Annotated in this window: 54 protein-coding genes and 2 pseudogenes (2 of these 56 running past the window's edge); 31 read left to right on the plus strand and 25 right to left on the minus strand. The window is 67.6% G+C overall.

Going from position 1 to position 56,514, the window contains the following annotated elements; all coding sequences use genetic code 11:
* The 3 genes in view from IEY07_RS10345 to IEY07_RS10355 are tightly spaced (at most 56 nt apart) and all read left to right on the plus strand, a layout consistent with a single transcriptional unit that may run on beyond the window.
* Positions 1-815, plus strand: the 3' portion of a protein-coding gene (locus IEY07_RS10345) for a hypothetical protein (RefSeq protein WP_188895185.1). It extends 133 nt beyond the left edge of the window; the window shows 815 of its 948 coding nt (coding positions 134-948); its start codon lies beyond the left edge, outside the window; its stop codon occupies positions 813-815.
* Positions 816-871: 56 nt separating this feature from the next.
* The gene (locus IEY07_RS10350) at positions 872-2,047 is read left to right on the plus strand and encodes a glycosyltransferase (RefSeq protein ID WP_188895187.1); all 1,176 of its coding nucleotides are present in this window, start codon (positions 872-874) and stop codon (positions 2,045-2,047) included.
* A 23-nt stretch (positions 2,048-2,070) separates the two neighbouring features.
* Entirely contained in the window at positions 2,071-3,282 is a 1,212-nt protein-coding gene (locus tag IEY07_RS10355; RefSeq protein ID WP_188895189.1) for an amidohydrolase, read from the plus strand.
* 22 nt (positions 3,283-3,304) lie between these two features.
* Here IEY07_RS10355 and IEY07_RS10360 read toward each other — a convergent pair whose 3' ends face one another.
* Positions 3,305-3,826, minus strand: coding sequence for a GNAT family N-acetyltransferase (locus IEY07_RS10360; protein ID WP_188895191.1), 522 nt, complete (start codon positions 3,824-3,826; stop codon positions 3,305-3,307).
* Positions 3,823-4,188, minus strand: a complete 366-nt coding sequence (locus IEY07_RS10365) for an ArsR/SmtB family transcription factor (RefSeq protein ID WP_308422929.1) — start codon at positions 4,186-4,188, stop codon at positions 3,823-3,825. The genes IEY07_RS10360 and IEY07_RS10365 overlap by 4 nt, the downstream gene beginning before the upstream one ends.
* Before the next feature lie 110 nt (positions 4,189-4,298).
* Between IEY07_RS10365 and IEY07_RS10370 the strand changes: the two genes are divergently transcribed.
* From IEY07_RS10370 to IEY07_RS10385, 4 genes are read left to right on the plus strand one after another with little or no spacing between them, the layout of a single operon-like run.
* Entirely contained in the window at positions 4,299-5,678 is a 1,380-nt protein-coding gene (locus IEY07_RS10370) for an FAD-dependent oxidoreductase (protein WP_188895193.1), read from the plus strand.
* Positions 5,665-6,189, plus strand: a complete 525-nt coding sequence (locus tag IEY07_RS10375) for a hypothetical protein (protein WP_188895195.1) — start codon at positions 5,665-5,667, stop codon at positions 6,187-6,189. The genes IEY07_RS10370 and IEY07_RS10375 overlap by 14 nt, the downstream gene beginning before the upstream one ends.
* Complete coding sequence (gene arsB / locus IEY07_RS10380; RefSeq protein WP_188895197.1) at positions 6,186-7,286, plus strand: ACR3 family arsenite efflux transporter; 1,101 nt, start codon at positions 6,186-6,188, stop codon at positions 7,284-7,286. The genes IEY07_RS10375 and arsB overlap by 4 nt, the downstream gene beginning before the upstream one ends.
* 12 nt (positions 7,287-7,298) lie before the next feature.
* Positions 7,299-7,745, plus strand: coding sequence for an arsenate reductase ArsC (locus IEY07_RS10385; protein WP_188895199.1), 447 nt, complete (start codon positions 7,299-7,301; stop codon positions 7,743-7,745).
* Here the strand turns inward: IEY07_RS10385 and folP are convergent.
* Positions 7,723-8,664: a dihydropteroate synthase gene (gene folP, locus IEY07_RS10390; protein WP_229669932.1), complete on the minus strand. Its 942-nt coding sequence runs from the start codon at positions 8,662-8,664 to the stop codon at positions 7,723-7,725. The two genes, IEY07_RS10385 and folP, sit on opposite strands and share 23 nt — an antisense overlap.
* A gap of 168 nt (positions 8,665-8,832) precedes the next feature.
* Here folP and IEY07_RS10395 point away from each other — a divergent pair, with 168 nt between their 5' ends.
* The 6 genes from IEY07_RS10395 (at position 8,833) to crcB (ending at position 14,286) form a co-directional block, all read left to right on the plus strand.
* A complete protein-coding gene (locus IEY07_RS10395; protein ID WP_188895201.1) occupies positions 8,833-9,951 on the plus strand; it encodes an ROK family protein in 1,119 nt (372 codons plus the stop codon).
* Between the two features lie 55 nt (positions 9,952-10,006).
* Positions 10,007-11,023, plus strand: a complete 1,017-nt coding sequence (locus IEY07_RS10400) for a Gfo/Idh/MocA family protein (RefSeq protein WP_229669933.1) — start codon at positions 10,007-10,009, stop codon at positions 11,021-11,023.
* Positions 11,020-12,030 carry a Gfo/Idh/MocA family protein gene (locus tag IEY07_RS10405; RefSeq protein WP_188895202.1) on the plus strand — a complete coding sequence of 337 codons (1,011 nt, stop codon included), beginning with the start codon at positions 11,020-11,022 and terminating at the stop codon, positions 12,028-12,030. The genes IEY07_RS10400 and IEY07_RS10405 overlap by 4 nt, the downstream gene beginning before the upstream one ends.
* A 78-nt stretch (positions 12,031-12,108) precedes the next feature.
* Positions 12,109-13,335 (plus strand): Gfo/Idh/MocA family protein, encoded by a 1,227-nt coding sequence (locus tag IEY07_RS10410; protein WP_188895204.1) that lies wholly within the window; start codon positions 12,109-12,111, stop codon positions 13,333-13,335.
* Positions 13,336-13,447: 112 nt separating this feature from the next.
* Entirely contained in the window at positions 13,448-13,900 is a 453-nt protein-coding gene (locus IEY07_RS10415) for a fluoride efflux transporter FluC (RefSeq protein WP_188895206.1), read from the plus strand.
* Positions 13,897-14,286 carry a fluoride efflux transporter CrcB gene (crcB, locus tag IEY07_RS10420; protein WP_188895208.1) on the plus strand — a complete coding sequence of 130 codons (390 nt, stop codon included), beginning with the start codon at positions 13,897-13,899 and terminating at the stop codon, positions 14,284-14,286. Before IEY07_RS10415 ends, crcB begins: the two co-directional genes overlap by 4 nt.
* An 18-nt stretch (positions 14,287-14,304) precedes the next feature.
* Here crcB and IEY07_RS10425 read toward each other — a convergent pair whose 3' ends face one another.
* Together IEY07_RS10425 and IEY07_RS10430 are read right to left on the minus strand one after the other, a co-directional pair.
* Positions 14,305-15,270, minus strand: coding sequence for a DUF4432 family protein (locus tag IEY07_RS10425; RefSeq protein ID WP_188895210.1), 966 nt, complete (start codon positions 15,268-15,270; stop codon positions 14,305-14,307).
* Positions 15,271-15,358: 88 nt separating this feature from the next.
* Complete coding sequence (locus IEY07_RS10430; protein WP_188895212.1) at positions 15,359-16,129, minus strand: DUF4352 domain-containing protein; 771 nt, start codon at positions 16,127-16,129, stop codon at positions 15,359-15,361.
* Between the two features lie 145 nt (positions 16,130-16,274).
* Between IEY07_RS10430 and IEY07_RS10435 the strand changes: the two genes are divergently transcribed.
* Positions 16,275-17,399 carry a DUF4192 domain-containing protein gene (locus IEY07_RS10435; protein ID WP_229669934.1) on the plus strand — a complete coding sequence of 375 codons (1,125 nt, stop codon included), beginning with the start codon at positions 16,275-16,277 and terminating at the stop codon, positions 17,397-17,399.
* A 49-nt stretch (positions 17,400-17,448) separates the two neighbouring features.
* Positions 17,449-18,384, plus strand: coding sequence for a carbohydrate kinase family protein (locus tag IEY07_RS10440; RefSeq protein WP_188895216.1), 936 nt, complete (start codon positions 17,449-17,451; stop codon positions 18,382-18,384).
* Positions 18,385-18,422: 38 nt separating this feature from the next.
* Here IEY07_RS10440 and IEY07_RS10445 read toward each other — a convergent pair whose 3' ends face one another.
* The 5 genes from IEY07_RS10445 to IEY07_RS10465 all read right to left on the minus strand — a co-directional run bounded on the left by IEY07_RS10445 (position 18,423) and on the right by IEY07_RS10465 (position 24,900).
* The gene (locus tag IEY07_RS10445; RefSeq protein ID WP_188895218.1) at positions 18,423-20,783 is read right to left on the minus strand and encodes a [protein-PII] uridylyltransferase; all 2,361 of its coding nucleotides are present in this window, start codon (positions 20,781-20,783) and stop codon (positions 18,423-18,425) included.
* Between the two features lie 26 nt (positions 20,784-20,809).
* Positions 20,810-21,148, minus strand: a complete 339-nt coding sequence (locus tag IEY07_RS10450; protein ID WP_188895220.1) for a P-II family nitrogen regulator — start codon at positions 21,146-21,148, stop codon at positions 20,810-20,812.
* Positions 21,145-22,491, minus strand: coding sequence for an ammonium transporter (locus IEY07_RS10455; RefSeq protein ID WP_188895222.1), 1,347 nt, complete (start codon positions 22,489-22,491; stop codon positions 21,145-21,147). Before IEY07_RS10455 ends, IEY07_RS10450 begins: the two co-directional genes overlap by 4 nt.
* A 151-nt stretch (positions 22,492-22,642) precedes the next feature.
* Positions 22,643-23,266: a peptide deformylase gene (locus IEY07_RS10460; protein WP_229669935.1), complete on the minus strand. Its 624-nt coding sequence runs from the start codon at positions 23,264-23,266 to the stop codon at positions 22,643-22,645.
* Positions 23,267-23,616: 350 nt separating this feature from the next.
* The gene (locus tag IEY07_RS10465; protein ID WP_188895224.1) at positions 23,617-24,900 is read right to left on the minus strand and encodes an MFS transporter; all 1,284 of its coding nucleotides are present in this window, start codon (positions 24,898-24,900) and stop codon (positions 23,617-23,619) included.
* A gap of 95 nt (positions 24,901-24,995) precedes the next feature.
* Here IEY07_RS10465 and IEY07_RS10470 point away from each other — a divergent pair, with 95 nt between their 5' ends.
* Entirely contained in the window at positions 24,996-25,610 is a 615-nt protein-coding gene (locus IEY07_RS10470) for a winged helix-turn-helix domain-containing protein (protein WP_229669936.1), read from the plus strand.
* Here IEY07_RS10470 and IEY07_RS10475 read toward each other — a convergent pair.
* From IEY07_RS10475 to IEY07_RS10490, 5 genes and pseudogenes are all read right to left on the minus strand, one after another.
* Entirely contained in the window at positions 25,582-26,352 is a 771-nt protein-coding gene (locus IEY07_RS10475; RefSeq protein WP_188895226.1) for an SDR family NAD(P)-dependent oxidoreductase, read from the minus strand. The two genes, IEY07_RS10470 and IEY07_RS10475, sit on opposite strands and share 29 nt — an antisense overlap.
* 29 nt (positions 26,353-26,381) lie before the next feature.
* Positions 26,382-27,383: a UDP-glucose 4-epimerase GalE gene (gene galE / locus IEY07_RS10480; RefSeq protein WP_188895228.1), complete on the minus strand. Its 1,002-nt coding sequence runs from the start codon at positions 27,381-27,383 to the stop codon at positions 26,382-26,384.
* Positions 27,380-28,531 carry a winged helix DNA-binding domain-containing protein gene (locus IEY07_RS10485; protein ID WP_188895230.1) on the minus strand — a complete coding sequence of 384 codons (1,152 nt, stop codon included), beginning with the start codon at positions 28,529-28,531 and terminating at the stop codon, positions 27,380-27,382. Before IEY07_RS10485 ends, galE begins: the two co-directional genes overlap by 4 nt.
* Positions 28,532-28,572: 41 nt before the next feature.
* Positions 28,573-28,974: a hypothetical protein gene (locus tag IEY07_RS24100; protein WP_229669937.1), complete on the minus strand. Its 402-nt coding sequence runs from the start codon at positions 28,972-28,974 to the stop codon at positions 28,573-28,575.
* A pseudogene (locus tag IEY07_RS10490) lies at positions 28,898-29,515 on the minus strand (SDR family NAD(P)-dependent oxidoreductase). The gene IEY07_RS24100 and the pseudogene IEY07_RS10490 overlap by 77 nt, the downstream one beginning before the upstream one ends.
* Positions 29,516-29,716: 201 nt before the next feature.
* Between IEY07_RS10490 and IEY07_RS10495 the strand changes: the two are divergent.
* Positions 29,717-30,496, plus strand: a complete 780-nt coding sequence (locus IEY07_RS10495; RefSeq protein ID WP_188895232.1) for a DinB family protein — start codon at positions 29,717-29,719, stop codon at positions 30,494-30,496.
* Here IEY07_RS10495 and IEY07_RS10500 read toward each other — a convergent pair.
* Positions 30,484-30,690 (minus strand): hypothetical protein, encoded by a 207-nt coding sequence (locus IEY07_RS10500; RefSeq protein WP_229669938.1) that lies wholly within the window; start codon positions 30,688-30,690, stop codon positions 30,484-30,486. The two genes, IEY07_RS10495 and IEY07_RS10500, sit on opposite strands and share 13 nt — an antisense overlap.
* A 287-nt stretch (positions 30,691-30,977) precedes the next feature.
* On the opposite strand from IEY07_RS10500, the gene leuS reads away from it, so the two are divergent.
* The 4 genes from leuS to IEY07_RS10520 all read left to right on the plus strand — a co-directional run bounded on the left by leuS (position 30,978) and on the right by IEY07_RS10520 (position 35,009).
* Complete coding sequence (gene leuS / locus IEY07_RS10505; RefSeq protein ID WP_188895234.1) at positions 30,978-33,548, plus strand: leucine--tRNA ligase; 2,571 nt, start codon at positions 30,978-30,980, stop codon at positions 33,546-33,548.
* Between the two features lie 49 nt (positions 33,549-33,597).
* The gene (locus IEY07_RS10510; protein ID WP_188895235.1) at positions 33,598-33,849 is read left to right on the plus strand and encodes a hypothetical protein; all 252 of its coding nucleotides are present in this window, start codon (positions 33,598-33,600) and stop codon (positions 33,847-33,849) included.
* Between the two features lie 13 nt (positions 33,850-33,862).
* Entirely contained in the window at positions 33,863-34,555 is a 693-nt protein-coding gene (locus IEY07_RS10515) for a helix-turn-helix transcriptional regulator (protein WP_188895236.1), read from the plus strand.
* Positions 34,556-34,706: 151 nt separating this feature from the next.
* Positions 34,707-35,009 carry a hypothetical protein gene (locus IEY07_RS10520; RefSeq protein WP_188895237.1) on the plus strand — a complete coding sequence of 101 codons (303 nt, stop codon included), beginning with the start codon at positions 34,707-34,709 and terminating at the stop codon, positions 35,007-35,009.
* A gap of 60 nt (positions 35,010-35,069) precedes the next feature.
* On the opposite strand, the gene IEY07_RS10525 is transcribed toward IEY07_RS10520, so the two are convergent.
* The 3 genes from IEY07_RS10525 to IEY07_RS10535 are packed head-to-tail and all read right to left on the minus strand — an operon-like array spanning position 35,070 to position 38,741.
* Complete coding sequence (locus IEY07_RS10525; RefSeq protein ID WP_188895238.1) at positions 35,070-36,080, minus strand: ABC transporter permease; 1,011 nt, start codon at positions 36,078-36,080, stop codon at positions 35,070-35,072.
* The gene (locus tag IEY07_RS10530) at positions 36,077-36,967 is read right to left on the minus strand and encodes a carbohydrate ABC transporter permease (protein WP_229669940.1); all 891 of its coding nucleotides are present in this window, start codon (positions 36,965-36,967) and stop codon (positions 36,077-36,079) included. The genes IEY07_RS10525 and IEY07_RS10530 overlap by 4 nt, the downstream gene beginning before the upstream one ends.
* 1 nt (position 36,968) lies before the next feature.
* Positions 36,969-38,741, minus strand: coding sequence for a type 2 periplasmic-binding domain-containing protein (locus tag IEY07_RS10535; RefSeq protein ID WP_188895240.1), 1,773 nt, complete (start codon positions 38,739-38,741; stop codon positions 36,969-36,971).
* A gap of 293 nt (positions 38,742-39,034) precedes the next feature.
* Between IEY07_RS10535 and IEY07_RS10540 the strand changes: the two genes are divergently transcribed.
* Both IEY07_RS10540 and IEY07_RS10545 read left to right on the plus strand, forming a co-directional pair.
* The gene (locus IEY07_RS10540) at positions 39,035-39,754 is read left to right on the plus strand and encodes a FadR/GntR family transcriptional regulator (protein ID WP_188895242.1); all 720 of its coding nucleotides are present in this window, start codon (positions 39,035-39,037) and stop codon (positions 39,752-39,754) included.
* Positions 39,755-39,815: 61 nt separating this feature from the next.
* Complete coding sequence (locus tag IEY07_RS10545) at positions 39,816-40,649, plus strand: phytanoyl-CoA dioxygenase family protein (protein ID WP_229669941.1); 834 nt, start codon at positions 39,816-39,818, stop codon at positions 40,647-40,649.
* Positions 40,650-40,656: 7 nt separating this feature from the next.
* Here the strand turns inward: IEY07_RS10545 and IEY07_RS10550 are convergent, their stop codons facing one another.
* From IEY07_RS10550 to IEY07_RS10565, 5 genes are all read right to left on the minus strand, one after another.
* The gene (locus IEY07_RS10550) at positions 40,657-41,109 is read right to left on the minus strand and encodes an NAD(P)-dependent oxidoreductase (protein WP_229669942.1); all 453 of its coding nucleotides are present in this window, start codon (positions 41,107-41,109) and stop codon (positions 40,657-40,659) included.
* The gene (locus tag IEY07_RS24105; RefSeq protein ID WP_229669943.1) at positions 41,103-41,291 is read right to left on the minus strand and encodes an NAD-dependent epimerase/dehydratase family protein; all 189 of its coding nucleotides are present in this window, start codon (positions 41,289-41,291) and stop codon (positions 41,103-41,105) included. The genes IEY07_RS10550 and IEY07_RS24105 overlap by 7 nt, the downstream gene beginning before the upstream one ends.
* A 67-nt stretch (positions 41,292-41,358) precedes the next feature.
* Positions 41,359-42,381, minus strand: coding sequence for an LLM class flavin-dependent oxidoreductase (locus tag IEY07_RS10555; protein ID WP_188895244.1), 1,023 nt, complete (start codon positions 42,379-42,381; stop codon positions 41,359-41,361).
* An 84-nt stretch (positions 42,382-42,465) separates the two neighbouring features.
* On the minus strand, positions 42,466-43,470 hold the full coding sequence (locus tag IEY07_RS10560; RefSeq protein ID WP_188895246.1) for an endonuclease/exonuclease/phosphatase family protein: 1,005 nt from the start codon (positions 43,468-43,470) through the stop codon (positions 42,466-42,468).
* Positions 43,467-44,537: a GNAT family N-acetyltransferase gene (locus tag IEY07_RS10565; RefSeq protein ID WP_188895248.1), complete on the minus strand. Its 1,071-nt coding sequence runs from the start codon at positions 44,535-44,537 to the stop codon at positions 43,467-43,469. The genes IEY07_RS10560 and IEY07_RS10565 overlap by 4 nt, the downstream gene beginning before the upstream one ends.
* A 252-nt stretch (positions 44,538-44,789) precedes the next feature.
* On the opposite strand from IEY07_RS10565, the gene IEY07_RS10570 reads away from it, so the two are divergent.
* Positions 44,790-45,812 carry a helix-hairpin-helix domain-containing protein gene (locus IEY07_RS10570; RefSeq protein WP_188895250.1) on the plus strand — a complete coding sequence of 341 codons (1,023 nt, stop codon included), beginning with the start codon at positions 44,790-44,792 and terminating at the stop codon, positions 45,810-45,812.
* On the plus strand, positions 45,812-48,202 hold the full coding sequence (locus IEY07_RS10575) for a ComEC/Rec2 family competence protein (protein WP_188895252.1): 2,391 nt from the start codon (positions 45,812-45,814) through the stop codon (positions 48,200-48,202). The genes IEY07_RS10570 and IEY07_RS10575 overlap by 1 nt, the downstream gene beginning before the upstream one ends.
* A gap of 59 nt (positions 48,203-48,261) precedes the next feature.
* On the opposite strand, the gene IEY07_RS10580 is transcribed toward IEY07_RS10575, so the two are convergent.
* Complete coding sequence (locus tag IEY07_RS10580) at positions 48,262-49,158, minus strand: dihydrodipicolinate synthase family protein (RefSeq protein WP_188895254.1); 897 nt, start codon at positions 49,156-49,158, stop codon at positions 48,262-48,264.
* A gap of 287 nt (positions 49,159-49,445) precedes the next feature.
* Between IEY07_RS10580 and IEY07_RS10585 the strand changes: the two genes are divergently transcribed.
* The 6 genes and pseudogenes from IEY07_RS10585 to holA form a co-directional block, all read left to right on the plus strand.
* Positions 49,446-50,645: a fumarylacetoacetate hydrolase family protein gene (locus IEY07_RS10585; RefSeq protein ID WP_188895255.1), complete on the plus strand. Its 1,200-nt coding sequence runs from the start codon at positions 49,446-49,448 to the stop codon at positions 50,643-50,645.
* 108 nt (positions 50,646-50,753) lie between these two features.
* On the plus strand, positions 50,754-52,217 hold the full coding sequence (locus tag IEY07_RS10590) for an aldehyde dehydrogenase (NADP(+)) (protein ID WP_188895257.1): 1,464 nt from the start codon (positions 50,754-50,756) through the stop codon (positions 52,215-52,217).
* Complete coding sequence (locus IEY07_RS10595) at positions 52,214-53,305, plus strand: Gfo/Idh/MocA family protein (protein ID WP_229669944.1); 1,092 nt, start codon at positions 52,214-52,216, stop codon at positions 53,303-53,305. Before IEY07_RS10590 ends, IEY07_RS10595 begins: the two co-directional genes overlap by 4 nt.
* 53 nt (positions 53,306-53,358) lie before the next feature.
* Positions 53,359-54,243, plus strand: a pseudogene (locus IEY07_RS24695) (NAD(P)-dependent oxidoreductase); the annotation flags it as partial.
* Positions 54,244-54,250: 7 nt separating this feature from the next.
* Complete coding sequence (poxB, locus tag IEY07_RS10605; protein ID WP_188895261.1) at positions 54,251-55,975, plus strand: ubiquinone-dependent pyruvate dehydrogenase; 1,725 nt, start codon at positions 54,251-54,253, stop codon at positions 55,973-55,975.
* A gap of 61 nt (positions 55,976-56,036) precedes the next feature.
* Positions 56,037-56,514, plus strand: partial view of a DNA polymerase III subunit delta gene (gene holA, locus IEY07_RS10610; RefSeq protein WP_188895263.1) — the beginning only. It continues 509 nt past the right edge of the window; the window shows 478 of its 987 coding nt (coding positions 1-478); it begins with the start codon at positions 56,037-56,039; the stop codon falls past the right edge of the window.

A 56,514-nucleotide genomic window follows, 5' to 3' on the forward strand; every position in this document is an offset into this window, starting at 1 on the left:
AGCTGATCGCACTCCCGGCCCAGCCCGGTTGGCTCGGCGGCGTCGGTCTGGCGACCCTGGGCATCTGCCTTCATATCGTCGCGCTGGTGCTGGCGCCCGTGTCGCTGGTTCAGCCGATCGGAGTGCTCGGCGTCCCCATCGCGGTCCTGCTGGCCGCACGGCTCGCCGGACGCCGGCCGGCACGAGCCACGATCGTGCCGATCCTGCTGTGCCTGACCGGAATCGGCGCGTTCGTCTGGCTGACGGCATCGCAGGTCAGCTCCGACCACGTCGTGCCGGTGGGTGTGCTGGTCGTCGCCGAGGTGGTCGTACTCGCGGCGATGGCGGCGGGCGGATTGCTCGCCCATCACCTCCACGGCTGGTCCCGCTGTCTGGTCAACGCCGTCGCCGGCGCTCTGGGTGTCGGCATGGTCGCGGCCCTGATGCGCGCTCTGGTGCAGCATGTCGGCACCGATGCCGGACGGCTGTTCGATCTGCAGACGCTCGCCCTGGTCGGGCTGATGGCCCTCAGCGGAGCGGCCGGCGGCTGGCTGGTGCAGCAGGCGTACGCCAGCGGTCCCGCCGAGGTGGTGCTGGCCAGCCTGACCGTGATCGACCCGGTGATCGCCGTGGTCGTTGGACTGGTGGTGCTGGGTGAGGGCGCCGGGCTGACGGCGACCACCGGGATGATCATGATCACCTTCGGGGTGATCGCTGCGACCGGTGTCGTCGTGCTCGCCAAGACCCATCCCGAGGTCGCGGTCCACAAGCGCCCGCGTCCCGAGGGCGGCTCGTTGCACGACGATCAGCGTGCGGTCGTCGAAAGCTCGTGGTGAAGAGGTCTGTGGTGAAGAGGTCCGTGGTGAAGAGGTCCGTGGTGAAAGGAATGGCGATGAAGATCGTGATCGGTGCCGACACCTATCCGCCCGATGTCAATGGAGCTGCCAACTTCTCGCAGCGGCTGGCGCGCGGGCTGGCCGCACGCGGACACCGGGTGCATGTGTTGTGCGCGTCCTCCACGGGCCCGCAGACGATCGAATACGACGGTGATGTGGTCGTCCACCGGATCAAGTCCTTCAGCTATCGCAAGTACGAGACCCTCCGGTTCGCGCTGCCGTGGCTGGTGACCCCCGAGGCCCAACGACTGATCGCCCAGGTGCGGCCCGATGTCGTTCACATCCAGTGCCACATGCTGATCGGTCGAGGCCTGGCAAGGGCTTCGCAAAGGGCCGGGATCCCCTACATCGCGACGAATCACTTCATGCCCGAGAACGTTCTCGGCTATGCGCCCTTCCCGGACTGGGTCAAGCCCTCCGTCGGCCGGTGGACCTGGCGCGATCTCGCCTCGGTCTACGGAGCGGCCGATCTGATCACCGCGCCGACGGCCCGGGCGGTCCAGCTGCTGACCGACGCGACCGGGCTGTACGCCGAGCCGGTCTCCTGCGGAATCGACTCCGACCGCTACTGGCGGGCGGCCCAGCACGCAAACGGTCGGGCAGCGGACGAGCGGACGATCTTGTTCGTCGGCCGGCTCGACCCGGAGAAGCGGATCGACGAGTTGATCAAGGCCCACGCCAGGCTGCCGCTCGAGATGGGTGCCCGGCTGGAGATCGTCGGTGACGGTGAGCAGCGGCAGGCGCTGGAACGGCAGGCCATCGATTATGGAGTCTGGGACCGCGTCGCCTTCCGTGGCAAGATCAGCGACGCCGAACTGCTGGACGCCTACGGTCGGGCCACGGTCTTCTGCATGCCGGGCATCGCGGAATTGCAGAGTCTGGTGACGCTGGAGGCGATGTCGGCCGGCAGGCCGGTGGTCGCCGCCGACGCGATGGCACTGCCGCACCTGGTGCATTCCGGTCACAACGGCTGGCTCTACACACCGGGTGACGTCGGAGAGCTCGCGATGCGGCTGTCGACCCTGCTCACCGATCCCGAGCTCTGCCGTCGGATGGGCCGGCACAGTCGGGGACTCGTCGCCCAGCACGCCCTGGGCGCCACCCTGGACCGATTCGAGGAGATCTACCAGGCGGCCGGCGCACGGACGCCGGTGCTGCTGCGCGCTGCCTGAGCGGACAGTGCTATGACAGCCCTATGACTCGTTTCGCCGCACCAGAGATCAAGATCACCGACCTGCACCAGGCTATCTCGGCATCGATGACCAAGATCAGCCTGGAGCTGGTCGAGTTGTCCATGGCCCTGCATGCCGACCCGGAGCTGTCGATGGATGAGCATCGGGCGGCGGCCCGGATCAGTCAATTGCTGGAAGACCATGGGTTCAGCATCGAGCGCGGGATCGCCGGGCTGCCGACGGCGTTCCAGGGCTCCGTCGGCGAGGACAAGCCGGTGATCAGCTTCCTCTGCGAGTACGACGCGCTGCCCGGCGTCGGGCATGGCTGCGGTCACAACCTGATCGCCGCCGGTGGAGTGGGGGCGGCGATCGCGCTCAAGGAAGCGCTCGGAGATGATCTTGCCGGCACCATCCGGTGTATCGGCACTCCCGGCGAGGAGGGCAAGGGCGGCAAGATCATTGAGCTCCGGGAGGGCGTCTTCGACGACGTCGACGCGGCCCTGATGTTCCATCCGGGCGTCTCGACCCAGCCCTGGCGGCATGCGACCGCCTGTGTTGACATCGACATCGTCTTCCACGGCATCGCCGCCCATGCGGCGGGATCGCCATCGCAGGGCCGGAGCGCGCTGGCGGCGGTGATCCAGCTCTTCAACGGGATCGATTCACTGCGCCAGTTCATCCCCGAGACGTCACGGATCCACGGCATCATCACCGACGGCGGCCAGGCCGCCAATATCGTTCCCGAACGGGCCGCCGCCAACTTCATGGTGCGCGCCCTGCGCAGCACCGAGGTGAGCGAATTGCTGGACCGGGTGAAGGCGATCATCGAGGCGGCCGCGCTGGCCACCGGGACGACGTACGAGATCACCGCCGGCGAGGTGTATGCCGAACGCAAGAACAACCACGTGATCGCCAGCCGCTGGGCTGCTCATCTTCAGCGGCTGGGGGAGTGGGTCGAGGAGCCGGTGCTGCGCGGCGGTACGGGATCCTCCGACATCGGCAACATCAGCCTGGTGCTGCCGGCCATCCATCCCTACCTGCAGATTGCCGAACCGGGGACCCCGGGGCACTCGCACGCGATGGCGGCGGCGGCTGGTGAAGCACCCGCGCAGGAGCGGATGCTGCACATGGCCGAGGCGCTGGCCGCGGCCGGCGGCGACCTGCTGACCGAACCCGAACTGCTCGAGGCGGCCCGAGCCGAGTTCGCGACCTCGGAGCCGGACTTCCCGGCCTGACGGACCGTGTCGCCGGAACGCATCAGCCGGGAGTCGTGCGGCTGCGCCGTTCGATGAGGATCGTGTCGCGCCATCGCCCCGCCCACGGGCCGTGAGACATCCTGCCGATGCGTTCCCGACGGCCGACGACGCGGAATCCGAGCCGGTCATGCAGGGCGAGGCTGGCTGTGTTCTCCTCGAAGATGCTGCTCTGGATCGTCCAGATCCCTGCTGCCTCGGTGGCGTCGATCATGGCCTCGAGGAGCTGGCGGCCGACGCCCTGCCCGCGTGCTGCGTCGCCGACGTAGACGGAGTGTTCGACGACACCGCGATACACCGGCCGCGTCGAGGTCGGTGAGACGGCTGCCCACCCGACAACCGTCCCGTCCGCCGTGGCAGCCACAACCCGTGCGACGCCCAGTTTCTGGGCGTCGAACCGCTCCCAGTCACCGGGCGCGGACTCGAAGGTGGCATTCCCGGTCGCAATGCCTTCGGCGTAGATCGCCCGGACCGCGGGCCAGTCGTCGGCCTGCAACGCCCGCACCGCCACCGGGGCACCGGTCATGGGCGCGGGAGCTGGTCGAGCAGATCGATCCGACCGGGGAGGGCCCAGTAGTAGACCCAGGTGCCGCGGCGCTCGCAGTCGATCAGGCCGGCCTCACGCAGCTTGCGGAGGTGGTGGGAGACGGTCGGCTGGGAGACGCCGACATCCTGGATGTCGCAGACGCAGACCTCGCCCCGGGCTCCGGCGATCCGCGAGTAGAGCCGGAGCCGAACGGGGTCGGCCAGTGCTTTGAGCAACCCCGCCAGCTCTTCGGCCAGGGCGGGTGACAACTCGTCCCCCACCGTGCCCGGCGCACAGACCGGGGCTGTGCCAGGTCCGGAAATCCGGAGCAGCTGCTCCGGCACATGGTTGGTGGCGGTCACATCACCTATGGTGACACTCGTATTGACAACTGTCGAACCAGCGACCAGGATTGCTGCATCGACATTCGTCTAATCACGCGGTCCCGTGACTGCAGACAGAGGTGTTCCTGATGGCTGAATTCCCCGAGCTGCCCGTGGTCGTCCTGGGCGCCGGACCGGTGGGGCTTGCCGCGGCCGCCGAATTGGTGGGGCGGGACCAGCAGGTCGTCGTGCTCGAGGCCGGATCCCGGCCGGCTGCCGGCGTACGGTCCTGGGGCCATGTCCGGCTGTTCTCGCCGTGGTCGGAGTTGACGTCACCGGCCGGCATAGCGCTGCTGGGAGCAACCGGGTGGCAGCATCCTGATCCCGATGGCTATCCGACCGGCGCGGAGTGGGTCGGCGATTATCTGGCACCGCTGGCCGTCGCTCTGGGGGATCGGGTCCGGCCGGGTCACCGGGTGGTCGGCGTGTCCAGGCGGGATCGCGATCTGCTGGTCGACTCGGGGCGGGGTGACCAGCCGTTCGTCATCCACGCCGTGGTCGGCAGCACAGCGGGCGAGCAGACGATCGTACGGATCCCGGCGCGTGCGGTGATCGACGCCACCGGGACGCTGGGCCGGCCCAACCCGCTCGGAGCCGAGGGCTTTCCGGTCTCCGGCGAGGCGGCAGCCGCCGAGCGGATCCGGTACGCGATGCCCGCCCCCGGCACCGATGCCGACCGCTACGCCGGAAAGGCGACAGCCGTCGTCGGCTCCGGGGCATCGGCCCTGACAGCGTTGATCGCCTTGACCTCCGAACCCTTGCACACGCAGGGATCCCGGGTTGTCTGGGTGCTACGCCGGGGTGCAGTCGGCGGCTCCTACGGTGGCGGCGAGGCCGACGAGCTTCCGGCCCGCGGAGCGCTGGGGATCCGGGTTCGCGAAGCGGTCCGGGCCGGATTGATCGAGGTCGTCACGGGCTTTCGCACCGTTGCCGTCGAGCAGGCGGACGACCAGCACGGCTCCAGGGTCGTACTGGTGGGCTCGGACGGGCGCCGGATCGCCGACCTTGATCAGATCGTCGGCGTGACCGGCTTCCGGCCGGATCTGTCCTTCCTGTCCGAGGTACGCCTGGAGCTGGACAACCGTCTCCAGGCGCCGGTGCGCCTGGCCCCCGAGATCGACCCGAATCTGCATTCCTGCGGGTCCGTGCGGCCACACGGCCACCGGGTGCTCGCCCAACCCGAACAGGGTCTGTACCTGGCCGGGATGAAGTCGTACGGCCGGGCGCCGTCCTTCCTGGCGATGACCGGCTACGAGCAGGTGCGGTCGATCGCGGCCGTATTGTCCGGGGATCTCTCCGCTGCCGACGACGTGCAGCTGGTGCTACCGGACACCGGGGTCTGCGGCGGAGCCGGGCTCTTCGACGAGGCTACGTCGGCGGGCGGCTGCTGCGCTGCACCGGCCGAGCCGCAGTTCGTCGAGCTGGGTGCGCCGGCCGCGACGGTCGTACGGGATCGTGCCGCCCACTGAGGCGTCGGCCCGGCAGACCGGAGCGTCGGCCCCGGCGCGTACGGCGCCCGCCGGTGTCCTGCCGGGGGCATCGACCTCGACCGCAGCCGCCTTCTCGGCTGCGCTGGTGGTGTCCGCGGGTGTCGGGATCCCGGTCCGACGGCTGCTGGATTGTCGTGGCCCGCACGCGGTCATGACCGGTGGATCGGTGCTGGCCGTTACAGCGGTCGGGCTGATCGCCTGGTCGCCGACCCTCACGCCGTCGTCCTCCGACATCCCTGGCCCAACCGCGCCAGACAGCACCGGGTGCTCGGCGATTCCGCCCCGGACCATCGCCTCGAGCCGGCAGTTCGTGCTGCTGGCCACCGGCATGGCGCTCGCGGCACTGGCGATCGACGCCGCCTTGATCAACATGATTCCTTTGCTGACCAGCAACGGGATCCGTCCCCGGATGGCCTCCTGGCTGCTCGCGGCGGCCGCTGCCGGCACGATCCTGCTGGCCCTCAGCAGCACACCCCGGTGGGTCGCATGACAGTCCAGCAGACGGGCCCCGGCGCCACCCGGCACCTCGGCGGATCAGGTCATCGCGGCACACCGGCCGCGCAGCTGTCCCCGGTGGACCGCTTCCTTCCGATCTGGATCCTGGCCGCGATGGCGAGCGGGCTGCTGCTTGGCAGGTTGGTTCCCGGTCTGAGCGATGGTCTGGGCGCGATCGCCGTCCAGGGTGTGTCGCTGCCGATCGCGATCGGTCTGCTGATCATGATGTATCCGATCCTGGCCAAGGTCCGCTACGCCAGGCTCGACGCGGTCACCCGCGACATCCGCACTCTGGTGTTGTCGGTGATCTTGAACTGGGTGATCGGACCCGCACTCATGTTCGCCCTCGCCTGGCTTCTGCTGCCGGAGCTCCCTGCCTACCGGACCGGACTGATCATCATCGGCCTGGCCCGCTGCATCGCGATGGTGATCATCTGGAACGATCTCGCCTGCGGGGACCGAGAGGCTGCCGCCGTACTGGTGGCGATCAACTCCGTGTTCCAGGTGATCGCCTTCGGACTCCTCGGCTGGTTCTACCTCTCCGTCCTGCCGGGATGGCTCGGTCTGCAACAGACCCGGCTGGACGTCTCCGTCGCCAGGATCGCCGTTTCGGTGGGGATCTTCCTCGGGATCCCCCTCGTCGCAGGTTTCCTGACCCGCGGCGTCGGTGAACGCGTCCGTAGCCGGGACTGGTACGAGAACCGGTTCATCCCGAGGATCGGTCCGTACGCCCTGTATGGCCTGCTGTTCACGATCGTGATCCTGTTTGCCCTGCAGGGTGGCCACATCATCAGCAGGCCGTTGGATGTGGCACGGATCGCATTGCCGCTGCTGGCCTACTTCGTCCTGATGTGGGGTGGCGGCTTCGTCCTCGGACGGGCGGTCGGCCTGCCGTACGAACGCACCACGACGCTCGCGTTCACCGCCGCCGGCAACAACTTCGAGCTCGCGATCGCTGTCGCGATCGCCACTTTCGGCGTCGGCTCCGGCCAGGCTCTCGCCGGCGTCGTCGGGCCACTCATCGAAGTCCCGGCCTTGCTCGGCCTGGTCCATCTGTCCCTGGCCCTCCGCCGCCGTTACCCGTCACACTGAAAGGCGCGATCTATGTCCGAGTCCAAGCCCTCGGTGTTGTTCGTCTGCGTCCACAACGCCGGACGATCCCAGATGGCCGCCGGTTACCTGACCCACTACGCCGACGGAAAGGTCGAGGTCCTGTCCGCCGGATCCGAACCCGGCGTCGCGATCAACCCGATCGCCGTTCAGGCCATGGCCGAAGACGGCATCGATATCACCGGTCAGAGACCCAAGATCATCACGAGCGATGCCGTCCTGACCTCCGACGTCGTGATCACCATGGGTTGTGGCGACACCTGCCCTTTCTACCCGGGCATCCACTACGAGGACTGGATCCTCGATGATCCGGCCGGCCGGCCCATCGGGGCTGTCCGGCCGATCCGAGATGAGATCAAGCGCCGGGTCCTCGCGCTCCTGGACGAACTCGTCCCGGACCGGGAGTCTCAGGCCGCGATCAATCACCGATCCCGCGGATGATCTTGGCCGGCGGCCGCTCGCCCCGGACGCTGGCGACGAGGTCAACGACCTGACGAACCTCAGCGACCTGATGCACCCGGTGGATCTGGGCGCCGAGGAAGGCGCAGATCGCCGTCGCCGCCAGGGTCGCCGGCACCCGTTGATCGGTCGGCAGATCGAGGGTCTCGCCGAGGAAATCCTTGTTGGACACCGATACCAGCACCGGCCAACCGGTCGCGACCAGCTCGCCCAGCCGGCGGGTGACCTCCAGAGAGTTCAGGGTGGTCTTGCCGAAATCGTGTGCCGGATCGATGATGATCGACTCCCGTGCCACGCCGGCTGTCAGTGCCCGGTCGGCCAACGCGGTCGTGGCGGAGATCGCATCGGCCACCACGTCGTCGTAGGAGGCCACGAACCGATCCGTACGCGGCTCCAGGCCGCCGGTGTGGGTGCACACCAGTGCTGCATCGAATTCCGCGGCCACATCCGCCATCGCGGGGTCGTAGCCGCCCCAGGCGTCGTTGATCAGATCAGCGCCGGCCGCACACGCCTGCCGGGCCACCGGCGCCCGCCAGGTATCGATGCTGATCACCACCGCCGGGTGGCGCTCGCGGATCGCCGCGATGAATCCGACCGTCCGGCGGGACTCCTCGTCGGCGTCGACCGGGTCTCCGGCGCCCGCCTTCACACCGCCGATATCGATGATGTCGGCGCCGTCGGTGATCAACTGGTCGACCCGCGCCAGGGCACGTTCCTGATCCCAGGTAGCGCCGTGGTCGTAGAAGGAGTCCGGGGTCCGGTTGACGATCCCCATCACCAGCGGCGTCGTCCGGTCGAAGGCCTTGTCCCGCAGCCGGAGCCGGGGATGGGCGCCACCGGCTTCCGGGGCCGGATCGATCGGGTCGGGACGGTCATAACGCTGCTCGTGATCCGGGGACACCGATCGAGTGTGTCAGGTGCCCGCACCGTTCGTGCACCCATCCTGGATGCCGATCCGACAACACAGCGGAGGTGATATGCGAGGCACCTTGGTTAAATCCGTGTTTCATTGCGATATTCGGTCCGGAATCGCTTGCGCAGATTCTGTCAAAGCACTTAGCGTATTTCCGTGCCCGGGGACCTGCACCGGCGGGCGAACACCGCCGCCGTGCTTCGCTGCCTGGCCGGCCATGGGCCGGCCAGCCTGGCGACGCTGCGCGGCCTGACCCAGCTGTCCAGGCCGACCCTTGAGTCGATCCTCGCGGAACTGGCGACCGACCGGCTCGTCGCCCAGACCGACCCGCGACCGGTCGATGGGAAGACGGGAGCCGGTCGACCGGCCCGCAACTACTTGATCAACCCGGACTGTGCCTTCGTCGCCGGCGTCGACGTCGGCCGGCACAAGGTGCTGGCCGCCATCTCCGACCTGACCGGGAACGTACGCACCTGGGAGCGCGCCGAGGTGCCACCGGGAACCGGTGGGCCGGAGTTGCTCGCCCTGGTGCAACAGACGGTCGTCTCGGCGGCATCGCGCATCCCGATCGGACTTGATCATCTACGCGGCATCACGGTCGCCGTCCCCGGCGCGGTCGACGCGTCCGGCCGGATCACCCGGTCGGTCGTCGTCCCGCAGTGGAGCGGTCACGACATCGGCCGCGTCCTCAGCGACTGGGCCGGCATTCCGATCATGGTCGGCAACGACGCCAATCTGGCCGTGCTGGCCGAGCAACGCCTGGGTGCCGCGCGGTTGTGCCGTGACGTCGTCTACATCCTGGCCGGCCGCCGGACCCGGGCGGCCTTCATGATCAACCAGACCGTGCACAACGGCCGGCACGGCGAGGCCGGTGAGATCGGCTCGGTCCCGGAGCTGTTCTTCGACACCCCGGAGATCCTGCTCGGCGACGAGAATGCCGACAGTGAACAGGTGGTTGGTGTCTTCACCGCGGCTCGTACGGGCGATCCGGACAGCCGGGACCGGGTGCGCCGGTTCTGTTCCGAGCTGGCCCGCAGCATCCGCTTCCTGATCACCGTCCTGGATCCGGAGGTGGTCGTGATCGGCGGCGGCCTGGCCGGCGCAGCCGATCAGATCGTGCCCGCTGTGCTCGATGATCTCGGAGCATCCGCGCGCGGCACTCCGGTGGTCGGGTCCGAGCTCGGGGACACCGGCGTCGCGCTCGGTGCCGTGCACCAATCCCTGCTGTCGGCCGCCGCAGACGACCCGTTGATCGCCGCGGTCGTCGCCCCCTAGCCCTCCTGAAACCCAACTCAGTAACGAGAACAGCAAAAGAACAAAGGAGATCCCAGTGTCACCATTGGTCCCGCCGGCTTCCGAGCCGCTCCGGGTCGGCATGGTCGGAGCCGGCGGCATCGCCGGCGCCCACCTGCCCGCCTGGCTCGGTCTCGGCGCCCAGGTCAGCGTGTACGCCCTCGACGGAGCACCCGAATTGACCGCCTACTTCGGCGGCGGCACGGTGGTCGGTTCCTTCGAGGAGTTGATCAGTCAGGTCGACGTCGTCGACGTGGTCACGCCGACGCCCTTCCACCGCGAGTACATCGAGGCCGCGGCGGCGGCCGGCAAACACGTCGTCAGCGAGAAGCCGCTGGGACGTACGGCTGCCGACGCCCGTGCCGCGATCGACGCCTGCGCTGCGGCCGGGGTGCAGCTCTACCCGGGCCACGTGGTCCGGTTCTTCAGCGAGTACGAGACCATGCACCGCGAGGTGGAGAAGGGAACGATCGGTGAGATCGCGGTGCAGCGTTTCACCCGCGGCGGCACCCGTCCGGACCGGGCCTGGTATCACGACGACGCCCAGTCCGGGGGCATCATCCTGGACCAGATGATCCATGATCTGGACTTCGCCCGGTGGAATGCCGGCGAGGTGAGCACCGCGTTCGCCCGGATCTCCAAGAACGGCGAAGGTCTGGACGCCATCGTCAACGCGCAGGTCGTGCTCACCCATGTCTCCGGTGCCATCTCCTATGTGGGCGGCGTCTGGGCGCGCCCGGGCACCACCTTCCGGACCACCTTCGAGATCGCCGGGACCGGCGGCATCCTGCGCCACGATTCGACGCAGTACAAGCCGGTCGTCATCGACGGCGGCACCCCGGACGAGTCCGGCACCGGCCTGCTGCCCGCCATGCGCGGGGTCAGCCCGTTCACGACCGAGCTGGGTGAATTCGCCCGGGCCTTCACCGTCGGACCGGCTCCACGGGTGAGTGCCGAGGACGGCTATGCCGCCACCGTGATCGCCGAGGCCGCGATCACGTCCCTGGAAACCGGCCAGCCGGTCTCCGTCGAGCTCGCAGGAGTTGCAGCATGAAGATCGCCGTCCTGTCCTTCGCCCATCTGCACGCGATGTCGTACCTGCACGCGTTGTCCCAGCGCGACGACATCGAACTGGTTGCCACCGATCCCGATCACGCCGATCGGGCCGAGGGGGAGAGCGGCGGACCCGAGATCGCCGCGATGTTCGGCGTCCGCTACCTGGAGAGCTACGACGATGTTTGGGAGTGGGGTCCCGATGCGGTGATCATCTGCTCGGAGAACTCCCTGCACCGGCCGCTGGCGGAGCAGGCGGCGGCCCGCGGTGCGCACGTGCTCAGCGAGAAGCCGCTGGCGACGTCCGTCGAGGATGCCCAGGCCATGGTCGATGCCTGCGAGCAGGCCGGGGTGACCTTGATGATCGCCCATCCGGTTCGCTTCTCGACTGCCTTCCTTGAATTGAAGGACGCCTACGACGCCGGTGTGGTCGGCACGGTGAAGTCCGTGCTGGGGACCAACAACGGCCGGCTGCCGATGAACGTCCGCAAGTGGTTCGTCGACAAGGAACTGGCCGGTGGCGGGTCGATCACCGATCACACCGTGCATGTCGCCGACCTGCTGGACAGCCTGCTCGGCGGTGTCGAGGCCACGAGCGTCTACGCGGTCAGCAACAAGATCCTGCACAGCGACGAGGTCGAGGTGGAGACCGGCGGTCTGGTCTCGATCGAGTACGCCAACGACGTGATCGCGACGGTCGACTGCAGCTGGTCCAAGCCGGACTCGTACCCGACCTGGGGCGGACTGACCCTGCAGCTGGTCGGCAGCAGAGGGATCGCGGACATGGACGCCTTCAACGCCCGGGTCGACGGTCACTCCGAGACCGACAAGAACGGTCTCTGGTTCCCGTACGGTGTCGACGCCGACCAGGCGATGATCAACGAGTTCCTGGACGCGGTGGCCAGCGGAAAGAAGCCAGGCCCGGACGGTCGGTCCGGGCTGCGGACGGTGTCCATCGTGCAGGCGGCGTACGAGTCGGTCCGGACCGGGCAGACCGTCACCCTGTAGTCGCACCGGACGAAACAGCCCAGCATGCGGACTTCTCGGCCGGGGCCCGTTGCGGCCCCGGCCGGGCAGCCTGACAGGATGAATGCTGTGAAGATCGGCGTTATCGGTACAGGACAATTCGCCCGCAGTTTCATCGGGCTCTGGCAACTCCATCCGGACGTGGAGGAGGTGTACGCCACCGACCTCGTGCCCCAGCGCGCGGAGGAGCATCGGCAGAAATATGATCTTGCCGGTACTTTCGCCGATGTCGATGAGCTGCTTGCCTCCGATGTCGATTCGGTCGCGATCATGACTCAGCGCTGGACCCACGGTGAGCTGGCGATCAAGGCCCTCGAGGCCGGCAAGAACGTCTACTCGGCGGTGCCGATGGCGATCACGGTCGAAGAGATCGAGGCCATCGTCAAGAAGGTCGAGGAGACCGGCCTGATCTACATGATGGGCGAGACCAGCTACTACAACCCGGCCGTCGTGTGGGCCCGGAGCAAGATCGCCAACGGCGAGCTCGGCCGGGTCTTCTACTCCGAGGGCGATTACGTCCACGACATGGACAACGGCTTCTACGCCGCCTACCAGTACAGCGGCGGCGACAACTGGAAGCAGACCGCCAGCTACCCACCCATGCTCTACCCGACCCACGCCATCGGCGGCGTTCTCGGCGCGCTGCCGACGCATGCCACCAGCGTCAGCTGCATCGGGATCCGCGACGATCGTGGCGACGGCGTGTTCGACAAGGGGGTTTCCTTGTGGGGCAACGAATTCTCCAACATGTCGGCACTCTTCGAGCTGGCCGACGGCGGCGCCATGCGGACCAACGAGTTCCGCCGGGTCGGCTACTGGAACGGGCACGAGTCCCGGTTCCGCTTCTACGGCACCGATGCGGTGATGGAGCAGACCGGTCACGGCGCCACCTTCAGTGTCAAGACCGAGGGCGAGGACTACGCCAAAGGCGAGACGATCGACATCAGCGATCTCTTCTACACCCACGGCGGCCAGATCCCCGAAGGCTTCGGCGACGTCGATCCGGCGCTGATGCAGAGCTTCGCCTCCGGCACCGCCAAGGTGCAGGACCGGTCCCGGCTGCCCAAGGAGTTCGAGGGCGCGCACAACGGTCACGAGGGCTCGCACCACTTCCTGGCCGATGATTTCGTCCGGGCCGTCACCGGCAAGACCCAGCCGCCGGTCAACGCGTGGACCGCCGCGCATTTCACCTTGCCGGGTGTCATCGCCTACGAGTCGGCCAAACAGGGCGGCGTACGGCTGCCGATCCCGGACTTCGGCGACGGCCCCGAGAAGCCGACCTGGTGATCGGACGGTAGAATCGTCGCGGCGATGGACCCCGCCAGGACTGTGGTGCAGTCCGAACCGCGACGATGCTGATGGCTCCTGAACGCATTCCCGCTGCGTAAAGGAGCCTGTCATGCCCGTACCCGGTCCACCCACCCCGGAGTTGCCGCCGTATCGGCGGCCGGTCTATCTCGCCGTCGTCGCCCTCGGCGGCGCGGTCGGGGCCGAGGTGCGCTACCAGCTCACGAACGTGGTCGCGCCGGCCATCTCCGCCCCCGCGATCACGTTCGTGATCAACGTCGTCGGCAGCCTGCTGCTCGGCGTGCTGCTGGAATCGCTGGCGCTCCGCGGCCCGGATGTCGGGCTCCGCCGTACGCTCCGGTTGCTGCTCGGCACCGGCTTCATGGGCGGATTCACCACTTACAGCACCCTGGCGCTGGATGCGGCGACCTATCTCGACACCGGGCACTGGGGAACCGGGATCGCGTACGGACTGGGTTCGGTCGTGGCCGGAGTGCTCGCCGCCGCGGTCGGCGTCTGGCTCGCTGCCGCCGTCCGCGGTCGGAAGGCGGTGGGGGAGCAGTGACGGCATTCCTCACCGCATTCCTCACCGCTCTCGGGGTCGCCGCGGCAGGTGGCATCGGTGCTGCAGCCCGGTTCGCCATCGATGGACTGGTCCGGGCCAGGCTCGCCCCGAGGTTCCCGGTCGGAACCATGATCATCAATCTCAGCGGCTCCCTGCTGCTCGGCCTGCTGGCCGGACTCGTCACCGCCGGACTCCCGACCGAAGCCCAGATCCTCGCCGGCACGGGATTCCTCGGCGGTTACACCACCTTCAGCTCGGCCTCGGTCGAGACCATCCGGCTGATCCAGGAACGGCGCGCTGCGGCGGTGATCGCCAACGGGATCGGCATGGTCGTCCTCGCGACGGCGCTCGCCTTCGCCGGCATGATCATCGGCCGCTCGTTCTGAGCCGCATCCCCGGCCCGGTCAGGTGCTGCTGATCTCCAGGGACAGTCGTGCCGTACGCTCCTCACCGGCCGCCAACTTGAGCGCGCTCGCTGAGACCCGCCGGGCATCGTGCAGTCCGTGGGCCGGCCAACTGCTGCTCGGAGTCAGCGACAGGAAGTAGCCGGTGCCGAACCAGGGATGCCCGTCGGTGCCGCCGGCCTCCAGCTGGTACCAGAGGTAGGGCCACGGGTCGGCGTCCCAGTCGAGCGTGACCGCACATCCCAGCACCCGGTTGGTGATCGTGGCCCGGGTCTGTGACAGGTCGGTCAGATAGGCCATCCGGTTCTCCGAACCCGGCTCCGGCAGGTAGCGCAGATTGATCACCGACGATCGTCCGGGGGTCCGGGGCCACGGCATCGCGTCCTCGTAGTCGGAGTCGTACAGGATCGTCGCGTCCGGATGCACCAGCGCGGCGGGGCAGTCGATCTCGGTGTCCTTGCTGATCAAGGGGGCGCCGAACTGCAGGTTGCTGCCCCACATCACGTCGCGGTCCTCGGTGCCGAGGTTGCGGACGGTCTCGGTCACCGTGACCGTTGCGTCCGTGAGCGAGACGATCTTGGTCATCGCCACCGGGCTGCGCCGCAGCCGTGTCGTCATGGTGATCTTCGTGTCGGACAGTTCGACGACGTCGAATGGTGAGATCCGGGCCTCGCCGTCGAATCCCTGGTCGGCGCCGTCGACCGTCACCGTGTCGCCGCCGTTGGGGAAGATCGACTCCCAGCCGCCCGGGTCGACGTCGTAGCGCTCCGTCTCAGCCGTCCCGCTGAGCTGAGGTACGCCCCGCGACGGGAGCCCCCACGGCGTCCGGTGCAGCAGTTCGAACTCGTCGGCCGTCCTGCGTACCGACGTGATCGCAGCGCCGAACTGGGGAAGCACGTCGACCGTCACCATCGACGAGGCCAACCGGACCACTGGCCAGCCGCGCACCTCGAACTGCTCCGCCATCGACGCTCCTTCTGCTCAAGCACCGCCACGCCGGATCGTCCCGGCGCCGCTGCTGGGCAGAGCCTACCGAGCCGACAGCGGCCCGGGGTCAGTCGGTGATCCGTAGTGCCGTGACCGACTCCAGCAGCGAGTTGCTCATCAGCAGAGTGACCGCGCCGCGTGGCATGTCGAAAGCGATGTCGCCGGTCACCGTCTGACCGGAATGCAGCACGCCGTCGGCGAGCAGCGGCGGCTTGGCTCCGACCTCGGTGGTCTGGAAGAGATTCCCGGTCTCGTCGAAGGTCTGGAAGAACTCCGGACCATAGCTGACCCGGCCATCGCTGGCGCTGATCTTCAGTTCCAACTGCAGGAACTGGCCGTAGCGCGGAGGTTCCGCACCGGTGGTCGTCCAGTCGTGCGACACCAGCGTCAGTCGGCCGCTGCCCTCGCTGGAGGTGAAGCTGATGGAATTCGGCCCGTCACTCGGTAGCGCCGACGGCTGCGGCGTCGGGGTCGGCGAGGCCTGCTCCCGAGCCGCCTGCTGGTCACCGTGCACGGCATGGATGGAGGCGATGACCACGATCAGGACGACGACGCCGATCAGCGCGGCGGTGATGATGGCGGGTCGCCGGTCCTTCTTCGGCCCCTGCGGCTGGGGCGGGCGCTGCGGATGCGGGCGCTGCGGATGCGGGCGCTGCGGATACTGGGGACCGCCGGACCCGGCGTTCGGATGGCCGCCGAAGCCCGGGGTCGACTGGTTCTGGTAACCGAAGCCGTACGGCGGTTGCCGGTAGGGGTCGGCACCAGCACCTCCGTTGCCCGGGGGCGCGAAATCCGGTCCTCGGCGGTCCGGACCGAGCTCGGGTGGCTGGGAACTCATCGGCACCAAACGTACCGCCGCGCACCGCAGAAGAAAGTGCTGGCGTCGCGTCGCCGGTTATCCACAGCATCGCGGACCTGCCGGGTTGTCCACAGATTCGGCTCCATGCTGAACCACTTCGCCGAACAGGCCCACTGTTCAGAGTGTGACCACCTCTTCGCTTCCATCGCCGGTTCCGTCCCGTCGCCCTGATCGGGGCCAGGACTGCCGCCCCGGCCGTCGCTCTGACCGTCGCCACCGCCGGAAGGGCGCCGGCTCCACCCCACCACGAGCTGACGGCTCCGACATCCGGCGACTCAAGGTCGATCACCCCGAGGACCTGCTCGCCCTGATGCCGTACCTGCTCGGTTTCCAGCCGTCGGAGTCGCTGGTGATGATGGTGATCGCCGACCGGACCGTCAAGGTCACGGTGCGCGTCGACCTGGTCGATGATGTCACCGGCGTCGCGCAGAAATTCGGCGCGATCGCCGTCACCAACCGCGCCACCGGCGTCGTCCTGATCGCCTACAGTGCCGACCCCGGACGAGCAGACGCGATGCTGCTGCCGGTGATGGACAAGCTCTCATCGCTGCGGGTCATCGAGGCGATCTACACCGACGATCACCGGTGGTGGTCGCGCAGCTGCGGTCCGGACTGCTGTCCGGCCGAGGGCACTGCGTACGACCCTGGCAGCAACCGGCTGGCCGCCGAGGCGGTCTTCCACGGCATGACCAGCTATGCCGACCGCACCGAGCTCGAACGGCTCACAGCGGGCCCGGACGACGCCGACCTGCCGGGACTGCGCCGGCAGGCAGACCAGCTGGCCGGCGTGATCCGGTCCCGCGCCCTTCGGCTCCGCAAGACCCAGATCCGCGATCTGGTTTCCGGCTACGTGGACCGCCGGACCGCCGGCGAGGGCGTCGACCTGTCCGACCGAGAGTTGATCACCCTCGCGCTGCTGGTGATGGACGTCCCGGTCCGCGACGAGGCCTGGTCGATGATGGAGCGACAGACCGCCTGGATCCATGTCGAGCTCTGGCAGCAGGTGGTCTCCCGTGCGGTCCCGGCACTGGCGACGCCGGCGGTGTGCCTGCTCGGGATGGCCGCCTGGATCCAGGGCCAGGGGGCTCTCCAGGTGTGCTGCATGGAGCGGGCGCGTCAGCTGACGCCGGAGTATTCGATGGTCCGGACCCTGCAGGAGATCAACGAGCGGGCGGTGCCGCCCGCGGTCTGGGACCGGATGAAGGGCGGGGTCCGGGAGGGCCTCGACGCCGGCTACCGCCGGACCTGACGCCGGGACCGGGTCGGTCCGTCGCGTCCGGCCCACTAGATTGAGCGCCATGGCGGCTGAGCGGCGGTTCGTGGTCTGCGGTGAGACCTTGATCGATCTCGTCCGGGACGAGGACCGTCCGGGCGACACGTTCTCCACCGGCTGGTCGGCGCTGTCGGCCGGCAGCCCGATGAACACAGCGGTCGCGTTGTCGATGCTCGGCGCCGACAGCCACTTTCTCGGCCGGATCTCCACCGACGAATTCGGCCGGCAACTGCGCGGGCATCTGGAGAAGGCCGGCGTCGGGCTCGACCTGGCGGTCTCCAGCGATCAGGTGACGTCGCTGGCCGTGGTCAGTCTCGACGAGCGCGGCAAGGCGTCGTACGCCTTCCACTTCGACCAGACGGCCAACTTCGGCTGGCAGCCCGACGAGTTGCCGGCGCTGGTGCCGGAGGACTGGATGCACATCGGCTCGCTGGCCCTGATCGTGCCACCGGGCGCCGGGGTGCTGCTGGAGTGGCTCCGGTCGGTGACGGCGCCGATCTCGATCGACATCAACGTCCGGTCGTCGGTGGTCACCGATCCGGCCGACTACTGGCACCGCATCACCGGCTGGCTGCAGGTCGCCGGGCCGACCGGAGTGATCAAAGCCAGCGACGACGACGTCCGGTTCCTGGCCGGCGACTGGCAGCCCGCCGCCGAGCGCTGGGTGTCCGACTTCGGGCTCGGCATGGTCGTGATCACCCGCGGCGAGGACGGTGCCAGCGCGCTGACCGGCGACGGCTGGACCCACATACCGGCCTATCCCACCGAACTGGTCGACACGGTCGGCGCCGGAGACACCTTCATGGCCGGGTTCCTGGACGGCCACGTACGCCTCAGCCTGCCGCTGGAGGAGTCACTGCGCCGCGGTGCAGCAGCAGCCGCGATCGTCTGTGCCCGGCAGGGTGCCCAGCCGCCGACCGCCGCCGAGATCGAGGAACTCCAGGCCCGCACCGACCTGTGATCAGCCAGGCTCTTGATCGGCCGGGTTCTTGCTGGGACTCAGGGCCGGCCGGCCTCCCCGACGCCTGCGGCCGCGGTGGTGAGCAGCGCGACCGCCTCGGTGCAGCGATCCGGGCCCGGCAGAGTGTTGTCGGCCTCGGTGACGTAGAAGGTGTCGATCGCCTGCCCGGCGAGGGTGGTGACGTGGGCCGACCGGATCGACAGGTCCGCCCCGGCCAGCAGCGCGCCGATCGTGTAGAGCAGCCCGCGACGATCGGCGACCCGGACCTCGATCACCGCGGCGCTCCGGCTGGCATCCTCGATCAACTTGACCACCGGGACCTGGTCGGAGGCTTGGATCCGTTCCTCGTAACGGCGGATCGATGCCAGGGATCGTTGATCATGGTCGGCCAGCCGTCGTAGTTCGCCGGCCAGGTGGGCCGGATCGGGGAGATCCGCGGTGCCCTCGGCATCGGTCAGCCAGGTGCTCACCGCGATCCCGTCGACGGTGTTGGTCAGTGCCGACCGGATCCCGACCCGATGCGCCGCCAGCAGACCGGCCGTGTCGCTGAAGAGTCCCAGCCGGTCCCGGCAGGCGATGATCAATTCCGGGCCGCCGGGTTGCGGGTGCAGGTCGATCCGCGGCCGACCGTCGTGGCGTACTGCCCGCGACAGCGCGACTGCCGCCTCCGACCCGGTGTCGGCCGGCGGCGGGGTGCCGTGCAGCCGGGACAACACCCGGTCGGCGAGATCGTTGATCAGCCGGCCGCGCCAGGCCGACCAGGCGGTCGGGCCGGCGGCCCTGGCGTCAGACTCGGTGAGCGCGCGCAGCATCTCGAGGACCTCGGTTCGGCCGTCGACGGCGGCGATCAGCGCATCGATGGTCGCCGGGTCGGCGTGATCGCGGCGGGTGGCCAGCTCGGCCAGGGCCAGGTGCTCGCGGACCAGCAGTTCGATCAGGTCCGCGTCGGTTTCGCTGACCCCGATGTCGAGCACGATCTGCCGCGCCAGTGGGGCGCCGGCGGAGGCGTGTTCGGTCCCGGGGACGCCCTGGGTCCGCAACCCCTTGCCGATGTCGTGGAAGAGGCAGGCCAGCAACAGCAGGTCGGGCCGCTCGACCGCAGTCAGGTGCCGGTGTGCCTCGATCGCGGTCTGCACCGAATGCCGGTCGACGGTGTGCCGGTGGATCGGGTTGTACTGGGGAAGCGCCTGGATCAGCGACCACTGCGGGATCCAGCGGGTGATGCAGCCATTGAGTTCCAGAGCTTCCCAGACCGGCGGCAGTGCCGGACCGGACGAGAGCAGGTCCAGCCAGGCGTCCTTGGCTTCGCTCGGCCACGGTGTCGGAAGCGGCGGCGCATGTTTGCCGAGATTCTCCGCCGTCACGGGGGACAGCACCAGTCCGCTCCGCGCCGCCAGCGCCCCGGCTCGCAGCCCGACCAGCGGATCGTTGGGTGCGGTGGCCTTGTCGAGGCTGACCTCGCCGCGGTTGATCACCAGTCCGTGCGGGGCCCGGTCCAGCTGGGGTCGACGATCCCGGCGCAGGATCCGTCGTGTCGGCGCCGCCTCTCGGGCGGCCCGGATGGTCAGGTCGATCGCGTGGCCGATCCGGCGCGCCGCCATCGACACCGAGCGATGCAGTTGGTCGACCGAGCCGATCCCGAGTCGCTTGGCGACATCGTCGGTCTCGGTCGCCAGCATCCGGTCCAGGCTTCGGCCGGAGGCCAGGTGGAGCGCGTCCCGGACATCCAACAGCAGGTTGTAGGAGTCCAGTACGCCCTCGTGCGGCCGGTCGGTCAGCCAGGTCGCGGCCAATGCCCGGAGCATGACCATGTCACGGAAGCCGCCGCGGGACTCTTTCAGATCGGGTTCCAACAGGTAGCCGGCGTCGCCGAAGGTCCGGGCCCGGTCGGTGATCGAGACGATCAGTTCCTCCAGCCGCTTCCGGGCGCCGGAGCGCCAGGAGTCCAGCAGCCGGCTCCGGGTGTTTCGGACCAGCTCGGCGTCGCCGGCGATCACCCGCAGGTCCAGCAGTCCGACACCTGCGGACAGTTCGTCGCCGGCCACCCGGACGCATTCGGCCGGGGTGCGGACCGAGTGGTCGAGGCGTACGCCGCGATCCCAGAGCGGGTACCACAGCCGTTCGGCCAGATTGTTGATCATGCGGATGCTGCCGTCGTGCAACAGCACCAGATCGATGTCGGACCGCGGCCCCAGCTCACGTCGGGCCAGGCTGCCTACCGTCGCCAGCGCTACGCCCGTCGCGGGGCCGTCCGCGACCGAGTACAGCTCTTCCAGGGCCTCTTCGACGATCCCGGTCATCGCCAGCCGGCGATCCGGGCCGGCGCCCGGTGCCCAGGACGACTCGAGAGCGACGGCGAGCCGCTCGCCGGTGAGGTCCCGGCGGCGGCTCGCTGTCATCTCGATATCGGACCCTTTGTCTTCGATCAGATCGCGTCCAGTCCACGCTCGCCGGTACGAACCCGGACGATGTCCTCGACGGTGGTGATCCAGACCTTGCCGTCACCGATTCGTCCGGTCCGGGCACTCTTGACCAGCACATCGGTGACATCGGCCACATCGGCGTCGTCCACCAGGATCTCGAGCCTGATCTTGGGGACCAGGTCGACGGTGTACTCGGCGCCGCGGTAGACCTCGGTGTGGCCGCGCTGACGGCCGAAACCGCTGGCCTCGCTGACGGTCATGCCCTCGATCCCGAAGGCCTCGAGGGCCGACTTCACCTCGTCCAACATGTGCGGCTTGATGATCGCGGTCACGAGTTTCATGCGGGCACCTCCTGATCGGTCGCCGGGGCATCAACTTCGTCGCGGGCGAACGAGGTCCGCAGCCCACCACTGATGCTTCCGAAATCGTACGCGGACTCTGCGTGCTCGGTCTCGTCGATGCCGGTCTGCTCGTCCTCCTTGCTGACCCGGAAGCCCATCGTCTTCTCCAGGATCCAGCCGATCGCATAGGCCAGCACGAAGCTGTAGACCAGGACCGCGACCGCCCCGACGAACTGCCGCCAGATCTGGTCCGCGCTGCCGCCGAGGAGTCCGGTCACGCCTGCCGGAGCATCCTTGTCGGCGAAGATGCCGACGGCGATGGTGCCCCAGAAACCGCCGACCAGGTGCACGCCGACGACGTCGAGGGAATCGTCGAAGCCCAGCTTCCACTTCAGCCCGACCGCGAGGGCACAGATACCACCGGCGAGGAAGCCGAGAGCGATAGCGCCCATCGGGCTGACCGACGAACAGGACGGGGTGATGGCGACCAGGCCGGCGACGATGCCCGACGCGGCACCGAGCGACGTGGCGTGCTTGTCCCTGATCCGTTCGACCAGCAGCCAGCCGAGCGCCGCGGCACCGGTCGCCGTCATGGTGTTGACGAAGACCACCGATGCCGAATTGTCGGCCGCCACCTCAGACCCCGCGTTGAACCCGAACCAGCCGAACCACAGCAGGCCGGCGCCGAGCATCACCAACGTCAGGTTGTGCGGCCGCATCGGGTCGCGCTTCCAGCCGATCCGTTTGCCCAGGACCAGGGCCAGGGCCAGACCTGCGGCACCGGCGTTGATATGCACCGCCGTGCCGCCGGCGAAGTCGATGGCTTTGAGATTGTTCGCTATCCAGCCGCCGACGTGGGTGACGGTGCCGTTGTCATCGGTCGTCGTGAAATCGAAGACCCAGTGCGCGACCGGGAAGTAGACCACGGTCGACCAGATCAGACCGAACACCATCCAGGTGCCGAACTTGGCCCGATCAGCGATCGCACCGGAGATCAAGGCGACCGTGATGATGGCGAACACTGCCTGGAAAGCGACGAAGGCCATCGAGGGGAGTCCGGCCCCGGTGTCCTTCATCATTCCCTTGAGTCCGAGTTCCTCGAACGGATTTCCGAAGAGACCACCGACGACGTCGTTGCCGAACGCGATCGAGTAGCCATACAGGACCCAGGTGACGGAGATCAGGCAGAGAGCGCCGAAGCTCATCATCATCATGTTGAGCACGGTCCGGGCACGTACCATGCCGCCGTAGAACAGAGCGAGCCCGGGTGTCATCAACAGAACCAGGGCCGCAGACGTGAGAATCCAGGCGGTGTCGCCGGAGTTCACTTCCATCACAGTCATGGGCAATTCCTTGTGGCTTGGGAATCACGGACTCCCCGGTCCGTGATTTGCGGCCAACTTTGCTGGAACCGTGTTGCAGTGGATGGTCGGGCCAGGTTACGAACGTGTTTCGTCCTGAGCGTCGCCAGGGCCGCTGGTCGCGGGTGCCCGGTCAGAAGCCGAGCTGGTTGCGGGCCTGCTGGAGATCCGCGCCCGACCACCGCTGGGTGTAGGAGGAGTTGTCCGACAGCGAGCGCAGGATCGCCTTGTCCACGTAGAGGGTGCCAGCGAGATGGTCGGTCTCGTGCTGGACGATCCGCGCCTGCCAGCCGGTGAAGCGTTCGACGACCGGGGCGAAATCCTCGTCCAGACAACGCAACTCGACCGTCACGGCGCGTTCGGTCGCAGCCTGCCAGCCGGCGATCGACAGGCAGCCCTCGTACCAGGTGGCAGTGTCATGACCGACCTGCCGGTACTCGGGGTTGATGATCACGGTGAACGGGAGCGGCCGGCGGTCCCGGGCGTCGGCGACGTCGCCGGGCAGGCCTGCAGGATCCTCCAGCACAGCCAGTCGCAGGCCGAGTCCCACCTGCGGTGCCGCCAGCCCGACGCCCGGCGCGGCGTGCATCGACTCCCGCATCGCGGCGATCAACTCCGACAGCAGTCCGCGGTCGACATCGGCCGGTACGTCCTCGGCCCGGCGGCGCAGGACCGGGTCGCCGGCCTGCACGATCGGCAGCGGTCGCGGCTGCTCCAGGACCCTCCTGACGGCGTCGTCGATCATCGTCGTGTCCACGCCGGAAGCGTACGACGAACCGCTGGTCCCTGGCCGATTCGGCCTGTCCTTGCTCCAGTTCCGTTCGACCTGTCCTTGTTCCAGTTCGGCCCCGTCTTGAGGATCCCTGCTCCACTTCGATCCGGGCTGGAGCGCTCCCGCCTCAGCTCGGTCCCACCGCAGAGGCCCTTGCCTCACGTCGGCACCCTTGCTCCCGTTCGAGGAGAGCCGAGGGTACGAAGCTGAGGCAAGGACCGCGGAGCTGGGACCGAAGTGGAGCAAGGATCCGGGGGTTGGGCCGAACGGGCGCAGATGATCCGCCGACTCCGCCATCTCCGGTGCGGATCCGCGGACGCTTCGGACGACCTCCGTCACCGCTCCGGGGATTCGCCCGGCGCCGGCCAGGTGATCTTGTGATGGACCCAGGTCGACGGCAGGCCGACCTGGCGCAGCGATCGCATGAAGCCGACCAGAACTGTGGTGACCGCCAGTGCGGCCGCAAGCACCCACAGGGTGACTCCGAGACCGAAGTGCGCGAGTAGCTGGCTGCCGACGACGGGGGACAGGGGCGCACTCAGCAGGAAGGTGAGACTGAGCACCGAGCTGAGCCGGCCCTGCAGATGGTGCGGCGTGACCGCCGCGACGTAGCCGCCGAGTCCGGCGTTGAGCGCCGGGGCGAGCAGGATCGGTACGCCGAACATGATCAGATAGACCGGGTACGACTGGGCCAGGGCCATGATCGCGATCCCGACTGACAACAGGGCCAGCGCTGTGATGGTGATCGTCGCCACCCGGAACCGGTTGAGCAACCGGCCCGCGAAGAGCGATCCGATCAAGGTCGCCGCGCCCATCACGAAGTCGAGCAACCCGATCAGGAACGGCGTCGTGTGATCGCGGACCAGATGCAGGGTGATCGCGATGACGACCGCATTGATCGTCAGATTGACCATCGCGAAGAGACCGATTGCGGCCCGGAAGAGCGGAACGCTCCAGCAGAAGCGCAGACCTTCGGCCAGCGATCGCAGCGGGTGCTCGCGGGGACCGTCATGATGATCGTTCAACGGGACCCGGATGAAGAAGGTCGACACCAGGATCGCGAATTCGCCGATCGCGTTGGCCAGGAACGGAATCATCCGCGCCACGGAGTAGAGCAGACCGCCGACCGGGCCGCCCAGCAGCGATGCGACCGCGCCGCGGCCCTCGACGACCGCCATTGCCTGCGGCAGTTGGGTGACCGGGACCACGTAGGGGATCGCTGCCGCCTCCGCGGAGCCGACGGCAGTGCCGATCACCGATGAGACGAAAAGTGCGGCGGCCAATTGCCAGCCGGTCAGCCAGCCCAGGAAACCCGCGACCGCGATCCAGCCCCAGCAGGCCGCACCGATCGCTGCGCCGGCGACGATGATCTTTCGACGGTCGGTGCGATCGGCCAGCACGCCGGTCGGCAGTGTCATCACCAGGCCACCGATCTGACCGATGGCCGCGATCACACCGGCCTGGGCGACCGAGCCGGTCAGGGCGTACGCGATCAGCGGCACCGCGAAGGAGCCGATCCCGGAACCGATCAGCTGGGTCGTCCGCCCGGCCATCAGCAGTACGTACGGCCGGTTGTGCCGCAGTGCCGGCTCGGCGGCGGCCTCGGGTGTCACGCTCACGAGGATGACGCTACGGCCCAGGACAGAAATGCGCAAGTCTTCTTGCGCAATTCTCGATGCGCAATTTATGGTGCGCGATTTGCTAGGCTGGCTCGGTGCCCGGCTCGATGCATGTCACAGACCCGGCGGTGCTGCGCGCCCTGTCGCATCCGCTCCGGCAGCGGATCCTCGGGGAGTTCGAGGTCCTCGGACATGCTCGCGCGGCGGACCTGGCCGAGGCTCTCGGTGAGCCGGCCAACTCAGTCAGCTTCCATCTGCGGGTTCTGGCCAAGGCAGGCATCATCGAGGAGGCGCCGGAGCTGGCGAAAGATCGCCGGGATCGGGTCTGGAAGGAGACCTTCGACTCGTTCACCATCGACGAAGACATCCCGGGTGTCGAGCAGTATCTGAAGCCGTACATCGACTGGCTGCAGCAGATGATCTTCCGTGCCTCGCGATCCGGTGACAAGGACAGCTCGGCCAGCGTGCAGCAGGCGAGACTGACCGTCACCGAGATGCGGGAACTGGCTGACGAGATCCATTCGGTGATCACCCGCAGAGTGAATGCGAGCGTGGAGGCGATCCGTCGGGACCCGCACAATCCGGAGCGCCGCTATCACCGGGTGCTGTTCGCGATCGGTCCGTGGGATCCCGCGGCGGAGAGCACCGAGGACGAGGCAGCTGAGGGCGAGGGTGCGGGCACTACTGGGGAGAAGCGTCGGCGACGCTGAGGATCTGCCCGTTCCCGGCGTCGGCGATCCGCTGCACCAAGGACCGGGCCGAGTGCTCCGGCGTGATCAATCCGCCGCGCTCGTAGAGCCGACGGAAGCGGTCCGGAAGGAATGCACCAGTCTTGTCAGGATCCTGCGTCCTCAACGTCTGCTGCATCTCGGTATCCACCGTGCCGGGCCGATAGACGTTGGCCGTGACGCCGGTGCCCTCGAGCTCGGCGGCCAGATTCAACGTGTGCCCCTCGATGGCAGCCTTCGTAGCGGCGTAGGCGTTGGCGTTGATCATCGCGCCCGGATTGGCGGCGACCCCGCTGGAGATATTGACTATCCGTCCCCACCTGGCGGCCAGCAGTTGGGGCAGCAGGGCGAAGGTGATCATGGCCGGAGCGGTGACGTTGATCTCCAGGGACTGCCGCCAGGCAACGGGATCGATCTCGGGTCCGGACCGGCCGAGCGGCTGCAGGACCGCGGCGTTGTTGATCACGATGTCAATGCCGCCCAGCTCGTCCGCGGCGCGTGCAGCCAGCGTCGCCGGGTCGTCGGTGGCGAGGTCGGCAGTGATCGCCACTGCCGTCGCTCCCGACTGGCGGACCGCGTCGGCGGCCTGGTCGAGATCGGCCCGGGATCGGGCAACCAGGACGACTGCGGCACCTGCCCGGCCGAGCTCCTCGGCCATTGCCCGGCCGATTCCGCGGCTCGCGCCGGTGACCAGGGCGCGCCGTCCTGCCAGCGATGGTTCCATGATCGTCAGCTCCGATCGTCAGTTCCGATTCAGGTGGGCGGCACTTCAGGGGCGCCGTGCGTCGGTTCCCAGGCCTGCCAGGCCGAATCGACCATCGAGGCAAGATCGTGACTCGCAGTCCAGCCCAGAGTGTTGGCGATCCGGGAGACGTCGGCGACCAGTGCCGCCGGATCGCCGGGCCGTCGCTTGCCGATCGACGGTTGGACGTCGTAGCCGGTGGACCGGGCGATCTGGGTGAGCACCTCCGAGACCGACGAGCCGGTGCCGGTACCGACATTGAAGATGTCGTACGGCCGCTGGTCCCGGTCCAGGTAGTCCAGTGCTGCCAGATGGGCGTCGGCCAGGTCCAGGACGTGGATGTAGTCGCGGATGCAGGTGCCGTCCGCGGTCGGGTAGTCGTCGCCGAAGATCACCGGCTGGTTGCCGCTGGTCAGCTGCCCGAGGGCGATCGGGATCAGGTTGAAGCGGGTCGGGTCCCCGAGCTCGGGCCAGCCGGCCCCGGCCACGTTGAAATACCGCAGGCCGACCCCCCGCAGTCCCCAGGCGCGTGCTGCATCGCGCATCATCCACTCGCAGACCAGCTTGGTCTCGCCGTACGGGCTGATCGGCAGGCTCGGGCCGTCCTCCCGCATCAGCGTCCCCGGCTCCACGTCCGGGCTGCCGTAGGTGGCCGCCGACGAGGAGAACATCAGCTTCGCGACACCGGCGGCCTCCATCGCCAGCAGCAGATTCGCGAAGCCGCCGACATTCTGGGAGAAGTACCAGGCAGGGCGTTCGGCAGATTCACCGACCTGCTTCTTGGCGGCGATGTGGATCACTGAGTCCACCTCGAACTCGGCGATCACCTTGCCCAGGGAGTCCACGACATCGGTCAGCGAGAGGTCGAGTTGCACCAGCGTTGCATCGCCGACGTTCTCGGCCACCCCGCTGCTCAGGTCGTCGACCACGACCACCTGATCGCCGCGCTCGCGGAGCAATCGGACGACGTGGGAACCGATGTAGCCGGCGCCGCCGGTGACGAGCACGCTCATGGGTCCACCGTATCGGTCGGCTGCAGGACGCGTACGTCGGAGATGACCAGATCCAGGGCCCGGGTCGTCGCCTCGACCGCAGGAGCCAGGTCGGCATCGCTGATCCCTGCCCGGCAGTCGAACGGGTTGATCTCGATGATCGTCGCCGTCCGCGGCCCGCGGGTCCGCCAGCTGCCGACGATCCGGCCATGGAAGAGCACCGTGGGGGAGAACAGCCCGTTACTGCGGGCCCAGACGCTATCGAGTTGATCATGGTCTATAAACCGGTCCCGGTGGCCGCCCTGGTAGCCGACCAGTAGTCCGTCGAATTCCGGCAACAGCCGAAGGCCGGGATCCGCTGAACGATGGGCCGGGATGTCCGCCAGGTCGAGAAGGTCGGTCCCGTCGGGCCCGGTGTGGTGCACGAGTTCGGCTTCCAGTACGGCGATCGCACGATCGACCGTCCCCAACGGGACACCGAGCCACCACGCCGCGTCGTGGCGGGTCGCCGGACCGTAGGAAGCCAGATGCACCCGCGCCAGCTCACGCACCGCAGCATCATGGTCGGTCTCCGGGATCGAAGGCAGGACCCGGAGGGCGGTCCGGTGGAAGCTGTCGGTGCGTGATTCCCAATGATCATCCCGCGGCCGCCGGACCAGGCCGCTGTGCCCCCAGACGAGGTTGCGACTGTAGGTGTCACCCAGGTCCCGCGCGGGGTCTGCCGGATGCCGTTCGGCGAGTCGGCGGCGTACATGATCAAGAAGCGTGCTGCGCTGCCGCCAGTCGCCGGCGCAGTACGCCTCGAGGTCCTTGATCAACGCGTTCACCGCGGTCGGATCGAGATGCAACGTCCTCGCGAGCTCGCGGGCGTTCCGCGGTCTCCGGACGCTGTCCGCAGCAGCGAATTGTCCGACCACGGTGGTGTGCACGGTGCCCCGGAGGTTGGTCGTCTTGAGCAGTCGGTGTTCTTCGAAGGCGGTTGTGATCGTCGGGTAGTCGATGCCGGGCAATCGTGAGGCTGCGGTCAGGAAGGGCGCACGGGGGACCTGTGACTGGATCGGGCCAAGCCGTCCGATGAGATCAAGCAGCTGCGGCTCACCGCGGCCGCGGATCGCCGGGAACTGCCGGGCCAGCGTCATCGCGCGCAGTCGCTCGGCGGACAGTTTCATACGGGAAAGCTAGCCGCCGATGGTGACAGTTCCTGACCGGCTCAGGAGTCCAGCCGCAGCCCGAAATGGCGTCCGAGTGCACGCTCGCCGTCCGGCGTCACGGTCAGCGTCCGCTTCGCCGGACCGTACGTCACCCACCCTGCCTCCAGGAACCGGTCGCGGATCCCGCGGCCCAGCGCACCCGCCAGATGGTGCCGGGTCTCGGTCCAGTCCACGCAGTAGCGGATCAGCGGCCGGCGGCTCTGCGGAATCCGTACCTCGATGTCGGCCAGGAACGTCTCGCCCTCGTCGGTCAGCCGGTAGTCGAGGTCGCGACCGGGACCCGCCGGCCGGTCGCTGATCGTCTGCTCCGCGTCGAAGCCGCCGTCACCGCCGCTCAGGTAGCCGCCGTCGACCCGCACGGCTCCGCCGGTGTGGGTCGGGCCGGCCAGCACGGTGTTCACCGTGACTCCGGTCCCAGCGGCCGCTTTGGCGAAGCCGGCGCGAGACAGCCAACAGCGCGGTCTTGGAGACGCCGTGATGAATCATTTCGGCAGGGGTGACCACGGCGGAATCACTGCCTATGTTGAGAACACGGCCCCACTGGCGTTCGATCATGTCAGGGAGGGTGAGCCGGGTCAGCCTGACCGCCGACAGGACGTTGGTGTCGAAGTGGCGGCGCCATTCCTCGTCGGAGATCTCCAGCGGTTCGGCAGCACCCGAAGATTCCCAGGTTGTTGACCAGGATGTCGATGCGGCCCAGCGCCTCGACCGCGTCGTGCGCTCCGCCTTCGCTCGTCACCTCCCGGCGACAGCCACCAGATCGGCATCGGGCAAGGATTCCCGGACGTCCTGCATCGCTTCTTCGACACGCTGCTGTCGACGGCCGTTGATTCCGACCCGCGCTCCTGCCGCGGCAAGACCCGCTGCGATCGCGAGTCCGATGCCCTGCGTCGATCCTGTGACCAGGGCTGTGCGTCCGGATAGGTCGATCTGTGTCGCCACCGCGTCCTGCCTTTCTCATGTGAATGAGCGGTCACTACCCGCTGCGTGACCGTCGGACTCCGTTGGGGCGGCTGTCCGGTCCGCTAATCTCACTGATTGACGATCTGAACCGGGTGTGTCGGATGCTTCGCCGGAATCGCTGGCTCCCGTCTGGTTCACCACGAGACAGTCTGATCGAACACGAGAGAGAAGGGGCAACGCATGCCCGAGTTCACTGCGGACAATGATCTCCGGGGCGCCACATTCACGAGGGTCAAGCTGGGCGGCGCCCGCTTCCATCGCGTCGATCTCGCCGATGCTCGGTTCCGCAGTAGCGACGTGTCCGGTGTGGTGATGCGCGCGGTCGACGTCGATCGCTCCGAGATCGACGCGCCCTGGTTGTACGACGGAACCTTCCTGGTCAACGACGTCGACGTGGTGCCCCTGGTCGATGCGGAGCTGAACCGCCGCTTTCCCGGTCGATCCGAGCGCCGCGCCGCCGATCCGGATGGTCTTCGCGCCGCATGGACAGCCCTCCGGTCAGCCTGGCAGTCGGTCCTCGATAGGGTCGCGGCGATGCCGGCGGGAACGGTCGATATCTCGGTGGACGACGAATGGTCGTTCGCCCAGACGCTGCGGCATCTCGTGCTGGCGACGGATATGTGGTTCGGCAAGGCGGTCCTGGAGAAGGAGCAGCCGTTCCACCCGTTCGGGTTGATGGATACCGCCAGTGCTGACGAGGTGCCGAAGTCGATCTTCGCCTCCGAGCTACCGACCTACGACCAGGTGCTCGAGGCGCGCGCCGGACGGGTCGCCATGGTGGGCGAATTCCTCGCCAGTGTGACGCCCGACGAGCTCGCGGCTGACCACCGGAACCCGCACGATCCGGACTTCAGCGAGACCACACTTTCCTGCCTGCACACGATTCTCGAGGAGGAATGGGAGCATCAACGCTACGCCGTACGCGATCTTGATCGGATCACTGCCGGTCAGGCAGGCTGAATGACCCGGCCGACGATCCAGGAGTGCTTGCCGACCTGACGCAGACGCTGGAATCCGTTCTGTTCGAACAGTTCGACGGTCGCGGAGAAGATGAACGGCACTGATCTACGTCCTTCGGCTGCCTCGGAGACGGCTTCGACCCGCGCCCGTTTTGGCGACGCGCTTTGCGTCGGGCTTCTCCAGACCGGGATCACGATGGGGGTTCTGACACCAGCACCCGCCCATCACGCCGCCGTTGCGCTCGACCAGCTCTGCGAACGCGTCCGAGATCGTCATGGAGTCGATTCCTCCGAACCGGCGCTTCGTCGCGCCGAACGGACTGCGGGCAGGGTTTGTTTGTGAACCTATCGAAGCCCAGGTCGAGCGATTCCGGAAAGGCTCCGTGAGTCAGGCTGCGCTACCATGGCCCCATGCATCGTCAGGAGCTCCTTACCTAGCCGCGCAGACAGCGCCAACCAGTTGTCTCGCGCGGCTGCCCCTCATGCCTGAAGGCAGAGGGGTCTTCTTTTGTCCGGAACCTGATGACGATGCACAAGGAGAGGGAACAGTGACCGAGGTCGCAGACAGCACGACCGAGCACGCGGCGCAGCGCAACGAGCCTGCCCGCTACGACGCAGTGGCCGCGCAGGAGCGGTGGCAGGCGTACTGGGAAGAACACCAGACCTTCAAGGCGGCCGATGACGGCTCCAAGGAACGCCGCTACGTGCTCGACATGTTCCCGTACCCGTCCGGCGACCTGCACATGGGACACGCCGAGGCGTTCGCGATGGGCGACGTGATCGCCCGCTATCAGCGGTTCCGCGGTTACGACGTGCTGCATCCGATCGGCTGGGACTCGTTCGGGCTGCCGGCCGAGAACGCCGCCATCCAGCGGAACTCCCATCCGGCCGAGTGGACCTACGCCAACATCGAGACCCAGGCCAACTCGTTCAAGCGATACGGCCTGAGCCTGGACTGGTCCCGGCGGCTGCACACCTCGGACCCCGAGTACTACAAGTGGACCCAGTGGCTGTTCCTGAAGTTCCGCGAGCGGGGGCTGGCCTATCGCAAGGCGAGCTGGGTCAACTGGTGTCCCAAGGACCAGACCGTGCTGGCCAACGAGCAGGTCATCCAGGGTCTGTGCGAGCGTTGCGGCACCCAGGTCACCAAGCGTGAGCTGACCCAGTGGTTCTTCAAGGTCACCCAGTACGCCGACCGGCTGCTGGACGACATGGATCAGTTGGAGGGCGGCTGGCCGGACCGGGTGCTGACCATGCAGCGCAACTGGATCGGCCGGTCCTCGGGCGCCTATGTCGACTTCCGGATCGAGGGCCGCGACGAGCCGATCACCGTCTTCACCACTCGCCCCGACACGCTGTACGGCGCCACCTTCTTCGTGATAGCGCCGGACGGCAAGCTGGCGCCGGAGATCGTCACCGATGATCAGCGGGCCGAGTTCGAGGCGTACCTGGAGAAGACCAAGTCCGAGAGCGAGATCGAGCGGCAGTCGACCGACCGGGAGAAGACCGGCGTCTACCTGGGCGTGGACGCGATCAACCCGATCAACGGCGAGGCCGTGCCGATCTACGCCGCCGACTATGTGCTGGCCGACTACGGCACCGGTGCGGTGATGGCCGTTCCCGCCCATGATCAGCGCGACCTGGAGTTCGCGATCAAGTTCGACCTACCCGTACGCGTTGTGGTGGACACCGGGGCCGAGGATCCCAAGGCCAGCGGGGTCGCGGCGCCGGGAGATGGTGCCTATGTCAATTCTCCTGCCCTGGAAGGGATCTCTGGCAAGGAAGCGGGCATCGCCGAGATCATCTCCGCGCTGGAGCAGAAGGGGGTCGGCCGCGGTGCGATCACCTATCGGCTGCGCGACTGGCTGCTGAGCCGCCAGCGCTTCTGGGGAGCGCCGATCCCGATCATCCACTGCGAGAAGTGTGGGGAGGTGCCCGTGCCCGAAGATCAGCTGCCGGTCGAGTTGCCGTATCTGACGGGCACGGATCTCAACCCCAAGGGCACCTCGCCGCTGGCGGCGGCGACCGACTGGGTCAACGTCTCCTGCCCGCAGTGCGGCGGCCCGGCCAAGCGGGACACCGACACCATGGACACCTTCGTCGACTCGTCCTGGTACTTCTTCCGCTACTGCTCGCCCAATGATGATCAGCAGGCCTTCGATCCGGAGGCGGTCGCTCGCTGGATGCCTGTCGCGCAGTACGTCGGCGGCGTCGAGCACGCGATCCTGCACCTGCTGTACATGCGCTTCTTCACCAAGGTGCTGCACGACATGGGCATGATCACCTTCACCGAGCCGATGATCAGGCTGCTGAACCAGGGCCAGGTGATCAACCAGGGCAAGTCGATGAGCAAGTCGCTGGGCAACGGTGTCGACCTGGGCAAGCAGATCGACGAGTTCGGCGTCGACGCGGTCCGGCTGACCGTGGTCTTCGCCAGCCCGCCGGAGGAGGACGTTGACTGGGCCGACGTGTCCCCAGGTGGTTCGCTGCGCTTCCTGCAGCGGGCCTATCGGCTGGCGGCTGACGTCACCAGCGAGCCCGGCATCGATGCGAAGACCGGCGATCAGGCGCTGCGGTCGATCATCCACAAGCTGATGGCCGACATCACCGACTGTATCGAGGGCCAGCGCTTCAATGTCGCGATCGCCCGGATCATGGAGATGGTCAACGCCACCCGCAAGGTGATCGACAGTGGCGCCGGTGGTGCCGATCCGTCCGTCCGCGAGGCGGCGGAGATGATCACCAAGACGCTCAGCCTGTTCGCCCCGTACGTCGCTGAGGAGATGTGGGAGCAGCTGGGTCACGAGCCGTCGGTGGCTGAATCCGGCTGGCCCGAGGTCGATCCGGCGCTGCTGGTCACCGAGCAGGTGACCTGTGTCGTCCAGATCAAGGGCAAGGTGCGCGCCCGGCTGCAGGTGTCGGCCGAGATCACCGAGGACGCGCTGCGCGAGCTGGCCCTGGCGGATGCGGCGGTACAGCGCAGCCTGGACGGCCAGTCCATCGCCAAGATCATCGTCCGGGCGCCGAAGCTGGTCAGCATCGTCCCCGCCTGATCCGCCGAGGGTCACAGATTCCTTGATCTGTGCGGCGTGTCGTGGGACGGTGATCGCTGATATCGGCCACGCGGTGCGTGGCCCGGAGGATCTGAAGAAGTTGATCACCGACTTCCGCTCGACCCGGACCGGACTGACTTACAGCCACCTCAGGTCGTACGACGGTGGCGAGCACGGCGTCTCGGTCTGGAACGCCGAGCGGCGAGACTTCCACGTCGGTGGCATCGGCGTCTTCGACTTCACGCCGGAGGGAAAGATCGGCCACGTCTACTCCGTCACCGGAGAACGTGCCTTCGGCTGAGACGAGGAGCGGGATGAAGCGAGCGGAACGGCTGTACGCGCTCGTCGATCATCTGCGTGCGCGATCACCTCGTACGGCATCCGCCACGGCTCTGGCGGAGGCCTTCGAGGTGACGCCCCGCACAATCGGGCGTGACATCCTGGCGTTGCAGAAGGCAGGCGTACCGATCTATGCCGACCAGGGCCGGACCGGCGGGTACGCGATCAGCCGCGAGTTCTCGCTGCTGCCGCTCCAGCTCACGGGCGCGGAGGCACTCGCGCCGGCGACCGGCCCGGCGATGCTCGCCGGCTCACCGTTGCAGGCCTCGGCCCGCAGCGCCCGGGACAAGATCATCTCCGCATTGCCGGAGGCCCGGCACCGCGAGGCGATCCGTCTCTTGTCGCGCACCTATGTCATCGGTGATGATCAGCATCGCGAGTCCGGCGAGCTCCTGGAACGCGCGGTCGTCGGGGGCACCGTGCTGACGATCAGCTACCGATCGTCCACGGGTGAGGAATCGGATCGGGAGATCGAGCCGCTGGGTCTGCTGCGCGGTGACGATCACTGGTACCTGGTCGGCTGGTGCCGGCTGCGCAAAGGCGTCCGCGGTTTCCGGACTGATCGGATCGTGGCTGTCGAGGCGACGGGGGAGACGGCGCCACACCGGCCGGAGAGTCTGCTGGCCGATGATCTTGCCCGCTGGTCCGCCCGTCGACTCGACTGCTGACCCGGCGGCTCTTAACCGGATGCGCTGACCCGTTCAGCGGCGTACGGTCGCGGGAGTGGACGATCTGTCAGCACCTGGACACGAGGAGACAACGGCGATGAAGCGAATCTAGCCGGCACCCGACAGCGGGGCCGGCGGAAGGAGCTTCACCATGGCTATCAGCCGTTTCTACCGGCGTCGGTTCCTGAACCGGCGCGGATTCCATGCGGGCGCGTACGTGCTCGCAGACTGTCGCGTGCTCACCGAGCGCGTCAGGGACGGGAACCGCCGCTATGTCGACGCGGAACTGACCATCGCCGATTGTTCGCGCGTCGTCAGCCTCGACCTCAGTGCCTACTCCGAGGCCGATGCCCGCAACAGCCTCTACAAGGCGCGACTGCTGCGGGCGATCATCGACGACTTCACCGACACCTTCGAGGATGCTCTCCACGAGGCCTATCCGGATCTCAAGTGATCGAGGGAGCGAGTACTCTCCGCGACACGCCGCCCAGATCGATGATTATGTGACCCCTCGTCAGAAGAGGCTTTGTTTGGCGACTCGTCTGGCGAGCCAGTTGGCGAGCAGGATCAAAACCAGTGAGATGACGGACTTGAAGAGTCCGATCGCAGTCGCGTACGAGTATTGCGGGATCTGGGATTGGAAGGCGATCTGGTAGGAATAGGTGTCAAGGACCTGCGACACGGCGAGGTTGTTGGGGTTCTGCAGGAGCAGGACCTTTTCGAAGCCGCTGTTGAGGAGTTGGCCCATGTTGAGGATCAGCAGGGTGACCGTGACCGGCAGGATGCCGGGGAGGTCGATGTGCCAGATCCGGCGCAGGATGCTGGCGCCGTCGACGCGGGCGGCTTCGTGGAGTTCTGGGTCGACGCCGGCAAGGGCCGCCAGGAAGATGATCGAGGAGTAGCCGAGGGTCTGCCAGGCGCCGGACCAGACGTAGGTGTGGCGGAAGGCGCCGGCGCTGAGGAAGTCGACGGGGTGGCCGAAGATCGCGGAGATGGGTTGGTTGACCACGCCGGTCGTAGTCGAGAAGAGCATCAGGATGATGCCGACCAGGACGACGGTGGAGACGAAGTAGGGCGCGTAGGTGATCAGCTGGACGGCCTTCTTGAATCGCTGGTTGCGCAGCGAGTTCATCAACAGTGCGAGCACGATCGGCAGCGGGAAGAGCGCCAGGAGTGCGTAGACGTTGAGGACCAGGGTGTTCTTGATCACCGGCCAGAACAGGTAGGAGTGGAAGAACTGGCTGATGTAGGTGAGGCCGGCCCAGGGGCTGCCGGTGATGCCGAGGGTGATGTTGTAGTTCTTGAAGGCCAGGATCAGTCCGTACATCGGCCAGTACAGGAAGATGATCGAGAAGATCAGCGGCGGTAGCAGTAGGACGTAGAGCTGCCAGGAGCGCCGCATCCGCAGGCCCAGCCGGCGGCTGGGCCTGCGGCCGGGCTTCGGATCGGATTGGAGCCGGTCGGAGTTGGATCCGCCGGAGTTGGATCCGTCTGATTGGTCGATCTTCACAGTGGTCGAGGTCATTTGAGTGATCCGATCAGTGCGCCCTTGACGAAGTGTTTCTGGACGAACGGGTAGGCGACCAGGGGTGGGATCATCGCGACCACGATCATGGCGTATTTGAGTTTGTCGAAGAGTTCCTGGCGTTTGAGGATCTCGGCGACGTCGGCGCCGCCGATCATGGCCGGGTTGACAGCACTCTGGGACAGCAGTTCCCGCAGCACCAGTTGCAGTGGCATGAGGCTTTGGTCGCTGGTGTAGAGGAAGGCGTTGAACCAACCGTTCCATTGGGTGATGCCGTAGAAGAGCAGGTTGACCGCGATGATCGGCTTGCTCAACGGGAGGGCGATCCGGAAGAAGAACCGGAAGTCGTCGGCGCCGTCGACCTTGGCCGCCTCGAGCATCTCGCCGGGGATGTTCATCTGGTAGAAGGTGCGGGTGATGATCACGTTGAACACGCTCATCGCGCCGGGCAGGATGACCGCCCAGCGGGTGTTCAGCAGCCCCAGTTCCCGGACCACGATGTAGGTCGGCACGATGCCGGCCGACACCAGGGTCGGGATCAGGAAGAAGAACGTGATCACCCGCCGGAACGGCAGGTCGTCCCGCGACGACGCATAACCGGCCAACACCGTCAACGCCGTGCCGAGCAGGGCCCCGCCGATCGTGTAGACGGCGGAGTTGGCGAACCCGATCAACAGATTGGGCGACTGCACGATCGTCTTGTACGCGTCCAGCGTCGGCCCGACCGGCCACAGGTAGACGCTGTTGTCGGCGATCGCCTTCGCACTGGAGAAGGAGGCGCTGATCACATAGACCATCGGATACAGCACCATCAGCGTGAAGACGATCAACACCGAGTAGTTGACGACGTAGTAGGCGCGGTCGCCGCGCGTGTCTCTGATCCGCACGTCACTTGGGCCTTGAGTCGTAGGCCTTCTGGTAGATGTCCAGATAGCTTTGGAGGTTCATGGCTTTGAAGGAGTCGACATAGGCGTTCCAGTCGGCGTCGTTGTCGATGTTCTTCTTGCCAAGGGCGAAGTTGGACATGCCTTGTTTGACGGCCTGGGAGATCGAGGTCGCGGTGTCCGCGACCTGCGAAGTGGAGGCGTCGGGGATGATCAGCGGCGGCAACTGCATCTCCTTCGGCTCGGCGAACTTGGAGTAGGTCTTGCCGGCGGCATACAGTCCGGCCTCGTAGGTCGGTGCCTTGGGATCGACCTGCTGGCCACCGCGGAAGTCCCGGGACCGATACATCGTCGAGTACTGGTTCCACGACTCACCGGCCGGAGCCGGCCACTGGATGTCCCGCCAGAGTGCACTGCCACCGTCGATCCCGGAGGCGCTCTTGTCACCCCAGAACCAGTTCTTCTGGTAGATGCCGTCGTACTGCCACATGATCGCCTGCAGGTCCATCTGGTAGTCCGACCACTGCACCAGGGTCCCGGGATCCTTGCAGGCATTGGTGATCTGCAGGCCGGTCGTGGCGTAGCCGTAGTAGTCCCACTGAGCGGTGGCCTGGCCGGACGGCCCCTTCAGCGGCGGAACCGGCACGTAGTCACGCCATGGTGCGTTCTTGTCCAGGGTGACCGGGTTGAAGATCGAGCCCCACCAGTAGAAGCGGCCGAAACCGACCAGGCCCTTGTTGCCGGCGGTCTGCAACTCGGTGTCGGTCATCGAGAAGACCTGAGACGTCAGGGTCCCGTCCTTGTTCAACTGGCGGAGATACTGCAACGCCTGCCGCCACTCGTCCTTGTTCGGCGCGAACTCGACCTTGCCGTTGTTCAGCCGCAGCCATCCTCCATTCGGGCTCCCGTTGGAATCGGTCCCGTAGGAGGTGTAGAGGAACGGCTGCATGAAGTACGAATCGAGCGGGTTGTTCACACCGGCCACGAAGGGCAGGAACCCGCTCTTCTTCGACGGGTTCTTGTTCTTGAACTCCAACAACACCTGCCGCAGATCATCGGTCGAGGCCGGCATCGACCCGCCGACCGCGTCCAGATACTTCTTGTTGATCCAGGCCCGGCCATTGCTGCTCTGACAGTGGTAGCAGTCGTTGACGCCCAACATCTGATGCAGCTTGCCGTTACTGGAAGCCTTCAAGCTCCGCAGATCCGGATAGTCCTTCATCGCCGACTGTGTCCGCGGCGCATAGTGGGAGATCAGATCATCCAACTCGACGAACAGGCCCTGCTGGCCGTACAACGACACCTGCGCCTGGGTGAAGGGGATCCCCATGAACGCATCCGGCAGATCACCACCCGACAACATCGCATTGATCTTCGTCAGATCATTGCCACCGTTCGGGTCGGTGATCAGCACCTCCTGGAACTGGACCTTCACGCCGGTCAGCTTCTCGAACCAGGCGGTGGTCTTGTTCTTGTTCCAATCGCCCACCACGGTGGTGTCCTGCGGCACCACGATCTTGAACGTCGTCTTCCCGTCGCCGAACGGCTTGCTCACCGTCGCATGCGGACCGACATACCCATCCTTGTAGGTAGGCCCGTCCGCGATCTCAGCTCCGATCTTCACCGGAGCACCGGTCGGCTTCGACCCACTGCTGCCACCCGAACCACCGCTGGAGCTACACGCGCTCAGCAGCGGCAACCCACCGATCGCCCCGATCCCCGCAGCGCCGACCCCTAGCAGCGCCCGCCGGGAGATCCGCGAAGTTCCTCCGGTCATAGTTCCCTCTCCTCATCGAGTGAGATCGTGCGACGCGATCCCCATGACAGATGATCCGATGAATCCGTCATCTGCGCAAGAGAGTAGGGAGATATTTTCAGGGTGGGCCACCGACCTGCGGGGCAGTGGCGGGTGCGTGATCAACTCGTAATTGTCCTTGTAACAGGCGTAAATCAGCCGAATCCGGCTGATCGGTTCCTCGTGTCGGCGCTGGACACGGAGTTGACCGCCTGTCATGATGAAGCGCGCCAGAGGTCCTATGTTTGGGGCTCCTCGGATCGAGAGGCTCACTGATGACCTTGTCGACGACGCTCACCGACTCCGCGATCGTCAAGCTCAAGCAGATGATCGTCAGTGGTGAGCTGGTGCCGGGGGACCGGCTCCCGCGGGAGGCCGACCTGGCTGAGCGTCTCGGGCTGTCCCGCAACTCGTTGCGCGAAGCGGTCAAGGGGCTGTCCCTGGTCGGCGTGCTGGACGTCCGCCAGGGCGACGGCACCTACGTAGCCAGCCTCGACTCGCAGATGCTGATCGGACGGATGGCCTTCGTCGTCGACTTCCATCGCGACGACGAGGTGCTGGACTTTCTCCAGGTGCGTCGCATCCTCGAGCCGGCGGCCAGCGCGATCGCCGGCCTCCGGCTGACCGATGCCGAGATCGACGCGCTCGATGCCCATCTGGACCAGCTGGGCGCCGATCCGAGCGTCGACGAGTTGGTGGCCTCGGACCTGGAGTTCCACCGGATGATCGTCGCCGGCTCCCGGAATCCAGTGTTGATCTCGCTTCTGGACAGCCTCGCCGGACCGATCCAGCGGGCCCGGCTGTGGCGCGGCAGTACCGAGCCCAATGCCTGGGCGCGGACGACCGAGGAGCACCGGACGATCGTGAAGGCGTTGCGGTCCCGCATCCCCGAGGTGGTCAGTGCGGCAGTGACCAGTCACATCTTCGGCGTCGAACACTGGCTGGCCGGCGCACCGCCGGACATTCGACGACGGATCAACCCCGGTGGCCGGTGATCACCGGCAGTAGGCTCGTCGGCACGGAGTCGACGTCGACGATGGGAAGTCAGGAATCGGGATGAGCACATCCACCACGACAACGCGACCACCGCTGCGCGCCGAGGAGATGGATGCCTGGGACCGGGACGGCTTCCACATCCAGCGCAGTCTTTTCGGCGCGGACGAGGTGGGTGCGATCCGGGACCGCTTCGACCGGATCGCCGAACACGGTGAGCCGATCGCCGGTCACTGGGAGCCTGAGCCGGCGACCGGGACCGGGACCGATGACATCCTTGCCCGGTACCCGCGGGTGATGCATCCGCATGATTTCGACCCGCCCAGCAAAGCGGTACTGCTTGATCCCCGGGTGCACCGGATCCTGGTGCAGCTCATGGGCGACGAGGTGCTGGCCTGTCAGACGATGTTCTACTTCAAGCCGCCCGGCGCTCGTGGGCAGGCCTTCCACCAGGACAACTACTACCTGTTGGTGCAGCCCTACACCTGTATCGCAGCCTGGTTGGCGGTGGATCGGTCCTGGCCCGACAATGGCGGGCTGATGGTCGCGCCGGGCACTCACCGCAATGAACTGGAGTGCCCCGAGGGCGCCGACCTCACCCAAAGCTTCACCGACGACTATGTCGCTCCGCCGACCGAGCCGGTCGGTCTTGATCTTGCTCCGGGCGACGTGTTGTTCTTCACCGGCTCGGTGATCCACGGGTCCGGTCCCAACACCACGTCCGACAGTTGGCGGCGATCCTTCATCAGTCACTACCTGCCGGCGAAGGCCACTCACATCGGTGGCTGGTATCTACCGCACGTGTACGACTTCGCAGGCAACCCGGTCACGAGGGAGACCACGGCCTGGGGCGGTCCGTGCGGTGAGGACAGCCCCAGATTCCGCGGCTTCCACTAGCTCGGGATCAATACGCGACCGAGATGTGTTCGCGATGGCGCTCGCCGGCGTCGACGACATCCAGGATCGCCAGCGCGAAGTCCTGGCCGGACAGCTCCGACTTGCCGTTCTCGGTGAACAGTGCGACTTCGCCGCCGAGGCGGTACTTGCCGGTCTTCTCCCCCGGAGCATAGCTGCCGTACGCGCCGGCCGGGCTGAAGAACAGCCAGTCCAGTTCCTCGGGCGCCTCGCTGGTGATCCAGACCCTGAAGGACTCCATCTCCAGCGCCTCGTCACGGAACTGCTCGGGAATGTCACCCTCGGTAAAGCGCGGCCGGTCGGCCGCAGGGCGTAGCGAGGAGAATCCTCCGACCACGACGAGCCGGGCGCCGGCTTTGGCGGCTGCAGCCGCGTAGCCCTTGTACAGCCCCGCCACCTTGCCCGCCAGCTCGCCTCGGGGCGACAGGGTGGCGATCACCACGTCCGCGCGATCGATGATCCGGGTCGCGTCAGCGGCATCCCCGTGCTCGTACCGGACACCGGGAACCGGGGGTTCGGCTCGTTGCGGCTCCAGGAAACCACGGTGTGGCCACGATCGACCGCCTCACTGGCCAGATGCGCGCCGGTGTAGCCGGTGCCACCGATGATCGCGATGCTCGACATGGCCTCTCCTCTGTTCCTGATCTTGTGTGTTGATCTTGCTGATTGATCTTGCTTGTTGATCTTGGTGTCAGCGCCAGCCGAGGGCGGGCGCGACGTCTTTGAGGATCGTTTCGAGTACGTGGACGTTGTAGTCGACGCCGAGTTGGTTGGGCACGGTCAACAGCACCGTGTCCGCTGTCGCGATCGCCTCGTCGCCGGCCAGCAGATCGACCAGCACGTCCGGCTCGCCGGTGAACGAACGGCCGAAGACCGCCCTGGTCTTGTCGTCGATCCAGCCGACCTGGTCCTGGTCTCCTGTGTCGTCGCCGAAATAGGCGCGATCCTCATCGGTCACCAGCGGCAGGATCGAACGACTGACCGAGACCCGTGGCTCGCGGTCGTGCCCGGCCTCCTTCCAGGCGGCACGGAAGGCCTCGATCTGCTTGCGTTGTTGGACATGCAGCGGCTCGCCGGTCTCGTCGTCCTTGAGCGTCGAGCTCTGCAGATTCATGCCCTTCTCCGCCGCCCACTGGGCAGTCCGGTCCGAACCTGCACCCCACCAGATCCGTTCCCGGAGCCCCTCGCTATAGGGCTCCAGGCGCAGCGGGCCGGGCGGGTTGGCAAACATCGGCCGCGGATTCGGTTCGGCGAACCCCTCGCCCTTGAGCACCTCGAGGAACACCTCGGTGTGCCGGCGCGCCATCTCCTGCTCATCGCTGCCTTCGGCAGGCTGGAAGCCGAAATAGCGCCAGCCGTCGATGACCTGCTCGGGCGATCCCCGGCTGATCCCCAGCTGCAACCGGCCACCCGAGATGAGGTCGGCGGCGCCGGCCGTCTCGGCCATGTAGAGCGGATTCTCGTACCGCATGTCGATGACGCCGGTTCCGACCTCGATCTTCGAGGTCCGGGCGCCGATCGCGGCCAGCAGCGGGAACGGCGAAGCGAGTTGACGGGCGAAGTGGTGGACCCGGAAGTAGGCGCCATCCACCTCGAGCTCCTCGGCCGCCCCGGCCAGCTCGATCGACTGCAGCAGGGCGTCCGCGCCGGTCCGGGTCTTGGAGTACGGCGAGGGGGTCCAATGTCCGAAGGACAGGAATCCGATCGACTTCACAGCCCCATCAACGTACGCCGCCCAGAATCATTCCCGCAGAATCATTCCCCCCAGAATCATCCGGGCGGTATTCGCTCCGCGGCGCTAACTGCCGGCGAGACGGGCGATCAGTCCCAGATGATCCGTTCCCGAGACCCGGAAGGTGTTGATCGAGAGAGCGGTCAGCCGGCTGTTGACCAGGACATGGTCGATCCCGATCAGCGGTGGCACCAGCCGGATATCGGCGGGAAAGGTCGGCATCCAGCCGGCGCCGGTGATGTCGGTCGCGGAGACGAAGCCGTGGGCGTACATCGCCCGCATCGGTCCATGATCGTCGATGGCGTTGAAATCGCCGGCGATCACCTCCGGAGCGTTGTCGAGCTGTTCGGCGCGTTGCAGCAGAGCGGCGTGTTCGCTGCTCCATCGCTGACCGCCGCACTGGGGATTGCACGGATGGGCGGCGATCACATTCAGCCGGCCGATCCCCGGGATGGTGGTGCTTGCGGTCCACTGCTGGTTGGTCGAGCGCAGCGGGCTGGCGTTGGTGAGCGGGTAGCGGGACAAGATCATCGACTGGTTTCCGCTGGTGATGGCGGATGGGACCGTGTAGGGGAAGCGGCCGCCCAGCTCGGAGCGTACCGAGCCGAACGCCTGCGGAGTGACCTCGACGAGCACCACCAGATCGGCCGAAGCCGCCTCGCTGCTGAGCTGGACCGGATCGGCGCCGCCCCACTTCATGTTCAGACTGATCATGGTGAAGGCCGGGCTGGTGATCGGACGGGGATCCGGGATGAACTGGGGCGCGATCCAGCTCACCTGCAACGCCAGCAGGAGCGCGCTGATCAAGGTCAGGACGGCGATCGCGAGCCGTCGCCGGGCGCGGACGAGCGCGACGCCGAGGAAGATCACGGCGATCAGATCGGCGGGCAGACCGTACGGGATGAACGAGGCAGTCATCGCCGTCGCGTCGTCGTTGGGTGGTACCAGGTAGAGGAACGCGGCCCCGATGCCCGGGATCAGTGCGACCAGTCCGACACCGAACCACAGGGACTGGAAGCGGCGAGGCTCCGGAACGGTCCAGATCCGCGCCCAGTGATCAGCCGGCGTCATCGGCCTCGCCGGGCGAGGTGGGGATTGCGGCGCGTCATCCTGATCTCGGTCGGATACGGCGGGAATTCGGCGGCCCGGGACTCGCCGGCCTCTGTCCAGCCCAACTCGGAGTAGAAGGTACGGGCGCTGTGATTGGCCTCCAGCACCCACAGCCCGATCTGGGTCGTGGCCGGATCGGCGAACAACTCGTCCTCGGCGGCCGAGAGCAGGGCCGTACCGACGCCCTGGCGCTGGAACTGCTCGGCGACTCCGAGGTGGTGGATGGTCTGCTCCCCGTAGCACGCGTAGCCGGCCGGCTCGCCGCCGACTTCGGCGACCAGGGTCATCCGCCGGCGGTCGTCGAGGACTGCCTGCCATCGCAGCCGGACCTGATCGGTCGGATACGGATGCTGCTCGGGCGGGAAGATGTGGCCCAGCCGGGACAGACTCGCCGACTGCTCCAGACCGGTCAGCAGCTCTTCCTCACCCGGACGGCCGAAGCGCAGGCGTACGGGACTTCTCGGGTCCTGGTCGGGCAGGTGGTAGCGGTCCCAGACGCTCCGCAACTCGTCGCTGATCCGGTCGGCGCGGGTCTGCCGCCCCGACCGGAGCGCCGTCGTCGACTTCTGTATGCACCAGGCCTCGGCCTGGTCCTGCGGTGTGGCGATCAGGAGTCCGTCCCCGCCCGGCCTGATCAGGGTGACGTCGGCCAGGTCGAACCGGTGCCGGTGGAAGGGGTTGATGACCTCGACGTCGTCGCCGGATCGGATCAGCCGCGGGTGCAGCCCGAGTCGCCAGCCGAAGACCAGGACCAGAACGGCCAGCCCGCAAATGATCGCCAGGACGGGCAGCTGCTGCCCGCCGAAAGCCGTCACTCCGGTGACCAGGCTGATCGCTGCGGCAGCGGGGATGGCAAGGCCGACGATCACCATCAGCACCACCACCACCATCAACGTACCGCGGGAACACCGCCAGGTCTGCGACCCCGTCGGGGCATCGGCGATGGCGTGGGCGCCGACTGTCCGGGGGGCACCGGTGGCCCCCGCGTGGGCGCCCGTCGTCGCCGATGGGGTCCTGATCGCGGTCATCTGTGGTATCGGGTCTCGTTGTCGATCGTGCGCAGTCGATCGTGCGCGGGTCGGGCAATGCTGAACGCGCTGTCGGGGGAGACGGGGCGCACCACAACGCTACCAACCTTCCCCCCGGCGACCATGATCATCGGCCTTGGCGAGCCGTGCTCCGGCCGACTGTTATCCCCAGGCTGCAGGCGGTCTCGAAGCGTCGTCCACAGATCTGTCGCGGCCTGAACCAGAGGGCCTGTTCATTCTTAGGTTCTTAGTGTGTCGGGTCTGGATCAGGGAGCGGAGTCGCGCCGTCGGGCCGAGGACCAGCTGGCCCGGTTGCTCGGTACGGAGCCGCGCCACGCGGGACAGGATGGGTTTCCGGACGAGGACGGGTTCCAGAACTCGTCCGGAGCCCTGGAGGACGACGACTGGTCGGACTCGGACGTCGGGCCGGTCGTTCGGCCGGAGCTCACCGCTGCGAGGACCACTCGGTCTGCGGACACCGGCGGTGTGATCCGGCGGTTCTGGGAGGAGCGCTTCGGCGGCTGGGCGTTCGGCCCGCCCCAACTGGTCGTGATCGTCGTGATCGTGCTGCTCGGTCTCGGTTTGGTGGGGTGGTCGGTGTTGCGGGCCAGGCCGGTTGCGCTCGCCTCGGGAACGGGAGTCGGTGGCTCGGCGGCGCCGACGCCGGCGGTGACCGAGGGCGCGCAGTCGGCCTCGACGCCCTCGTCTCCCCATGCTCCGGCGCCGCCCACCGCCGAGACCACGACTCCATCGCCGACATCGTCGTCGGCCGCCCCGGTGATCAAGGTCCACGTCCTGGGCGCCGTCAAACACCCCGGTGTCGTCACGCTGGCTGTCGGAGCGCGGGTGCAGGATGCACTCGATCGAGCGGGTGGGGTCACCAAGGCCGCCGACCTGGGCGATCTCAACCTCGCTCAGCCGATCGCTGATGGTCAGCAGATCTACATCGCCCACGACGGCGGCCAGAGTCAGGTCCGCGACCCCGTCACGGTCCCGGCAGGCGGTGGCGCCGTGAGCCCCGGCTCCGATCCGACGGCCGCCACCGGGTCCGGGTCCTCCGGCGCGACCGCCGGAAGTGCGGCTGCTCCGGTCAACCTCAACACTGCAACGGTCGACGAACTCGACGAGCTGCCGGGTGTCGGTCCGGTGACTGCCCAGAAGATCATCGACTGGCGCGCCCAGCACGGCCGGTTCGATTCGACCGAGCAGTTGCAGGAGGTCGACGGCATCGGCCCGAAGACGTACGCCGACCTGGCGTCGATGGTGACTGTCTGATGGCCGGCACGCGGGCCGCGGGAGGCGACCAGTTGGAGGATTCCGCCGAGCAGGATCGCAGCGGTCGCGAGCCCACCGATCTCCGGCTGGCACCGCTCGCTCTGGCCGGCTGGGCGGGTGCCTGGCTGAGCACTTCGGGTCAGCACTGGTGGCTGCCGGTCGGAGCCGCCGCGACGCTGGTGGTGCTACTCCTGGCCGGACTGGCGAGATCGTGGTGGGCGGTGGCGACCGCGGTGATGTTGGCCGGGACCCTGATCATCGGCTGGGCGCAGGTCGGGATGCTGCAACGGTCCGCGGTGGCCCACATCGCCGCGACCGACACCATCGCCACCACTGAGCTGGCGCTGGTCGACGATCCACAACTCCAGCCGGCCGAAGGGATCAGACCTGCCTATCTCACGGTCCGGGGGCAGGTGCTGGTGATCAGTGGCCGCGGCCGGACCTGGCGCGAACGCGCCCCGGTACTGCTGACCGCCAGCGGTGACCAGGTCCCGACCTGGCGGGTGCTCACTGCCGGGACTCGCGTGCGGGTCACCCTGCGACTGGAGGCGACCGGCCCGGGTGCAGACTTCGCGGCCGTCGCCCGGGCCGGAAGCGCGCCGGTCATCCTCGGTCGGCCCGGCGTTGCAGACCGTGAGGTGGAACGCGTCCGGGCGGGCCTGCGGGCAGCGGTGTCCGGAGGGGCTCCTGAGGCGCGGGCGCTGGTGCCGTCCTTGGTCCTGGGCGACACCTCGGCAATCACCGACTCGATCAAGGACGATTTCCTGACCACCGGCCTGACCCATCTGACCGCGGTGTCGGGCGCCAATCTCGCACTGATGCTGGCGTTCCTGGTCGTGCTGGCCCGATGGATCGGCGTCCGCGGCTGGTGGCTCCGCGTGATCGGGCTGGCCGGGGTGGTGATGTTCGTCGGGCTCTGCCGGACCGAGCCGTCGGTCCTCCGGGCGGCCGCGATGGGCCTGGTGGCACTGGTCGCGTTGGGAATGTCCGGCCGCTCGGCCGGGATGCGGAGCCTCTTCGTCGCCATGGCGGTGCTGGTGGTCGCCGATCCGTGGCTCGGCCGATCACTGGGGTTCGGGCTCTCCGTCGCCGCCAGTGGCGGGATCGTGTGGTGGGCGCGGCGCTGGGCCGCGGTGCTGCACGGCTGGCTCCCTCCGGTCCTCGCCGAGACTGTCGCCGTGCCGCTGTCGGCACACCTGGCGACACTGCCGATCGCCACTGCGATCTCCGGCCAGGTGAGCATGATCGGCATCGTCACCAACGCCGTTGCCGAGCCGTTCGTCGGACCGGCGACGATCCTGGGCTTCAGTGCGGCAGGACTCTCGATGGTCAGCCCGTTCCTTGCTGCGCTGGCCGGCCGGCTGGCCTGCTGGTCGGCCCAACCACTGCTGTGGACGGCCCACTTCGGCGCCGATCTGCCCGGAGCGTCCTGGAGCTGGCCGGCCGGAGCGCTGCCGATCGTGCTGCTCGGTGCGATCTGCCTGGCACTCGCCCTTGCCATGCCGTACGTGCTGGCCAGGCCGTGGCTGGCCGGGGCACTCGCGGCGTTGATGATCATCGCGATCATCAGGGCGCCGGCCCAACCGGGTTGGCCGCCGAAAAGTTGGCTGCTGGTCGTCTGTGACGTCGGGCAGGGAGACGGCATGGCCGTCAGCACCGGCCGCGGCCAGGCGGTCGTGATCGACTCCGGGCCCGATCCGAAGCCGATGCGGACCTGCCTGGACCAGCTGGGTATCCGCACAGTGCCGCTGTTGATCTTCACCCATTACCACGAAGATCATGTCGGCGGACTGGCCGGAGTACTTGCCGGCCGCAGGGTGGAGCGGATCTGGGCCTCTCCGTACGAGTCTCCACCGGGCGGCTCGCAGGACGTGCACGCCGCGGCCGCCCGGCTGCACATTCCGATCGCGGTCCCGCCCGTCGGCACGACCACCACGATCGGCCCGGCCGAGATCCAGGTGCTGGGACCGGTCGACCGCCGACCGACACCGTTGGTCGCGGAGGAGGGCCAGTCGTCGATGGAGAACAACCTCAGTATCGCCACCATGATCACGATTGATGGTGAGCGGCTGCTGCTGACCGGTGACGAAGAACCGGAGGAGCAGGAACAGGTGCTCGACTCCGGCGCCGATCTGCACGCCGACGTGCTGAAGGTGCCGCACCACGGGTCATCACGTCAGGACCCTGACTTCATCGCCGCCACTCACGCCACGGTGGCGATCGCCAGTGCGGGCCTGCACAACGACTACGGCCACCCCGCGCCGAAGACCATGCAGCTGCTGCGCTCCGACGGCATGACCACGCTGTGCACCTGCTGGAGCGGCTCGGTCGCGGTGATCAAGACGTCCGGCGGCATCGGCGTCGTCACCCAGCACCAGGCGACCCAGTGACCACCAGGCCGGACAGGGATCGGCAGACCCAGCCAGGATCGGCAGGTCGCCCCGCAGGATCAGCGCCCGATCCCGAGTGCTTCCAGCCGTGCACCCAGGGTCTGCTGTTCGGCGGTGGTCAGTCCGACGGCGGGAGGTACCGGATCGGCGGCGCCGACGCCCGCCCAGGCAAGCGCGGCCTTCCACCCCGCCGGCGGCGGCCCGACCCGGCAGGCCATCACCACGTCGTGCAGCTTCCGCTGCGCCGATCGCGCCCGGCCAAGATCACCGGCGAGGCTCGCGTCGTAGATCTCCCGGCCCAGCTCGGGGACCAGATTGACACTGCCCGCGATGGTTCCCACCGCGCCGACGGTCAGCGAGGCCAGCAGCATGGTGTCGCTGCCGGTGAGCACCGCGAAGTCGGCGTCGGTGGTCGCGTACAGGATCGTCTGGAGATACTCGAAATCCCGGCTGCTGTCCTTGATCCCGATGATGCCGGGCAGCGTCGCCAACTCGCCGACCGACTCCGGCGGCAACACGATCTTGGTCATCGAGGGGATGTTGTAGAGCACGATGGGCAGGACGGCGTCGGCCTCGACCGCACGGTAGAAGGCGGTCACTCCGGCCGCCGGGATGGGGTAGTAGGACGGCGGCGCCAGCAGCACAGCGTCGGCACCGGCCTCGGCCAGTTCGCCGATCTCCGCCACGGCGTCGGCGACAGTGAGTGCCGACGCTCCGGGCACGACCAGCCGATCGCCGCCGACGTGCTTGCGCACCTGCCGGGTGACCTCGACCCGTTGCGCCCGGCTGAGGCGGGGGCCCTCCCCGGTCGAGCCGGTGGGGCTGATCCCGTCGCCACCGCCGTCGATGATCCGGGCCAGCAGTCGGTCCAGAGCTGCCGGATCAAGGTCGCCGTCCGGCCCGATCGGAGTCGCCAGCGCGACGTGAACTCCGTGCAGGTCAGCTGATGTCACCATTGCGCGCACCGTCCGTCGTCGTGGCGCCGGCCGGAGATCCGGCAACAGCCGGACCACAACCGACGCGATGGTCTCGTCGGCCGAGTCCGCTGCTCCGTCCCGGCGGCTCGGCTCCTGGATCACAACATTAGGACAGCAGGCACCGACCGTTTCGAGGCGACCGGCGGCAGGCGGCCTGATCAGGCGGTGACCGCGGTGGTCACTGAGACCGCGGTCCTGAGTGACGATCACGGTCGGATCGACGACCAGTACGCTCGGAACCGTCCGGAACAAAGGAGTTGATCACAATGGCTGGCCCGACGCCACGGCTGGGACTGTCCGACCCGATGGACCTGCTGCCCACCGACCATGATCAGGCGACCCTGGTCGGCCGGGTCTTCGATCCGGTGGAAGACGGTCCGGCGGTCGTGGTCCTTCGCGATGATCAACTCGTCGATCTGAGTCACATCGCACCGACCGTCAGCGACCTGCTGGACCGGCCCGATCTGGTGGATCTGGTCCGGAACGGCACGCCCCGCAAGAGCTGGCCATTGGCCGACGTGCTGGCGACGACCGTCGATCCGGATGCCGCGGACGACGCCGTACGCTTGTTGTCGCCGATCGACCTGCAAGTGATCAAGGCCGCCGGTGTCACGTTCGCCAAAAGCATGATCGAACGGGTGATCGAGGAGCGCGCCAAGGGTGACTCCAGCCGCGCGGAGGAGATCAGGTCCCAGATCGACGACGCGATCGGTGGCACCATCGCCGGTCTGAAACCTGGTTCGGCGGAGGCAGAGCGGGTGAAGTCGATCCTGATCTCCGAAGGACTGTGGTCGCAGTATCTGGAGGTAGGGATCGGGCCGGATCCCGAGATCTTCACCAAGGCACCGGTGCTCAGCTCAGTCGGCCCGGGCGCTCCAGTCGGCGTACTGGCCCGCTCGACCTGGAACAATCCCGAACCGGAGGTCGTACTGGCCGTCACCAGCAACGGCAGGGTTGTCGGGGCGACGCTCGGCAACGACGTCAACCTGCGCGATTTCGAGGGCCGCAGCGCGCTGCTGCTGGCTGAGGCCAAGGACAACAACTCCTCGTGCGCGATCGGGCCGTTCCTGCGGCTCTTCGATGATCATTTCAGTCTCGACGACGTGCGCGACCTGGTGGTCGACCTGCAGGTCCAGGGCGTCGACGACGGCTATCTGCTCCATGAGCAGAGCACGATGAGCGAAATGAGTCGCGGACTCGAGGAGCTGGTCGAGCACGCCATCGGTGATCATCACCGCTATCCGGACGGATTCGTGCTCTTCACCGGGACGTTGTTCGCGCCGACCCAGGATCGCGATGCCGCGGGCATGGGCTTCACCCATCACCTGGGTGACGTGGTCTCGATCAGCACCGACCGGCTCGGACTGCTGATCAACCCGGTGTCCACCGCCGAGGAGGCCCCGGACTGGACCGTCGGCATCCGCCGGTTGTACGCCAACCTGGGCGCCCGCAGGCTGCTCGGCTGAGCCGCTTCCGGCCGCGATAGCCCCGGGCGAACGCGGGTAGGGCGCAGACGGCAGAATCGAAACACGCGTACGCGTGCAAGGGCAACCGTGCAGAGGAGTGAACGGCTCATGAGTCAGGCAACTGTGCCCGACACGACCGCAGGCGAACTCGACGAGCTGGTGCAGAAGGCCCATCGGGCGTATCTGACGGCCCGCTCGGTGCCGCCGGCCGACCGCAGCCGCTGGCTGTACGCGGCCGCAGACGCCCTCGACGCCAATGCCGCCGGGCTGATCGAGCTGGCCGACCAGGAGTCCCATCTCGGGGAGACCCGGCTCACCGGCGAGCTCAAGCGCACCAGCTTCCAGCTGCGGCTGCTCGCCGACGAGGCGGCTTCGGGGGAGCCGTTCGAGTTGGTCATCGACCACGCCGACCCGGACTGGGGGATGGGCCCCCGCCCCGACATCCGACGGATGAGCGTCCCGCTCGGCGTTGCCGGCGTGTTCGGCGCCTCCAACTTCCCGTTCGCTTTCTCGGTGATCGGCGGGGACTCGGCGTCCGCCCTTGCTGCCGGCTGCGCGGTGGTGCACAAGGGCCACGAGGCACACCCGCGCCTGGCGCAGCGGACCGCCGCGATCGTGATCGAGGCACTGGCCGGGGCGGGTGCGCCCGACGGACTGTTCAGCCTGGTGACCGGCATCGACGCCGGGTCGGCGCTGGTCACTCACCCGCTGGTGCAGGCCGTCGGATTCACCGGGTCGACCCGCGGCGGCCGGGCGCTGTTCGACCTGATCGCCGACCGTGACCAGCCGATCCCGTTCTACGGCGAACTGGGCAGCACCAATCCGGTCTTCGTTGCGCTGCAGGCATGGAACGCCAGGGCCGACGAGATCATCGCCGGGTACCTCGGCTCGGCCACGATGGGCGTCGGGCAGTTCTGCACCAAGCCGGGACTGTTGATCGTCCCGGCCGGCTCCGATCTGGCGGCGCTGCTGCAGTCAGCCGACGTCGACCGCGGGCTCGGCCAGATGCTGATGCCCCGGCTCGAGGACGGTTTCGAGAAGTCGTTGCAGGCGGTCCGCGAGCACCAGGGCGTCAGCACGCTGGCCGGAGGCTCCGGAGCCGACCGAATGAGCGTGCTGCACGCCACCGCCGAAACCGTGCTCGCCCAGCCGGAGGTCCTCGAAGAGGAGATGTTCGGACCGGCGACCCTGATCATCGAGTACGACGGCGCGGACTCCGCGCTGGCACTGGCCGAGGCGCTCGAAGGCCAGCTCACCGCCACCCTGCAAGCCGATCCGGGTGACGATGTCGACGACCTGGTCGAGGTGCTCACCCGCAAGGCCGGACGGTTGTTGTGGAACGGCTGGCCGACCGGGGTCACCGTGAGCTACGCCCAGCAGCACGGCGGGCCATACCCGGCCTCGACCGCGTCGAGCACGACCTCGGTCGGCACTGCGGCGATCAAGCGGTTCCTGCGCCCGGTCGCCTTCCAGGACTTCCCCCAGGACCGGCTGCCGACCTGGCTGCGGGACGAGGAGACCACCGGCGTACGGCGCCGGATCGACGGCACCTGGGCCGGGGCGTCGGCGTGACCGACACCGCCGGCGTGCCCCCAGCCCGGATCGGGATCGTCGGGACGGGATGGCGTACGGACTTCTTCCTGCGCATCGCATCCGTGCTGACCGACCGGATCAGTCTGGCCGGCCTGGCCACCCGCAGTGCCGACAAAGGGGCCGCGGTCGAGGCCGCGTGGGGCGTACCGACGGTCCGCGACGTCGAGCAGCTGATCGACCGATTCCGGCCGGATTTCGTGATCTCCTCGGTGCCCTGGGCGGTCACGCCGGGCATCATCGAGACGGTCGTCGGGCACGGTATACCGATCCTGGCGGAGACTCCACCTGCCCCCGACCACGACGGGCTCGTCCACCTCTGGGGACAGGTCTCCGATCCCGGGCTGGTCCAGGTGGCCGAGCAGTATCCCTACCTGCCGATCGTGCAGGCCTATCGGGCGATGATCACCGACGGCCTGCTCGGAGCGGTCACCTCGGCACAGGTGTCGTGGACCCAGCAGTACCACGCCGTCGCACTGCTGCGCGCCGTGCTCGGCGCCGGCATCGGCCCCGTCAGTGTCAACGCCGAGTGCCATGACAGCCTGGTGATCGAGAGCCTCGGCCGGGACGGCTGGCCGGACACCGAACGCGACACCACGGTCAGACAGACCATGGCCATGATCAACTTCCAGGGCCGGCTGGGGGTCTACGACTTCACCGAGGGGCAGTGGTTCCATCCGCTGCTGTCGCGCCGGATCGACATCCGCGGCAGCCGGGGCGAGATCGTCGATCATCGGCTCACCCGGATGCTCGATCCGCGGACCCCGGTCACCGAGCAGCTGGTCCGACGCCAGACCGGCGTCGACGGTGACCTGGAGGGATTCGACCTGGACACCATCTCAGCGGGCGGCCGGGTCTGGTATCGAAATCCCTTCCAGGGCAGGAGATTTGCCGACGAGGACATTGCCATCGCCACCGTGTTGATCATGATGGCCGACTGGGTCCGCAACGCCGGCGACCCGCCGTACCCGCTCGCCCAGGCAAGTCAGGATCATGCGATCGCGCTGGCGATCAACGAATCCGCGACGACCGGCCGGCGCGTCGACGTCGCACCAGGGCCATGGCAGTGAACCCCCGGCGATGATCCAGTGATGCCAGGTCCACCAAGGCCACCGAGGAGGCAGGATCGATGCGAGTAACCGTTGTCGGCACCGGAATCATGGGCACGGGGATTACCCACGCGCTGCTCCGGGCCGGACACCAGGTGACGGTCTGGAACCGGACGGCGGAGCGGGCCAGACCGCTCGCCGACGACGGCGCGACGGTCGCCGACACCATCGTGTCGGCCGTCGACGGCACCGAGGCCGTGATCACGATCGTGTACGACAGCGATGCGCTGCGAGCGATCACCGGGCCGCTGCTGGCCGCACTCGACCCGTCGGCGGTCTGGATCCAGACCTCGACGATCGGTCCGGACGCCGCGGCCGAATTCGGGCAGCAGGCCGAGCAGGCAGGCATCGGCTACCTCGACGCGCCGGTCGTCGGCACCAAGGCCCCGGCCGAGGCGGGGGAGTTGTCGACCCTGGTCTCAGGTCCCCGGCAACTGGTTGACCGGGTCCTCCCTGTGCTGGAAGCGATCTCGGCCAAGATCACCGTTGCCGGCGATCATGCCGGGCCGGCCAGCGCGCTGAAGCTGGTCTGCAACGCCTGGATCGGAGTTCTGACCAGCGGCATCGGACAGTCGATCGCACTGGCGCAGGCAGCGGGTCTGGACCCGGAGCTGTTCCTGGCCGCAATCAAGGGCGCTGCGGTCGACTCGGCCTATGCCCAGATCAAGGGCCCGATGATGATCAACTCCAGCTATCAGCCGCCGGCGTTCGCGGTGGACGGAGTGCTCAAGGACCTCGGACTGATCAAGGACTTGGCGGCAACGGCCGGTGTCAGGACCGAGCTGATCGACACGGTCCAGGCCATCTTCGACCGGACCAGCACGGCCGGCCACGGCCATGACGACATGGCAGCCGTCCGTACTCAGTTCACCCCGAGCTCCCGGGACAGCAGAAAGTGATCACGCCATGACCACCGTCGCGGAGAACATCGTCGCCCATCTGGCAGCCAACGGCGTCCAGCGGATCTACGGCATCCCTGGCGATTCGCTCAACGGGCTGACCGATGCTCTGCGCAAGGACGGCACGATCGGCTGGACGCTGGTCCGCCACGAGGAGGCGGCCGCGTTCGCCGCGGCCGGCGAAGCCGCGATCACCGGCAGGCTGGCGGTCTGCGCCGGCAGTTGCGGTCCCGGCAACCTGCACTTGATCAACGGGCTCTACGACGCCCATCGCAGCCGGGTACCGGTGCTGGCCATCGCAGCTCAGATCCCGAGCGAGGAGATCGGCAGCAACTACTTCCAGGAGACCCACCCGCAGGAGCTCTTCGACGACTGCAGCTGCTTCGCCGAGCTGGTGGCTACGCCGGAGCAGATGCCGCGACTGCTCCAGCAGGCGATCCGGGCGGCGGTGGAGAATCGCGACGTGGCCGTCCTGGTGATCCCGGGTGACGTCGCGCTGGCCGAGGCGGTCTCGGATCGGGTGGCGCGGATCGTCGCGACGGATCCGCAGGTCATACCGTCATCGGACGAGCTCGATCAGGCCGCCGGGATCCTCAACCAGGGCAGCAGGATCACCATCCTCGCCGGAGCCGGCACGGCCGGCGCGCACGAGGAGTTGATCAAGGCGGCCGAGCTGCTCGCGGCGCCGATCGTGCACCCGCTGCGTGGCAAGGAACATGTCGAGTACGACAATCCGTACGACGTCGGAATGACCGGACTGATCGGCTTCTCTTCCGGCTATTGGGCGATGGGCGACAGCGACACGCTGCTGATGCTGGGCACCGACTTCCCGTACCGGCAGTTCTATCCGACCCAGGCCAAGATCATCCAGGTCGACCTCCGCGGTGATCAACTGGGCCGTCGCGCCCAGCTCGACCTCGGCCTGGTGGGCGACGTCAAGGACACGCTGCAGGCGTTGCTGCCGCGGCTGGTCGAGCACACCGACCGCAAGCATCTCAAGGATTCGCTGGCGCACTACCGGAAGGCACGCAAGAAGCTGGACGACTTGGCGACCGAGGATCGTGGCCGGAGTCCGCTGCATCCGCAGTACGTCGCGAGGATCGTCAACGAGCTCGCCGCCGACGATGCGGTCTTCCTCGCCGACGTCGGTTCGCCGGTGGTCTGGGCGGCCCGCTATCTGGCCATGAACGGCCGGCGTCGGTTGCTCGGGTCCTTCAACCACGGCAGCATGGCCAACGCCCTGCCGCAGGCGATCGGCGTCCAGTCGGTCGATCCCGCCCGACAGGTCGTCACCCTGTCCGGCGACGGGGGATTGGCGATGATGCTGGGCGAGTTGGCCACCGTCGCCCAGCACAGGTTGCCGGTCAAGATCATCGTCTTCAATAACTCGTCACTGAATTTCGTCGAGCTGGAGATGAAGGCCACCGGCTTCGTCACCTACGGCACCGGTCTGGACAATCCGGACTTCGCCAAGGTCGCCGAAGCGATGGGGATCCTCGGCCGGACGGTCACCAAGCCCAAGGAGCTGGCACCGGCTCTGCAGGAGGCGTTCGCCCACGACGGGCCGGCGCTGGTCGACGTCTCGACCGTCCGCCAGGAACTCACCATCCCGCCGGCGATCACTGCCGAACAGCTCAAGGGTTTCACCCTGTACGCGATCCGCACCGTGCTGTCCGGGCGCGGCGATGAGCTGCTCGATCTGGCCAGCCGGAACCGCCGCCAGCTTCTCTGACGCCGACTTCGACGCCGACTCCAGCCAGGGTTCTGTCGGCCCGGGATGCAAGGATGAGGCCATGGCGCGGGCGGTCGGAGTCTACGGACGGGTGGTGCTGATCAGCGGGCCGGAGACGCTGCTCGCCGATCGCGCGGTGTTGCAGAGGCTGGCCGCGGCTCGCGCCGAGGATCCCGATGTCGAGGTCGCCGAGGTCGATGGCGGCGACCTCGACCCTGGCACCTTCGCCGAGATCACCGGCGGATCGCTGTTCTCCAGCCACCGGGTCGCGGTGATTCGTGATCTCGGGTCTGTTCCGGCCGACGTCCAGACCGAGATCCTGGCGATCGTCTCTCGGCCGCTGGACGATGTCGGGTTGGTCCTGGTGCATCCGGGCGGGGTCAAGGGCAAAGCACTGCTGGACAAGCTCAAGAAGGCAGCACGAGCCGGGCAGGTCGAGACGGTCGACTGTCCGACCCCCAAGACCTGGGACTTGCCCAAGTTCGTCGCCGCGGAGACCAAGCGAGCCGGCTCGTCGATGGATCCCGAGACCGCGCAGG

Source organism: Microlunatus endophyticus (assembly GCF_014646195.1).
Classification (GTDB): Bacteria; Actinomycetota; Actinomycetes; order Propionibacteriales; family Propionibacteriaceae; genus Microlunatus; species Microlunatus endophyticus.

Bases quoted from the DNA above. Each gene is read 5' to 3' on its own strand.
- IEY07_RS10350 (WP_188895187.1), top strand. From the start codon at position 872: ATGAAGATCGTGATCGGTGCCGACACCTATCCGCCCGATGTCAATGGA.
- IEY07_RS10355 (WP_188895189.1), top strand. From the start codon at position 2,071: ATGACTCGTTTCGCCGCACCAGAGATCAAGATCACCGACCTGCACCAG.
- IEY07_RS10360 (WP_188895191.1), bottom strand. From the start codon at position 3,826: ATGACCGGTGCCCCGGTGGCGGTGCGGGCGTTGCAGGCCGACGACTGG.
- IEY07_RS10370 (WP_188895193.1), top strand. From the start codon at position 4,299: ATGGCTGAATTCCCCGAGCTGCCCGTGGTCGTCCTGGGCGCCGGACCG.
- arsB (WP_188895197.1), top strand. From the start codon at position 6,186: ATGACAGTCCAGCAGACGGGCCCCGGCGCCACCCGGCACCTCGGCGGA.
- IEY07_RS10385 (WP_188895199.1), top strand. From the start codon at position 7,299: ATGTCCGAGTCCAAGCCCTCGGTGTTGTTCGTCTGCGTCCACAACGCC.
- IEY07_RS10405 (WP_188895202.1), top strand. From the start codon at position 11,020: ATGAAGATCGCCGTCCTGTCCTTCGCCCATCTGCACGCGATGTCGTAC.
- IEY07_RS10410 (WP_188895204.1), top strand. From the start codon at position 12,109: ATGAATGCTGTGAAGATCGGCGTTATCGGTACAGGACAATTCGCCCGC.
- IEY07_RS10415 (WP_188895206.1), top strand. From the start codon at position 13,448: ATGCCCGTACCCGGTCCACCCACCCCGGAGTTGCCGCCGTATCGGCGG.
- IEY07_RS10425 (WP_188895210.1), bottom strand. From the start codon at position 15,270: ATGGCGGAGCAGTTCGAGGTGCGCGGCTGGCCAGTGGTCCGGTTGGCC.
- IEY07_RS10430 (WP_188895212.1), bottom strand. From the start codon at position 16,129: ATGAGTTCCCAGCCACCCGAGCTCGGTCCGGACCGCCGAGGACCGGAT.
- IEY07_RS10440 (WP_188895216.1), top strand. From the start codon at position 17,449: ATGGCGGCTGAGCGGCGGTTCGTGGTCTGCGGTGAGACCTTGATCGAT.
- IEY07_RS10445 (WP_188895218.1), bottom strand. From the start codon at position 20,783: ATGACAGCGAGCCGCCGCCGGGACCTCACCGGCGAGCGGCTCGCCGTC.
- IEY07_RS10450 (WP_188895220.1), bottom strand. From the start codon at position 21,148: ATGAAACTCGTGACCGCGATCATCAAGCCGCACATGTTGGACGAGGTG.
- IEY07_RS10455 (WP_188895222.1), bottom strand. From the start codon at position 22,491: ATGACTGTGATGGAAGTGAACTCCGGCGACACCGCCTGGATTCTCACG.
- IEY07_RS10475 (WP_188895226.1), bottom strand. From the start codon at position 26,352: ATGGAACCATCGCTGGCAGGACGGCGCGCCCTGGTCACCGGCGCGAGC.
- galE (WP_188895228.1), bottom strand. From the start codon at position 27,383: ATGAGCGTGCTCGTCACCGGCGGCGCCGGCTACATCGGTTCCCACGTC.
- IEY07_RS10485 (WP_188895230.1), bottom strand. From the start codon at position 28,531: ATGAAACTGTCCGCCGAGCGACTGCGCGCGATGACGCTGGCCCGGCAG.
- IEY07_RS10495 (WP_188895232.1), top strand. From the start codon at position 29,717: ATGCCCGAGTTCACTGCGGACAATGATCTCCGGGGCGCCACATTCACG.
- leuS (WP_188895234.1), top strand. From the start codon at position 30,978: ATGCCTGAAGGCAGAGGGGTCTTCTTTTGTCCGGAACCTGATGACGAT.
- IEY07_RS10515 (WP_188895236.1), top strand. From the start codon at position 33,863: ATGAAGCGAGCGGAACGGCTGTACGCGCTCGTCGATCATCTGCGTGCG.
- IEY07_RS10520 (WP_188895237.1), top strand. From the start codon at position 34,707: ATGGCTATCAGCCGTTTCTACCGGCGTCGGTTCCTGAACCGGCGCGGA.
- IEY07_RS10525 (WP_188895238.1), bottom strand. From the start codon at position 36,080: ATGACCTCGACCACTGTGAAGATCGACCAATCAGACGGATCCAACTCC.
- IEY07_RS10535 (WP_188895240.1), bottom strand. From the start codon at position 38,741: ATGACCGGAGGAACTTCGCGGATCTCCCGGCGGGCGCTGCTAGGGGTC.
- IEY07_RS10540 (WP_188895242.1), top strand. From the start codon at position 39,035: ATGACCTTGTCGACGACGCTCACCGACTCCGCGATCGTCAAGCTCAAG.
- IEY07_RS10545 (WP_229669941.1), top strand. From the start codon at position 39,816: ATGAGCACATCCACCACGACAACGCGACCACCGCTGCGCGCCGAGGAG.
- IEY07_RS24105 (WP_229669943.1), bottom strand. From the start codon at position 41,291: ATGTCGAGCATCGCGATCATCGGTGGCACCGGCTACACCGGCGCGCAT.
- IEY07_RS10560 (WP_188895246.1), bottom strand. From the start codon at position 43,470: ATGACGCCGGCTGATCACTGGGCGCGGATCTGGACCGTTCCGGAGCCT.
- IEY07_RS10565 (WP_188895248.1), bottom strand. From the start codon at position 44,537: ATGACCGCGATCAGGACCCCATCGGCGACGACGGGCGCCCACGCGGGG.
- IEY07_RS10575 (WP_188895252.1), top strand. From the start codon at position 45,812: ATGGCCGGCACGCGGGCCGCGGGAGGCGACCAGTTGGAGGATTCCGCC.
- IEY07_RS10580 (WP_188895254.1), bottom strand. From the start codon at position 49,158: ATGGTGACATCAGCTGACCTGCACGGAGTTCACGTCGCGCTGGCGACT.
- IEY07_RS10585 (WP_188895255.1), top strand. From the start codon at position 49,446: ATGGCTGGCCCGACGCCACGGCTGGGACTGTCCGACCCGATGGACCTG.
- IEY07_RS10590 (WP_188895257.1), top strand. From the start codon at position 50,754: ATGAGTCAGGCAACTGTGCCCGACACGACCGCAGGCGAACTCGACGAG.
- poxB (WP_188895261.1), top strand. From the start codon at position 54,251: ATGACCACCGTCGCGGAGAACATCGTCGCCCATCTGGCAGCCAACGGC.